The 57,671-nt window shown below is 49.6% G+C and carries 58 protein-coding genes (1 of these 58 running past the window's edge); 23 read left to right on the forward strand and 35 right to left on the reverse strand.

The window, feature by feature from the left end:
- From LVQ77_RS14570 to fkpA, 9 genes are all read right to left on the reverse strand, one after another.
- On the reverse strand, positions 1-128 hold a 128-nt coding region (locus tag LVQ77_RS14570), incomplete at its 3' end, for a GTP-binding protein (protein ID WP_016197641.1).
- 73 nt (positions 129-201) lie between these two features.
- Positions 202-2,316 carry an elongation factor G gene (fusA, locus tag LVQ77_RS14575; protein WP_034499038.1) on the reverse strand — a complete coding sequence of 705 codons (2,115 nt, stop codon included), beginning with the start codon at positions 2,314-2,316 and terminating at the stop codon, positions 202-204.
- Between the two features lie 93 nt (positions 2,317-2,409).
- Positions 2,410-2,880 (reverse strand): 30S ribosomal protein S7, encoded by a 471-nt coding sequence (gene rpsG, locus LVQ77_RS14580; RefSeq protein WP_034499040.1) that lies wholly within the window; start codon positions 2,878-2,880, stop codon positions 2,410-2,412.
- Between the two features lie 90 nt (positions 2,881-2,970).
- The gene (gene rpsL, locus LVQ77_RS14585) at positions 2,971-3,345 is read right to left on the reverse strand and encodes a 30S ribosomal protein S12 (protein WP_003023654.1); all 375 of its coding nucleotides are present in this window, start codon (positions 3,343-3,345) and stop codon (positions 2,971-2,973) included.
- 126 nt (positions 3,346-3,471) lie between these two features.
- Positions 3,472-3,759, reverse strand: coding sequence for a sulfurtransferase complex subunit TusB (gene tusB, locus LVQ77_RS14590; RefSeq protein ID WP_151993636.1), 288 nt, complete (start codon positions 3,757-3,759; stop codon positions 3,472-3,474).
- A 6-nt stretch (positions 3,760-3,765) separates the two neighbouring features.
- A complete protein-coding gene (gene tusC, locus LVQ77_RS14595; protein ID WP_232863770.1) occupies positions 3,766-4,125 on the reverse strand; it encodes a sulfurtransferase complex subunit TusC in 360 nt (119 codons plus the stop codon).
- Entirely contained in the window at positions 4,125-4,511 is a 387-nt protein-coding gene (gene tusD, locus LVQ77_RS14600) for a sulfurtransferase complex subunit TusD (RefSeq protein WP_064514263.1), read from the reverse strand. The genes tusC and tusD overlap by 1 nt, the downstream gene beginning before the upstream one ends.
- Entirely contained in the window at positions 4,511-5,233 is a 723-nt protein-coding gene (locus LVQ77_RS14605; RefSeq protein WP_034460202.1) for a helix-turn-helix transcriptional regulator, read from the reverse strand. Before LVQ77_RS14605 ends, tusD begins: the two co-directional genes overlap by 1 nt.
- A gap of 177 nt (positions 5,234-5,410) precedes the next feature.
- Entirely contained in the window at positions 5,411-6,226 is an 816-nt protein-coding gene (gene fkpA / locus LVQ77_RS14610) for an FKBP-type peptidyl-prolyl cis-trans isomerase (protein WP_232863771.1), read from the reverse strand.
- 226 nt (positions 6,227-6,452) lie between these two features.
- Here fkpA and LVQ77_RS14615 point away from each other — a divergent pair, with 226 nt between their 5' ends.
- On the forward strand, positions 6,453-6,671 hold the full coding sequence (locus LVQ77_RS14615) for a protein SlyX (protein WP_034460204.1): 219 nt from the start codon (positions 6,453-6,455) through the stop codon (positions 6,669-6,671).
- A gap of 52 nt (positions 6,672-6,723) precedes the next feature.
- Here LVQ77_RS14615 and slyD read toward each other — a convergent pair whose 3' ends face one another.
- The 4 genes from slyD to kefG form a co-directional block, all read right to left on the reverse strand.
- Positions 6,724-7,308 carry a peptidylprolyl isomerase gene (slyD, locus tag LVQ77_RS14620; RefSeq protein ID WP_232904770.1) on the reverse strand — a complete coding sequence of 195 codons (585 nt, stop codon included), beginning with the start codon at positions 7,306-7,308 and terminating at the stop codon, positions 6,724-6,726.
- 99 nt (positions 7,309-7,407) lie between these two features.
- On the reverse strand, positions 7,408-7,608 hold the full coding sequence (locus LVQ77_RS14625; protein WP_034460208.1) for a YheV family putative zinc ribbon protein: 201 nt from the start codon (positions 7,606-7,608) through the stop codon (positions 7,408-7,410).
- 14 nt (positions 7,609-7,622) lie between these two features.
- On the reverse strand, positions 7,623-9,431 hold the full coding sequence (kefB, locus tag LVQ77_RS14630; RefSeq protein WP_064514272.1) for a glutathione-regulated potassium-efflux system protein KefB: 1,809 nt from the start codon (positions 9,429-9,431) through the stop codon (positions 7,623-7,625).
- Positions 9,431-9,982: a glutathione-regulated potassium-efflux system ancillary protein KefG gene (kefG, locus tag LVQ77_RS14635; protein ID WP_064514274.1), complete on the reverse strand. Its 552-nt coding sequence runs from the start codon at positions 9,980-9,982 to the stop codon at positions 9,431-9,433. The genes kefB and kefG overlap by 1 nt, the downstream gene beginning before the upstream one ends.
- A gap of 125 nt (positions 9,983-10,107) precedes the next feature.
- On the opposite strand from kefG, the gene LVQ77_RS14640 reads away from it, so the two are divergent.
- Together LVQ77_RS14640 and LVQ77_RS14645 are read left to right on the forward strand one after the other, a co-directional pair.
- Positions 10,108-12,012: an ABC transporter ATP-binding protein gene (locus LVQ77_RS14640; RefSeq protein ID WP_232863772.1), complete on the forward strand. Its 1,905-nt coding sequence runs from the start codon at positions 10,108-10,110 to the stop codon at positions 12,010-12,012.
- A gap of 250 nt (positions 12,013-12,262) precedes the next feature.
- Positions 12,263-13,204 (forward strand): omptin family outer membrane protease, encoded by a 942-nt coding sequence (locus LVQ77_RS14645; protein ID WP_232863773.1) that lies wholly within the window; start codon positions 12,263-12,265, stop codon positions 13,202-13,204.
- Between the two features lie 56 nt (positions 13,205-13,260).
- Here LVQ77_RS14645 and LVQ77_RS14650 read toward each other — a convergent pair whose 3' ends face one another.
- On the reverse strand, positions 13,261-13,860 hold the full coding sequence (locus tag LVQ77_RS14650; RefSeq protein ID WP_232863774.1) for a LysE family translocator: 600 nt from the start codon (positions 13,858-13,860) through the stop codon (positions 13,261-13,263).
- 62 nt (positions 13,861-13,922) lie between these two features.
- Here LVQ77_RS14650 and LVQ77_RS14655 point away from each other — a divergent pair, with 62 nt between their 5' ends.
- The 3 genes from LVQ77_RS14655 to LVQ77_RS14665 all read left to right on the forward strand — a co-directional run bounded on the left by LVQ77_RS14655 (position 13,923) and on the right by LVQ77_RS14665 (position 16,154).
- Complete coding sequence (locus LVQ77_RS14655; protein WP_232863775.1) at positions 13,923-14,939, forward strand: hydrolase; 1,017 nt, start codon at positions 13,923-13,925, stop codon at positions 14,937-14,939.
- A 1-nt stretch (position 14,940) separates the two neighbouring features.
- Positions 14,941-15,159, forward strand: a complete 219-nt coding sequence (locus LVQ77_RS14660) for a YheU family protein (RefSeq protein ID WP_034460225.1) — start codon at positions 14,941-14,943, stop codon at positions 15,157-15,159.
- A gap of 113 nt (positions 15,160-15,272) precedes the next feature.
- The gene (locus tag LVQ77_RS14665; RefSeq protein ID WP_151993645.1) at positions 15,273-16,154 is read left to right on the forward strand and encodes a phosphoribulokinase; all 882 of its coding nucleotides are present in this window, start codon (positions 15,273-15,275) and stop codon (positions 16,152-16,154) included.
- Positions 16,155-16,173: 19 nt separating this feature from the next.
- Here the strand turns inward: LVQ77_RS14665 and LVQ77_RS14670 are convergent, their stop codons facing one another.
- On the reverse strand, positions 16,174-16,578 hold the full coding sequence (locus tag LVQ77_RS14670; protein ID WP_034460229.1) for an OsmC family protein: 405 nt from the start codon (positions 16,576-16,578) through the stop codon (positions 16,174-16,176).
- Between the two features lie 315 nt (positions 16,579-16,893).
- On the opposite strand from LVQ77_RS14670, the gene crp reads away from it, so the two are divergent.
- Together crp and LVQ77_RS14680 are read left to right on the forward strand one after the other, a co-directional pair.
- Positions 16,894-17,526: a cAMP-activated global transcriptional regulator CRP gene (crp, locus tag LVQ77_RS14675; protein ID WP_151993646.1), complete on the forward strand. Its 633-nt coding sequence runs from the start codon at positions 16,894-16,896 to the stop codon at positions 17,524-17,526.
- A 190-nt stretch (positions 17,527-17,716) separates the two neighbouring features.
- Complete coding sequence (locus tag LVQ77_RS14680; protein WP_232904771.1) at positions 17,717-19,801, forward strand: YccS/YhfK family putative transporter; 2,085 nt, start codon at positions 17,717-17,719, stop codon at positions 19,799-19,801.
- A 3-nt stretch (positions 19,802-19,804) separates the two neighbouring features.
- Here the strand turns inward: LVQ77_RS14680 and argD are convergent, their stop codons facing one another.
- The 4 genes from argD to ppiA all read right to left on the reverse strand — a co-directional run bounded on the left by argD (position 19,805) and on the right by ppiA (position 23,004).
- Positions 19,805-21,025, reverse strand: a complete 1,221-nt coding sequence (gene argD, locus LVQ77_RS14685; RefSeq protein WP_232904772.1) for a bifunctional acetylornithine/succinyldiaminopimelate transaminase — start codon at positions 21,023-21,025, stop codon at positions 19,805-19,807.
- Between the two features lie 97 nt (positions 21,026-21,122).
- Positions 21,123-21,686, reverse strand: coding sequence for an aminodeoxychorismate synthase component 2 (gene pabA / locus LVQ77_RS14690; RefSeq protein ID WP_232904773.1), 564 nt, complete (start codon positions 21,684-21,686; stop codon positions 21,123-21,125).
- A 33-nt stretch (positions 21,687-21,719) separates the two neighbouring features.
- Entirely contained in the window at positions 21,720-22,322 is a 603-nt protein-coding gene (locus LVQ77_RS14695) for a putative adenosine monophosphate-protein transferase Fic (protein ID WP_151993650.1), read from the reverse strand.
- A gap of 109 nt (positions 22,323-22,431) precedes the next feature.
- Positions 22,432-23,004, reverse strand: a complete 573-nt coding sequence (ppiA, locus tag LVQ77_RS14700; protein ID WP_064514292.1) for a peptidylprolyl isomerase A — start codon at positions 23,002-23,004, stop codon at positions 22,432-22,434.
- Positions 23,005-23,284: 280 nt separating this feature from the next.
- Here ppiA and tsgA point away from each other — a divergent pair, with 280 nt between their 5' ends.
- Positions 23,285-24,466, forward strand: coding sequence for an MFS transporter TsgA (tsgA, locus tag LVQ77_RS14705; protein ID WP_232904775.1), 1,182 nt, complete (start codon positions 23,285-23,287; stop codon positions 24,464-24,466).
- Between the two features lie 78 nt (positions 24,467-24,544).
- Here the strand turns inward: tsgA and LVQ77_RS14710 are convergent, their stop codons facing one another.
- On the reverse strand, positions 24,545-25,828 hold the full coding sequence (locus tag LVQ77_RS14710; RefSeq protein WP_232904777.1) for a cytosine deaminase: 1,284 nt from the start codon (positions 25,826-25,828) through the stop codon (positions 24,545-24,547).
- Between the two features lie 227 nt (positions 25,829-26,055).
- Here LVQ77_RS14710 and nirB point away from each other — a divergent pair, with 227 nt between their 5' ends.
- From nirB to LVQ77_RS14735, 5 genes are all read left to right on the forward strand, one after another.
- Complete coding sequence (nirB, locus tag LVQ77_RS14715) at positions 26,056-28,608, forward strand: nitrite reductase large subunit NirB (protein WP_232904779.1); 2,553 nt, start codon at positions 26,056-26,058, stop codon at positions 28,606-28,608.
- Entirely contained in the window at positions 28,605-28,931 is a 327-nt protein-coding gene (gene nirD, locus LVQ77_RS14720) for a nitrite reductase small subunit NirD (RefSeq protein WP_064514301.1), read from the forward strand. The genes nirB and nirD overlap by 4 nt, the downstream gene beginning before the upstream one ends.
- Positions 28,932-29,032: 101 nt before the next feature.
- Complete coding sequence (nirC, locus tag LVQ77_RS14725) at positions 29,033-29,839, forward strand: nitrite transporter NirC (protein WP_232904781.1); 807 nt, start codon at positions 29,033-29,035, stop codon at positions 29,837-29,839.
- Between the two features lie 19 nt (positions 29,840-29,858).
- Positions 29,859-31,232, forward strand: a complete 1,374-nt coding sequence (gene cysG / locus LVQ77_RS14730) for a siroheme synthase CysG (protein WP_232904783.1) — start codon at positions 29,859-29,861, stop codon at positions 31,230-31,232.
- Positions 31,233-31,572: 340 nt separating this feature from the next.
- Positions 31,573-31,743: a DUF4223 family protein gene (locus tag LVQ77_RS14735; RefSeq protein ID WP_151993657.1), complete on the forward strand. Its 171-nt coding sequence runs from the start codon at positions 31,573-31,575 to the stop codon at positions 31,741-31,743.
- Positions 31,744-31,852: 109 nt separating this feature from the next.
- On the opposite strand, the gene trpS is transcribed toward LVQ77_RS14735, so the two are convergent.
- The 12 genes from trpS to pilM all read right to left on the reverse strand — a co-directional run bounded on the left by trpS (position 31,853) and on the right by pilM (position 41,975).
- A complete protein-coding gene (gene trpS / locus LVQ77_RS14740) occupies positions 31,853-32,857 on the reverse strand; it encodes a tryptophan--tRNA ligase (protein WP_232904784.1) in 1,005 nt (334 codons plus the stop codon).
- Positions 32,858-32,861: 4 nt separating this feature from the next.
- Positions 32,862-33,563, reverse strand: coding sequence for a phosphoglycolate phosphatase (locus LVQ77_RS14745; RefSeq protein WP_232863783.1), 702 nt, complete (start codon positions 33,561-33,563; stop codon positions 32,862-32,864).
- Positions 33,556-34,233, reverse strand: coding sequence for a ribulose-phosphate 3-epimerase (gene rpe, locus LVQ77_RS14750; protein ID WP_232904785.1), 678 nt, complete (start codon positions 34,231-34,233; stop codon positions 33,556-33,558). The genes LVQ77_RS14745 and rpe overlap by 8 nt, the downstream gene beginning before the upstream one ends.
- Positions 34,234-34,278: 45 nt before the next feature.
- Positions 34,279-35,097, reverse strand: coding sequence for an adenine-specific DNA-methyltransferase (gene dam, locus LVQ77_RS14755; RefSeq protein ID WP_232863785.1), 819 nt, complete (start codon positions 35,095-35,097; stop codon positions 34,279-34,281).
- A gap of 64 nt (positions 35,098-35,161) precedes the next feature.
- Positions 35,162-36,460, reverse strand: coding sequence for a cell division protein DamX (gene damX / locus LVQ77_RS14760; RefSeq protein ID WP_232863786.1), 1,299 nt, complete (start codon positions 36,458-36,460; stop codon positions 35,162-35,164).
- A 97-nt stretch (positions 36,461-36,557) separates the two neighbouring features.
- On the reverse strand, positions 36,558-37,646 hold the full coding sequence (gene aroB, locus LVQ77_RS14765) for a 3-dehydroquinate synthase (protein WP_034460277.1): 1,089 nt from the start codon (positions 37,644-37,646) through the stop codon (positions 36,558-36,560).
- Between the two features lie 60 nt (positions 37,647-37,706).
- Positions 37,707-38,228, reverse strand: coding sequence for a shikimate kinase AroK (gene aroK, locus LVQ77_RS14770; protein ID WP_034460280.1), 522 nt, complete (start codon positions 38,226-38,228; stop codon positions 37,707-37,709).
- 319 nt (positions 38,229-38,547) lie between these two features.
- A complete protein-coding gene (gene hofQ, locus LVQ77_RS14775; RefSeq protein ID WP_370645047.1) occupies positions 38,548-39,795 on the reverse strand; it encodes a DNA uptake porin HofQ in 1,248 nt (415 codons plus the stop codon).
- Complete coding sequence (locus LVQ77_RS14780) at positions 39,734-40,120, reverse strand: hypothetical protein (RefSeq protein ID WP_232863788.1); 387 nt, start codon at positions 40,118-40,120, stop codon at positions 39,734-39,736. Before LVQ77_RS14780 ends, hofQ begins: the two co-directional genes overlap by 62 nt.
- Positions 40,110-40,523 (reverse strand): HofO family protein, encoded by a 414-nt coding sequence (locus LVQ77_RS14785; protein WP_232863789.1) that lies wholly within the window; start codon positions 40,521-40,523, stop codon positions 40,110-40,112. Before LVQ77_RS14785 ends, LVQ77_RS14780 begins: the two co-directional genes overlap by 11 nt.
- A gap of 37 nt (positions 40,524-40,560) precedes the next feature.
- Entirely contained in the window at positions 40,561-41,112 is a 552-nt protein-coding gene (locus LVQ77_RS14790) for a PilN domain-containing protein (RefSeq protein WP_232863790.1), read from the reverse strand.
- Positions 41,112-41,975, reverse strand: a complete 864-nt coding sequence (gene pilM, locus LVQ77_RS14795; RefSeq protein WP_232904786.1) for a type IV pilus biogenesis protein PilM — start codon at positions 41,973-41,975, stop codon at positions 41,112-41,114. Before pilM ends, LVQ77_RS14790 begins: the two co-directional genes overlap by 1 nt.
- Positions 41,976-42,055: 80 nt before the next feature.
- Between pilM and mrcA the strand changes: the two genes are divergently transcribed.
- Complete coding sequence (gene mrcA, locus LVQ77_RS14800; protein ID WP_232904787.1) at positions 42,056-44,608, forward strand: peptidoglycan glycosyltransferase/peptidoglycan DD-transpeptidase MrcA; 2,553 nt, start codon at positions 42,056-42,058, stop codon at positions 44,606-44,608.
- A 47-nt stretch (positions 44,609-44,655) separates the two neighbouring features.
- Here the strand turns inward: mrcA and nudE are convergent, their stop codons facing one another.
- A complete protein-coding gene (nudE, locus tag LVQ77_RS14805; protein ID WP_134185664.1) occupies positions 44,656-45,216 on the reverse strand; it encodes an ADP compounds hydrolase NudE in 561 nt (186 codons plus the stop codon).
- A gap of 329 nt (positions 45,217-45,545) precedes the next feature.
- Between nudE and LVQ77_RS14810 the strand changes: the two genes are divergently transcribed.
- The 5 genes from LVQ77_RS14810 to pckA all read left to right on the forward strand — a co-directional run bounded on the left by LVQ77_RS14810 (position 45,546) and on the right by pckA (position 51,766).
- Positions 45,546-47,687 (forward strand): intracellular growth attenuator family protein, encoded by a 2,142-nt coding sequence (locus LVQ77_RS14810; protein WP_232863794.1) that lies wholly within the window; start codon positions 45,546-45,548, stop codon positions 47,685-47,687.
- A gap of 60 nt (positions 47,688-47,747) precedes the next feature.
- Entirely contained in the window at positions 47,748-48,428 is a 681-nt protein-coding gene (gene yrfG, locus LVQ77_RS14815) for a GMP/IMP nucleotidase (protein ID WP_151993670.1), read from the forward strand.
- Positions 48,428-48,829: a ribosome-associated heat shock protein Hsp15 gene (hslR, locus tag LVQ77_RS14820; RefSeq protein WP_064514338.1), complete on the forward strand. Its 402-nt coding sequence runs from the start codon at positions 48,428-48,430 to the stop codon at positions 48,827-48,829. The genes yrfG and hslR overlap by 1 nt, the downstream gene beginning before the upstream one ends.
- 27 nt (positions 48,830-48,856) lie before the next feature.
- Positions 48,857-49,735, forward strand: coding sequence for an Hsp33 family molecular chaperone HslO (gene hslO, locus LVQ77_RS14825; RefSeq protein WP_232863795.1), 879 nt, complete (start codon positions 48,857-48,859; stop codon positions 49,733-49,735).
- A 411-nt stretch (positions 49,736-50,146) separates the two neighbouring features.
- Positions 50,147-51,766, forward strand: a complete 1,620-nt coding sequence (gene pckA / locus LVQ77_RS14830; protein WP_232863797.1) for a phosphoenolpyruvate carboxykinase (ATP) — start codon at positions 50,147-50,149, stop codon at positions 51,764-51,766.
- A 108-nt stretch (positions 51,767-51,874) separates the two neighbouring features.
- On the opposite strand, the gene envZ is transcribed toward pckA, so the two are convergent.
- Positions 51,875-53,227, reverse strand: a complete 1,353-nt coding sequence (gene envZ / locus LVQ77_RS14835) for a two-component system sensor histidine kinase EnvZ (protein WP_151993674.1) — start codon at positions 53,225-53,227, stop codon at positions 51,875-51,877.
- Positions 53,224-53,943 carry an osmolarity response regulator transcription factor OmpR gene (gene ompR, locus LVQ77_RS14840; RefSeq protein ID WP_001157751.1) on the reverse strand — a complete coding sequence of 240 codons (720 nt, stop codon included), beginning with the start codon at positions 53,941-53,943 and terminating at the stop codon, positions 53,224-53,226. Before ompR ends, envZ begins: the two co-directional genes overlap by 4 nt.
- Positions 53,944-54,180: 237 nt before the next feature.
- Between ompR and greB the strand changes: the two genes are divergently transcribed.
- The 3 genes from greB to feoA form a co-directional block, all read left to right on the forward strand.
- A complete protein-coding gene (gene greB, locus LVQ77_RS14845) occupies positions 54,181-54,654 on the forward strand; it encodes a transcription elongation factor GreB (RefSeq protein WP_064514344.1) in 474 nt (157 codons plus the stop codon).
- A 121-nt stretch (positions 54,655-54,775) separates the two neighbouring features.
- Positions 54,776-57,109 (forward strand): Tex family protein, encoded by a 2,334-nt coding sequence (locus LVQ77_RS14850; protein ID WP_232904788.1) that lies wholly within the window; start codon positions 54,776-54,778, stop codon positions 57,107-57,109.
- 511 nt (positions 57,110-57,620) lie between these two features.
- Positions 57,621-57,671, forward strand: partial view of a ferrous iron transporter A gene (feoA, locus tag LVQ77_RS14855; protein WP_232904789.1) — the 5' portion only. Its footprint extends 174 nt past the window's final position; the window shows 51 of its 225 coding nt (coding positions 1-51); the start codon lies at positions 57,621-57,623; its stop codon lies beyond the right edge, outside the window.

Below are 57,671 nucleotides of genomic sequence, written 5' to 3' on the forward strand. Positions count from 1 at the left end.
GAACCACCGTAGGTTTTAGCCAGAACGGTAGTGATTGCTGCAGTCAGAGTGGTTTTACCATGGTCAACGTGGCCGATAGTACCGACGTTGACGTGCGGTTTTGTACGTTCAAATTTTTCTTTAGACACGGCTATATTCCTTACTGTTGCGCTCTCCCCTCAAGGAGAGAGCACGGGATCAATGTTTTTTAAAACTCTGGGCTTATTTGCCGCGAGCTTCGATTACGGCCTGAGCAACGTTGTTTGGCGCGTCATCATACTTCAGGAATTCCATGGAGTAAGATGCACGACCTTTGGTCAGTGAACGCAGTTGAGTTGCGTAACCGAACATTTCAGACAACGGAACTTCAGCGTGAATCTGAACGCCAGTAGCGTTAGATTCTTGACCTTTCAGCTGACCACGACGACGGCTAAGGTCACCGATAACGTCACCGGTGTTCTCTTCCGGAGTTTCAACTTCAACCTTCATGATAGGCTCAAGCAGAACTGGTTTCGCTTTCTTAAAGCCATCTTTGAAGGCAATAGAAGCGGCCAGTTTAAACGCCAGTTCAGAGGAGTCAACGTCGTGGTAAGAACCGAAGTGCAGACGCACGCCGAGATCCACTACTGGGTAACCCGCCAGAGGACCAGACTTCAGCTGCTCCTGGATGCCTTTATCAACAGCAGGGATGTATTCCGTTGGGATCACACCACCTTTGATGTCGTTGACGAACTCGTAACCTTTCGGATTCGAACCCGGCTCCAGTGGGTACATGTCGATAACAACATGACCGTACTGACCGCGACCACCAGACTGCTTAGCGTGTTTACCTTCAACATCGGTAACTTTCGCGCGAATCGCTTCACGGTAAGCAACCTGAGGTTTACCAACGTTAGCTTCAACGTTGAATTCACGTTTCATACGGTCAACGATGATGTCGAGGTGAAGTTCACCCATACCAGCGATGATGGTCTGGTTGGTTTCTTCATCAGTCCATACGCGGAATGATGGATCTTCTTTAGCCAGACGACCCAGAGCCAGACCCATTTTTTCCTGGTCAGCTTTGGTTTTTGGTTCAACAGCGATAGAAATTACCGGTTCAGGGAATTCCATGCGCTCCAGAATGATCACATTGTCCTGATCACACAGGGTATCACCAGTAGTCACTTCTTTCAGACCAATAGCTGCAGCGATATCGCCCGCGCGAACTTCTTTGATCTCTTCACGTTTGTTAGCGTGCATCTGTACGATACGGCCCAGACGCTCACGTGCTGATTTCACCGGGTTGAACACGGTGTCACCAGAGTTAACCACGCCAGAGTAAACGCGGAAGAAGGTCAGGTTACCAACAAACGGGTCAGTTGCGATTTTGAACGCCAGAGCAGCAAACGGCTCGTTGTCGTCTGAGTGACGAACAGCCGGAGTGTCTTTACCGTCGTCCAGCATACCGTTAATCGCGGTAACGTCAGTTGGAGCTGGCAGGTATTCAACAACCGCATCCAGCATCGCCTGAACACCTTTGTTCTTAAATGCAGAACCACAGGTAACCAAGATAATTTCGTTGTTCAGTACGCGCTTACGCAGAGAAGTTTTGATCTCTTCTTCAGTCAGCTCTTCGCCACCAAAGAATTTCTCCATCAGTTCGTCAGAACCTTCAGCGGCGGCTTCAACCAGTTTCTGGCGCCATTCTTCGGCCAGTTCCTGCATATCAGCTGGGATCTCTTCGTATTCGAAGGTCACGCCCTGATCAGCTTCGTTCCAGTTGATGGCTTTCATTTTCACCAGGTCAACAACACCGGTGAATTTCTCTTCCGCGCCGATAGCCAGTTGCAGAGGCACCGGAGTTGCGCCCAGACGTTTTTCAATCTGGTCAACAACTTTCAGGAAGTTAGCACCCATACGGTCCATTTTGTTAACGAACGCGATACGTGGAACTTTATATTTGTTTGCCTGACGCCATACGGTCTCAGACTGTGGCTGAACACCACCAACAGCACAGTAAACCATTACCGCACCATCAAGAACACGCATGGAACGTTCAACTTCGATGGTGAAGTCGACGTGCCCTGGGGTGTCAATGATGTTGATGTGGTGTGGTTCGAACTGTTTAGCCATACCTGACCAGAAACAGGTGGTCGCAGCGGACGTGATGGTAATACCACGTTCCTGCTCCTGCTCCATCCAGTCCATAGTGGCTGCGCCATCATGAACTTCACCGATTTTGTGGTTTACACCGGTGTAGAACAGAACACGTTCGGTAGTAGTTGTCTTACCGGCGTCGATGTGAGCACTGATACCAATGTTACGGTAACGCTCAATGGGTGTTTTACGAGCCATTTGATTCCTCTATATCCTAGGACGTTCATTTAAGTAACCCAAAGCGGGCAGCTCACATGAAGCGCCCGCTTGGTGACTAACACTCCGAAGGGATTACCAACGGTAGTGAGCGAACGCCTTGTTGGCTTCAGCCATACGGTGAACGTCTTCACGTTTCTTAACTGCAGTACCTTTGTTCTCTGCAGCATCAGAAAGTTCGTTCGCCAGGCGAAGAGCCATGGATTTATCACCGCGTTTACGAGCAGCTTCTACGATCCAACGCATTGCCAGAGCATTACGACGAACCGGACGTACTTCTACTGGAACCTGATAAGTAGAACCACCAACACGGCGGGACTTAACTTCGACAGTCGGACGAACGTTGTCCAGAGCGACTTCGAAAGCTTCCAGTGCTTGTTTACCAGAACGCTGAGCCAGGGTCTCCAGCGCGGTATACACGATAGATTCAGCAGTAGATTTCTTACCATCTACCATCAGAATGTTTACAAATTTGGCCAGCAACTCTGATCCGAACTTAGGATCTGGAAGAATTTTACGTTGACCAATGACGCGACGACGTGGCATGGGAATACTCCGTTGTTAATTCAGGGTTGTCCAAAACTCTATTGAGTTTGACATTTATTTAAAACGTTTGGCCTTACTTAACGGAAACCATTAAGCCTTAGGACGTTTCACGCCATACTTGGAACGAGATTGCTTACGGTCTTTAACGCCGGAGCAGTCAAGTGCACCACGAACGGTGTGGTAACGAACACCTGGCAAGTCTTTTACACGACCGCCACGGATCAGGATCACGGAGTGTTCCTGCAGGTTGTGACCTTCACCGCCGATGTAGGAGGTAACTTCAAAACCGTTAGTCAAACGCACACGGCATACTTTACGCAGTGCGGAGTTTGGTTTCTTAGGAGTGGTAGTATATACACGAGTACATACGCCACGTTTCTGCGGGCAGGCTTCCAGCGCAGGCACGTTGCTTTTTGCAACTTTGCGAGCGCGTGGTTTGCGTACCAGCTGGTTAACTGTTGCCATTAAATAGCTCCTGGTTTTAGCTTTTGCTTCGTAAACACGTAATAAAACGGCCTCATATAATATGAGGACGCAGAATTTTAGGGCTGAGCCGAAAAGGTGTCAAGAAATATACAACAATCCTGGATTTTACCAGGAAATATGTTGTTCGTGTTTAACCGTCAATGCAACGAAGTCAGTATAGCTGACCTTGCCTACACCGGTTGAAATTTGAGCAGTTAAGCCGCGAGCCTCGATATCTTCCTGCAGAGCATACACAGAAATGGGGGCTGAGAGCAGTAAATCAAGGGCTTTGGTCCCTGAGATGGCTGCAATGACCGCATCTTGCCGTAATAAAAGTTCATCACCGCATTTCAAACAGCGCAGCAACGATTCAAAATCGGCCTGAAAAGGTGAGTGTTGTAAAATATGCAGCATGTTGCCTCAGAAGGTTAGCACCACATCAAATTGGTGCAGCATTTCGCACAATGCATCAGGCTCAAGCGGTTTAGCATCGAGAACCCAGGTTCTTTCTGGCGATAATCCTCGTTCACGAATCGACGCCGCGCAGAGATAACACTGCTCGATATCGTACAATGGCAGCACGCGGAATGTCGCGATGTAGTCTCTGGAGAGGATAAGGCCTGGTTGCTGATCTGGTATCAGTTGCAAAACCCCATCGCCAATGAAAAACACGCCGATATCTTCGGTTAGTGCTGATGTGGCAAGTAAGGCATCAAGCCCTTCACGCCCGCTGGCGCTTCCATGAGGTGCTGATTTAAATACGAATGCTACACGCTTCATCAGAATTGTACCGTCCGATCACAGCTCAACGAAGCCTGAGCCAGTGCCCCTAACCCACTAAGGGTGAAGCCAGGCTGCATATTATGACAAGGTAAACCAAGCTGTTTAGCTTGCTCTGCGTCAGTAACACCGCGACGCAGAGCCGCTGCAACACAGATGTGCAATTCAACGCCATGCTGTTCATTGAGCTGCTGCCATGCTCGAACAATATCAAATTCATCATTTGCAGGGGATGTAAGAAGGTTTGCGTTATAAACACCTTCGCGGTAGAAGAACACGCTTTCTAATGTGTGTCCTTGAGCAATAACGGCCTGAGAAAACTGCAATGCACTACTCGCCTGCTGCGTACCATAAGCCGGGCCTGTCACCAGGATGGCAAAACGCATTACTTATCCTGCCCCTGGAAATCACCGTTTTTGAATTGACGGATGTAAAGATAAACCGTGTGCTTAGAAATATTCAAACGATCGGCAACCTGGTTAATCGCATCTTTGATATCAAAGATACCTTTCTCGTAAAGGTTCAGCACAATCTGCCGATTCTTGGCATTGTTGGACACATTGCGATCGGCATTCACTTCTTCAATCGTGAATTCCAGAGCCTGCATAACCAAATCTTCAACTGAGGACGCAAAGTTCACCGATGAAGCCACTTCAGGCGTTTCTGGCGGAATGAACGTCGACATAATTTGCGAGAATGGAACATCAAGATTGATGTTGATACACAACAGGCCGATAACACGTTCATCACGGTTACGAATGGCGATAGTCTCTGACTTCATCAGGACACCGCTTTTTGCACGGGTGAAATAGCATTTGGAAACACTACTATCCGCACCGGTCATATCATGCAGCATGCGTAAGGCAAGATCGGTAATCGGGGAGCCAATTTTTCGCCCAGTGTGTTCACCATTTGCGATGCGAATAGCGGAACACTTCAGATCTTGCAGCGAGTGCAACACAATTTCACAGTGAGAACCAATCAGCATCGCTAACCCGTCCACCACCGCTTCGTAGGATTTTAATATTTCAAAGTCGGTTTGTTCGAAAGGACGCTGGTCCAGTAAATCAAGCTCACTGGTTTCATTGGTTAAAAGCGAATTGGACATTTAAAGATACCACCCTCTACAGAGAGCCTGTCGCGCTTAAATGGTGTCAGGGCAGACTCATACTCGTTGTTGCGCAGCCTGCTAAGGTAATACAGCGTAAGAGGCGCTTTCCAGCTTTTATTATATCCTGCCTCAAATAAAAAACCGCCGCCCCTGAGGACGGCGGTTAATAATGCCTTATTTGCTCTTAGCTGCATCAGCTTCTGGAGCGGCTTCTGGTTTCGCGTCAGCTTTAGGTGCTGGCTTGATATCCAGCAACTCTACGTCAAATACCAGAGTTGAGTTAGCAGGGATCCCCGGAACGCCAGTCTTGCCATAAGCTAGTTCTGGTGGAATAACCAGTTGGATTTTACCGCCCTTCTTCAAGTTCTTCAGGCCTTCAGTCCAACCAGGGATTACACCATCAAGACGGAAAGAGAGTGGTTCGCCACGGGTGTAAGAGTTATCGAACTCTTTACCGTCGATCAGCGTACCTTTGTAGTTAACGACAACAGTATCGCTGTCAGTTGGTGCTTCACCTGTACCCGCTTTGTCGATTTTATACATCAGACCAGTTGGAGAAGTTTTAACACCTTTCTCTTTTGCGAAAGTATCACGGAAGGTTTTGCCTTTATCCGCGTTTTCTTTAGCATCTTTTTCCATTTTCGCTTGAGCGGAAGACTTCACGCGAGCTTCGAAAGCTTGCAGCGTCTGCTCAATTTCCTGATCGGATAATTTGCTCTTATCAGCAAATGCATCCTGAACACCAGCGATAAGCTGGTTCTTATCCAGCGTGATCCCCAGCTTTTCTTGTTCTTTCAGAGAGTTTTCCATATAACGGCCCAGCGAAGCACCCAATGCATACGCAGATTTCTGATCGTCATTTTTGAATGCCGCATTGCTTGCAGCTGGGGCATCTTTAGCGGCAGCAGTTGCCGGGGCAGCGAACGCCGGAGCGCTCAGGGCAACGGCCATCGTGGTCGCCAGTAGCGTTACTTTAAACAGTGATTTCATCCATTTCTCCAGGGCCGGGGCCTCTAACCCCAAGGTTATTATCAACTAAGACACGTACTATAACGTCGTGGAAGAAATCTACACAATCTCTCCGCGCCTTATCGAGACAAATTCAGACTCTTTTTGTATAAAGAAGTTTCTTCCTAAGTAAAACAGCGCTGTAACGTGCTGGAATTTTCAGTAGAATCGCCCGAAATTGTCCATCCGCAGGCCAGGAGTATTAGCCATGCAACAGAAATCGACCGAACAACGGCTAGAAGAACTTGAGAGTCGTCTTGCTTTCCAGGAGATTACTATAGAAGAGTTAAATCAGACGGTAACGGCTCATGAATTGGAGATGGTCAAACTGCGCGAGCATTTCCGCTTGCTGGTTGAAAAACTAAAAGCAAGCCAGCCTTCGATGGTGGCATCAGAAGCCGAAGAGACTCCACCTCCGCATTACTAGTTCCCAAAAGAAAAGGCGTGTCACTGACACGCCTTTTTTTATCTTTCGCAGATTAGTGGCAACCGCAACCGCCATTACCGCCACAACCGCCTTTCCCATGTTCATGGTCGTCGCCGTGACCGTGACCACCACAGCAACCACCTTCATGGTCGTGATCATGGTGATGATCGTGCTCGCCGTGAACGTGGCCATGAGCCAGTTCTTCAGCAGTTGCTTCGCGAATCGCGATAACTTCTACGTTGAAGCTCAGATTCTGGCCTGCCAGCATGTGGTTGCCATCGACAACAACGTGTTCATCTTCAACGCCAGTAATTTCAACTGGTACTGGACCCTGGTCGGTGTCAGCCATAAAGCGCATACCAACTTCCAGCTCATCAACGCCCATGAACACGTCTTTAGGAACGCGTTGCACCAGATTTTCGTCATACTGGCCGTAAGCGTCATTTGCGCCAACATTCACGTCGAAACGATCACCAACAACGTGACCTTCCAGCGCAGTTTCCAGACCTGAAATCAGGGAGCCGTGACCATGCAGATAGTCCAGCGGCGCACTCACCGGAGACTCATCAACCAACACACCGTCTTCTGTACGTACCTGGTAAGCCAGGCTGACCACCAGGTCTTTTGCTACTTTCATGATATCTCCTGAGCGAGCGTGAGAAAAAAAACTGGCGCCGATTGTAGCGGAATTTAGCGCCGGTGTACCCCTAAGCTTAAAAAAAGCTGGGGCATCTCGCTAGTCCGGATGAAAAATCCCAATGACTTGCTCTTGTTCGCGAACATGCTCACGAACTTGCTTATCGGCTTCACGCATTTGGTGGCCGCACTTAACACACTCAACAATATCGACATTATTCTCACGCCACATCGCGAGGGAATCTCGCGCCTGGCATTCGGGGCAAACAGCCCCGGCAATAAAACGTTTACGCACCGGCATTCGCTTCACCTTATTTATTCAAATTCATCCCAACCATCGAACTGCCGACGCTCTTGCTGCATCTCGCGTTCGAAAATCTCTTCTAACTCACGACGCGCTTCACGCACCCTGGAAATTTGTGCGTTATCAGTATGAATTGGCATTAACTCACGCAGCATACTCATATCCAGACGGCGGAAATGGAGCTGTGCGCGGTGCGCCTGATGAGGATGCATCCCCAATGTCATCAGCGCCTTGCGCCCTAATTCCAGCGCACTGGAGAAGGTTTCACGTGAGAACTGTGTCACTCCAGCTTGCAACAATTCATGCGCTTCTACACGCCCTCTGGCTCGCGCCAGTATCGCCAGATGTGGAAAGTGTTGTTGACACAAATGGACGACTTTCATTGTGTCTTCCGGCTCATTACAGGTGATAACAATAGATTTTGCGGTCTCCGCTCCTGCCGAACGCAGCAACTCAAGCTCGGTGGCATCGCCGTAATAGACCTTGTAGCCATATTTGCGCATCAGACTAACGGAGCTAATGTCTCTCTCAAGAACTGTAATGCGCATTTTGTTCGCCATCAGCAAGCGGCCAATCACCTGCCCAAAACGCCCAAAGCCCACAATAATGACTTGCGGCTGATCGTCTTCCACATAAGGCTTTTCATCGTTTTCGTCATCAGCAACATTAAATCGCCGCGCCAGAATGGCATCAACGCCTTTCATCAATAGCGGCGTAGTCATCATTGAAAGTGTGACCGTCACCAGTAACAGTGGCATCTGGTCACCGCTGAACAGCTTTTGCGATGAAGCCGTCGAGAAAAGTACGAATGCGAACTCCCCGCCCTGGCTTAGTACACCTGAAAACTGTAGGCGCTCAGAGCTACGCAACCCGAAAAACCACGACAGGCCATACAGCACGCCGGCTTTAACTGCCACCAACACCACAACACCTAAAACAACCCAGAAGATATGGGTGTAAAGCACCCCGAGGTTTAATGCCATGCCAACGGAGATAAAGAACAAGCCGAGCAATAATCCTTTAAAAGGGTCGATCGCGATTTCCAGTTCGTGCCGGTATTCACTTTCCGCCAATAGCACGCCCGCGATAAATGTCCCAAGCGCCATTGAAAAGCCCAGCGCATCCATAAATAGCGCCGAACCCAAAACCAGCAACAATGCCGCCGCCGTAAACACTTCCCGTACCCCGGAACCCGCAATAAAGCGGAACACAGGTTTCAGCAGATAACGCCCGCCAACCAACATCCCCGCAAAAGCCAGCACTTTGAAGCCGATCTTTATCCAGTCGGTATGGCCGCCGTCATTGCCGGCTAACAACGGTACCAGCGCAATCGCCGGAATTACCGCCAAGTCCTGAAACAGCAGCACTGAAAAGCCCAGTTGTCCGGACTCGTTGCGATTCATGCCCTTATCACGCATCAGCTGTAGCGCCATCGCCGTTGACGACATCGCCAGGCCAATCCCGCCAATCACCGCGGCTTGCCAGGAAAACTGCGTCAACATCAGTAATCCAGCCAGGATCGTGGCACTGAGTAAAACTTGTGCCGCACCGACACCAAATATCGAACGCCGAAGCTGCCAAAGCTTGGAAGGGTTCAGTTCCAGCCCGATGATAAACATCAGGAATACAACGCCCAATTCCGAGAAGTGAAGGATTTCATCTACATCGCTGATAAATCCTAATCCCCACGGCCCAATCGCAATACCTGCCAGTAAATAGCCCAGCACCGCGCCAATACCTAAACGCGCAGCAATTGGCACAGCCACAACCGCAGCAAACAAAAACAACACGCCAGCCAGCAATACATCTGAACCTTCCATCAGCGGCCTCCCGGTAATGTCGGTGAAGCCAACCATTCGCCATAAGCTTTCGCATGGCTGGCCAGCTCTTGGGGAGATTGCCGACGTGCCCAGTAAACAATCATCGGGTTCATCCAGTGCATACGGCACATGGCGGCAGTGAGTTCAAAGGGACGTAAAATATCGGTCAGCGGGAAGCGGTTAAAACCATCGTGCCGGTAAGCACCTTCTGGCTCGCCGGTGGTAATCACACTACGCCAGTACTTTCCCGCCAGAGCAGTACCTCCGACACCACTGGCAAAACCACGACTTAGAACGCGATCCAGCCACTCTTTGAGTAACGCCGGGCAGCTATAGGTATAGAGAGGATGTTGAAAGACGATGACATCGTGCTCTTGCAGCAATGCCTGCTCGCGATAGATATCAATAAAAAAGTCGGGATAGTGCGCATAAAGGTCATGCACAGTGACATTGGCAAGCTGCTGCGCCGGCTGGAGTAAGACGCGGTTTGCGACCGAGTCTTGTGACTCCGGATGGGCATATAGCAGCAAAACTTTCGGCGGCTGCGACATCATTACCCTCCAGGGCGTCGTCATAGTGATTTTTTTGGGCTACCATGCAGCCCGACGCGGTGCCGATGGCATCACGTTACCTTAATATAATGACAATTTAACATACTCTGAACATACGGCGCTTTATGATTGTTTTCTCCTCGTTACAAATTCGTCGCGGTACCCGCGTTCTGCTGGATAACGCCACCGCTACCATCAATCCGGGCCAGAAAGTGGGTCTGGTGGGTAAAAACGGCTGCGGTAAATCCACGCTGCTGGCGCTGCTGAAGAACGAGATCAGCGCCGATGGCGGAAGTATGACCTATCCTGGTAACTGGGCGCTGGCCTGGGTAAACCAGGAAACCCCTGCACTGGCGATGCCAGCCATTGAATATGTTATTGATGGCGATCGTGAATTCCGCCAGCTTGAAGCGGAACTGGCAAAAGCCAATGAGCGCAACGATGGCCACGCGATTGCACTGGTGCACGGTAAACTTGACGCGGTTGATGCCTGGACGATTCGCTCACGCGCGTCGAGCCTGCTGCACGGTTTAGGCTTCAGCAATGAACAACTTGAACGCCCGGTCAGTGATTTTTCCGGTGGCTGGCGTATGCGCCTGAACCTGGCACAAGCGCTGATCTGCCGCTCAGATTTACTTCTGCTTGATGAACCAACCAACCACCTGGATTTAGACGCCGTTATCTGGCTTGAGCGCTGGTTGAAAAGTTATCAGGGCACATTGATTCTGATTTCTCACGACCGCGACTTCCTTGACCCGGTGGTGGGCAAAATTATTCATATCGAACAAGAGTCGATGTTTGAATACACTGGCAACTACTCTTCGTTTGAAGGCCAGCGCGCGACGCGCCTTGCTCAGCAGCAGTCGATGTATGAAAGCCAGCAGGAGCGTGTTGCTCACTTGCAAAGCTTTATCGATCGTTTCAAAGCCAAAGCCAGCAAAGCAAAACAAGCGCAGAGCCGCGTGAAGATGCTCGAGCGCATGGAATTGATTGCTCCGGCACACGTCGACAACCCGTTCCAATTCAGTTTCCGCGAGCCAGAAAGCTTGCCGAATCCGCTATTGCGAATGGAAAAAGTCAGTGCTGGTTATGGCGAGCGCGTCATCCTTGATTCAATCAAACTGAATCTGGTGCCTGGCTCGCGCATTGGTTTGCTCGGCCGCAACGGTGCTGGTAAATCAACGCTTATCAAACTGCTGGCGGAAGAAATCAAACCGTTGCAGGGCGATATCGGCCTGGCAAAAGGCATCAAGCTCGGCTACTTCGCTCAGCATCAGTTGGAATATTTACGCGCTGACGAATCCCCGCTTCAACATCTTGCACGTATCGCACCAAAAGAGTCTGAACAGCAACTGCGTGATTATCTCGGCGGTTTCGGCTTCCGGGGCGATAAAGTTACCGAGCAAACAGCTCGTTTCTCTGGTGGCGAAAAAGCACGTCTGGTTCTGGCATTGGTTGTTTGGCAGCGCCCCAACCTACTGCTGCTCGATGAACCGACCAACCACCTTGATCTCGACATGCGTCAGGCGCTAACCGAAGCGTTAATTGATTTCGAAGGCGCGCTGGTAGTGGTATCGCACGACCGTCACCTGCTGCGTTCAACCACAGACGATCTCTACCTGGTTCACGATGGCAAAGTGGAAGCGTTTGATGGCGATCTGGAAGATTATCAGCAATGGCTTATTGATCTGCAAAAGCAGGAAAACCAGCCTGATGATTCCGCGAAAGATAACACCAATAGCGCCCAGGCACGTAAAGACCAGAAACGCCGTGAAGCTGAATTACGCACACAAACTCAGCCGCTGCGTAAGCAAATCACCACGCTTGAAAAACAAATGGAAAAGTTAAATGCGCAGCTTACTGAAGTCGAAGAAAAACTGGCTGACAGCGCCATTTACGATCAAAGTCGCAAAGCAGAAATGACCGAATGTCTGCAAACTCAGGTGAAAGTGAAGTCAGCTCTGGAAGAATGCGAGATGGAATGGCTTGATGCTCATGATCAGTTAGAACAGATGATGCAAAGCGAATAAATAAACTCGCGAAAATTATCACTTATCCCGGGAGAACTCTATAAGATAACATCCCGGGAAACCTCCTATTTCTTCGCATATATGAATCTTATCGCAATGATGGATTTGTTACATTGCTTATTCGTTAATCAATAGAGTACAACTGTGCCAGATAACATGTTTATTCGTTATCACGCACACTATATTTTTACAGCCATCTACACAATGACGGTCATAAAATATAAAAACTCACTTCAATGGAATGAATATAATGAGACGACTAATTACATCCATCATTATGCTTTCTGCATTTGACCAACTGGCCTATGCAAATGACTTTAATAATTTTGCACCCTCACTAGAACCCGAAAGTTTATCTATAGGAACATCGCTAGGTATTCTGGGCGGAAAATCTACAGAACGAGTATATGATGACAAAAGCGGTAAAAAAATAAGTCAACTTGAGTGGAAAATAAAAAACACTCCTGTTCTTAAAGGTGAAATAAACTGGGATGCCTGGCAAAGACTCACACTTAATGCCAGAGGGTGGACATCTCTGGCCTCGCGCGGCAACACGATGGACGACTATGACTGGCTTGATGATAAAAAATCTGGCTGGAGTGACTGGTCACATCATCCCAATACCCCTCTCAATTACGCTAATGAATTTGATCTCAGTCTCAGGGGTTGGTTATTAAAAGCTGACAACTACAAATTAGCAGCAGTGGCTGGTTATCAACAAACTCGATTTAGCTGGAGTGCATATGGTGGTAACTACAATTACGATAATGGGACTGATATTGGTAACTTACCCGATGGCAAGCGCACTATTGGTTACCAACAGAAATTTTCATTACCCTATATCGGCTTTGCTGGTCAATACCTATATCAAGGTATAGAGATTAATACATTATTGAAATTCAGCGATTGGGTTACCGCAAAAGATAATGATGAGCACTATTTACGAGATACCACATTTCGTGAAAAAACAACGAACTCTCGTTATTATTCGGCCGCAATCGAAGTCGGATATTACATTACACCGAATGCGAAAGTCTCGACTGAGTTTGCTTATAACTATTATTCAGAAGGTAAGGGCGGGAGTGAAATGATCAACCGCGCGACAGGCAAAACTGAATACTCAGGTGGTGATTCTGCAGGAATTAAAAACGAAAATTACATCATTTCCGCCGGAGTCCAATACCGCTTTTAATCAAACAAATTGGCCCACTTGTGGGCCAATTACTCGTCTGAACATTGACTTCATTCTTAGTGCCAAATCAGCAACACACACGCCGCAGTCAGTAATCCCATAAAGACGTTAAACAGAGTCCAGGCACGGCGACTACGCAGAAGCGTACCTATCAAGCTACCAAACGCAATCCAAATCATCCCCGCAACAATGTTAACCAGTGCAATACCGATGCTGATTAACGCCACAGAATGCAAGTACTGAGAACCCGCCAGACTAAAACTTGCGACAGCACCTAGCGCCATCAACCAAGCTTTTGGGTTAATGACTTGCAGCAAACCGCCCTGCCAGAATGGAATTGGCTCGGGTGGTGGCGCATCTGTTTCCAGGCGTTCGTAGGTCGCTGTACCAATTTTCCATGCCAACCATAAAAGATAAGCACTACCGGCAACCTTCAGAATCAGGTGTAAAGCGGGGTACAATAGAATTAAGCTACCCACACCAAAAGCTACCAATAATAAAATGCACTGCATACCAAGCATGATACCTATCATCAATGGTATGGTGCGCAGGAATCCGTAATTCGCGCCGGATGAAGTGAGTAGCATGTTGTTTGGGCCTGGTGTGATAGCAGCAACCCAGAGAAAGCCCAGCATTGAGAGAAAAAGCGTTTCCATGAAATGGGTGTTCCACACCCCGTAAAGTTAATTAGCAAACTAAATGAAACTAACAGTGTGATATGGCTACGACAAGTCCCGCAGTATTGAATTTTAATCACGAAGAAGATGAACAATTCCGTCCGTTGAAGGGTGTCAGTAATCCACACCTGCAAACCATGCTTCCGCGTTTGATTCGCCGTCGCCTCAATTTCAAACCTCACTGGCAGCGTCTTGACATGCCGGACGGGGATTTTGTCGATCTTGCCTGGAGCGAGGACCCGCGCCAGGCAATGCATAAACCACGGTTAGTCGTTTTTCATGGACTCGAAGGTAGCCTGCACAGCCCATACGCCCATGGTTTAATCGAGGCCGCCAGCAAGCAAGGCTGGTTAGGCGTGGTAATGCATTTCCGCGGATGTAGCGGGGTGCCAAACCGCATGAAGCGCATTTATCACTCGGGTGAAACTGAAGACGGAAGCTACTTCTTAAACTGGCTGTCTGAGCGTTATGGCAAAGTACCGACGGCGGCGGTCGGGTTTTCTCTCGGCGGCAACATGCTCGCCTGCCTGATGGCAAAACAGGGTGCCGATTGTACGCTTCAGGCTGGTGTAGTGGTTTCAGCCCCACTGATGCTTGAACATTGCAGCGCACATATCGAAAAAGGTTTCTCCCGCGTTTATCAGCACTATCTTTTGAATCTGCTGAAGAAGAATGCCGCACGTAAGCTAAGAAGCTATCCGGGCACACTCCCGGTAGATATGCGTCAGCTTAAAGGAATGCGTCGTCTACGCGAGTTTGACGATTTGATTACTTCAAAAATTCACGGCTTTGCTGACGCTATCGATTATTACCGCCAGTGCAGCGCGATGCCGCTGCTACCACAAATCAAAACGCCGACGCTCATCATCCATGCAAAAGATGACCCGTTTATGGATCATCATGTGATCCCAGATAAAGCTATCTTACCTGCCAATATCGAGTATCAACTGACACGCTACGGCGGGCACGTTGGATTTGTTGGTGGTACGCTGCGTCGCCCGGAAATGTGGCTTGAGCAACGTATCCCACAGTGGCTGAATAAATTCCTGGACCAGTAATATGATGATTCCCTGGCAAGATCTTCCTCCCGAAACGCTTGATAATCTGATTGAATCCTTTGTATTACGCGAAGGCACCGATTATGGTGAACAAGAGCGTTCACTGGAGCAGAAAGTGGCCGATGTTAAGCGCCAGCTGCAAAGTGGTGAGGCTGTGCTGGTATGGTCGGAACTCCATGAAACGGTAAATATTATGGCTCGCGGGCAGTTTCGCGGCTAAGTGTTTAACTTCTATACTGCATAATAAAACCACCCTCACCCAGCTATCTCCCTGAGAGTGAGGGCCAGCCCTTACTTACACACACTTGCTATCACCCATGGAGTTGTTGCCTTATGTCAGCCAAACATCCGGTTATTGCCGTAACAGGTTCCAGCGGCGCGGGAACGACAACCACCAGCCTTGCCTTCCGTAAAATCTTCCAGCAACTCAATTTACGTGCAGCGGAAGTCGAAGGTGACAGTTTCCATCGTTTCACTCGTCCTGAAATGGATATGGCTATTCGTAAAGCACGCGACCTGGGGCGCCATATCAGCTATTTCGGCCCAGAAGCCAATGACTTTGGTTTGCTTGAACAGACGTTCATTGAATACGGCAGAACCGGGCAAGGTAAGTCACGCAAGTATCTACATACTTACGATGAAGCCGTACCCTGGAACCAAATCCCCGGAACCTTTACGCCATGGCAGCCATTGCCAGAACCCACTGATGTTTTGTTTTATGAAGGTTTGCACGGCGGGGTAGTTACGCCACAACACGATGTGGCTAAAGCCGTCGATTTGCTGGTTGGTGTGGTACCGATTGTGAACCTGGAGTGGATACAAAAGTTAGTGCGAGATACCAGTGAGCGCGGGCATTCCCGAGAAGCGGTAATGGACTCTGTGGTTCGTTCTATGGACGACTATATCAATTACATCACACCGCAATTCTCCCGCACCCACATCAACTTCCAGCGCGTCCCAACTGTTGATACCTCTAACCCATTTGCGGCTCGCGGCATCCCGTCTCTGGATGAAAGTTTTGTGGTGATTCATTTTCGCGGGCTGGATGACATCGATTTCCCGTATTTGCTCGCCATGCTACAAGGCTCATTTATTTCGCATATCAATACATTGGTGGTACCGGGCGGCAAGATGGGGCTGGCGATGGAATTGATTATGACACCGCTGGTTAAGCGTCTGGCAGAAGGTCGGAATATCAATAATCAGGGCGGTTGAACCCGCCCGTTTTCACTCTTTAGCCTTCAATCACTTCATAGCTATGAGTAACGTTGACCGCTTTTTCAAGCATCAGTGCAACAGAGCAGTACTTCTCTGCAGAAAGGTCTACTGCGCGGGAAACTGCAGCATCTTTTAGCTCTTTGCCTGTCACGATGAAATGCAGATTGATATGCGTAAACAAACGCGGAGCCTCTTCACGGCGCTCAGAGGTTAGTTTCACTTCACAATCGGTCACGGTGTAGCGACCTTTTTGCAAAATAGAAACTACGTCAATTGCACTGCAACCGCCAACGGACATCAGCACCATTTCCATTGGGCTTGGTGCTTTATCACCTGAATTGCCATCCATAAGGATCTGGTGCCCTGAAGCGGACTCGCCCAGGAAGGTAAACCCTTCAACCCATTTCACTCGTGCCTGCATGCTACTCACTCCTGTAGAAAAATTACCTTTCAGAGTACGCAGATTCAGCAAATCTGGCAACGGAAGGCGACATGCGTCAAGCTGAAACGAGACAACAGGAGACACTTGTCAAAAGCTATGCTAAAACAATCCAGATGCTACATCGATACATTGACGTAATGCATGTATGCAGAGGACATCACTAATTACAGGCAGCAAGAATGACTTGCATGCCATCTCCCCAAGGTGGGGAATATTCTAATTACTTGCAACGCCAGACAGGATGTTTAGCGTCCTGTCGTTGGTAGCCAGTTATAAAACAGAGGATAACCGCGCATGGTGCTTGGCAAACCGCAAACAGACCCGACTCTCGAATGGTTCTTGTCCCATTGCCACATTCATAAGTATCCATCGAAGAGCACACTCATTCACCAAGGTGAGAAGGCAGAGACGTTGTATTACATCGTCAAGGGCTCTGTGGCTGTTCTGATTAAAGATGAAGAGGGCAAGGAAATGATCCTCTCCTATCTAAATCAGGGCGATTTCATTGGTGAGTTAGGGCTGTTCGAAGAAGGTCAGGAACGTAGTGCCTGGGTTCGTGCTAAAAGTGCCTGTGAAGTGGCTGAAATTTCTTATAAAAAATTCCGCCAGCTGATCCAGGTCAATCCAGACATTCTGATGCGCCTGTCTTCACAGATGGCTAACCGTCTGCAAGTCACTTCTGAGAAAGTAGGCAACCTGGCATTCCTGGACGTTACCGGTCGCATCGCGCAGACGCTGCTGAACCTGGCTAAACAACCTGATGCAATGACTCACCCAGACGGTATGCAGATTAAAATTACCCGTCAGGAAATCGGTCAGATCGTGGGTTGCTCTCGCGAAACTGTTGGTCGTATCTTGAAAATGCTGGAAGATCAAAATCTGATCTCCGCTCACGGTAAAACGATCGTCGTATACGGCACTCGTTAATCTCCGTCTAAAAAATGGCGTGTTGCTTCATAACACGCCTTTTTTGTCTCTAAAAAACTAAATCCAAAACCCGATTAATTGAAGTTGCAGCAAGGCAGCAAGTGAGTTCATCCCGATGAGCTTACTCAAGTAAGTGATTCGGGTGAATGAACGCAGCTAACGCCGCTGCAGCTTTAAGTAAGAAGGGTTTATGTGGCGAAGACTGATCTACCATCCCGAAGTAAACTACGCACTGCGGCAAACGCTGGTGCTGTGCCTTCCGGTGGCAGTAGGTTTGCTCGTCGGCGATCTCCAGTCTGGTCTGCTTTTCTCTTTAGTCCCTGCCTGTTGCAACATTGCCGGTCTTGATACTCCGCATAAACGTTTCTTCAAACGCCTGATCGTCGGTGGCTGTCTGTTTGCTGCCAGCAGTTTGATCATGCAGCTTTTGCTGCTTTACACCACTGTGCCACTGCCCGTCATTCTTGTTGTGATGGCGCTCTTGCTGGGTGTCACGGCAGAAATCAGTTCCCTGCACGCTCGTCTGCTTCCCGCATCACTCATTGCTGCCATATTTACGCTCAGCATGGCCGGGAATATGCCGATCTGGAAACCGATGCTGCTGTATGTCTGCGGTACGATTTGGTACGGCGTATTTAACTGGTTTTGGTTCTGGATGTGGCGCGAGCAGCCACTGCGGGAATCATTGAGTCTGCTCTATCGGCAGTTGGCTGATTACTGTGAAGCAAAATACGGCATGCTGACTCAACATACCGATCCGGAAAAAGCGCTCCCACCGCTGCTGGCTCGTCAGCAAAAAGCGGTGGATCTCATTACCCAGTGCTACCAACAGCTTCATATGCTGGCGGCAAACCAGCAAAACGGCTACAAGCGTTTGCTGCGTGCATTCCAGGTAGCATTGGATTTGCAAGAGCACATCTCGGTAAGCCTTCACCAACCAGCTGAAGTTCAGAAGCTCGTCGAGCAAAGCCATGCAGAAGCAGTTATTCGATGGAATGCACAGACCATCGCGGCGCGGTTACGTGTACTGGCTGACGACATTCTTTACCATCGTTATCCACAGCGTTTTACGATGGAAAAACAGATCGATGCCCTTGAGAAAATCGCCCGTCAAAATCCAGATAACCCGGTTGGGCAATTTTGCCATTACCACTTCAGCCGTGTCGCTCGCGTGCTACGCACCCAACGCCCACTGTATGTCCGTGATTTAATGGAAGACCGGCAACGCCGTTTACCGTTGTGGGCGGCATTGAAAAGTTATTTATCATTGAAGTCAGCGGCGCTTCGCAACGCAGCAAGATTGGGTGTGATGCTCACGATAGCCAGTCTGCTGGGTGCATTTTTACATCTGCCCAAGCCCTACTGGATTTTAATGACGGTAATGTTCGTGACGCAAAACGGCTACGGTGCCACACGAGTTCGTATTCTCCACCGTTCGGCTGGCACCATTGCAGGCCTTGCCATCGCAGGTATTGCGCTTCACTTCCACTTCCCGCAAAGCATTGCTCTGGGCGCGATGCTGGTCATTACGTTGGTGAGCTATCTGTTTATTCGCAAAAGCTACGGCTGGGCGACGATAGGCTTTACGGTGACCGCCGTTTATACCCTGCAATTGATAACATTAAGTGCCGAGCAGTACATCGTCCCTCGCCTGATAGATACATTGCTAGGCTGCTTGATAGCCTTTGGCGGCATGGTGTGGCTGTGGCCACAATGGCAGAGTGGCTTGTTACGCCAGAATGCCCACGATGCGCTGGAAAGAGATCAAAATGCAATTCGCCTGATTCTAAGTAATGACCCCGAACCAACGCCGCTCGCTTATGAACGTATGAAGGTTAACCAGGCACATAACGCCCTGTTTAACTCCCTGAACCAGGCGATGCAGGAACCTGGGTTTAACTCGCATTATCTGGCGGATATGAAATTGTGGGTGACGCACAGCCAGTTTATTGTCGAGCACATCAATGCGATGACGACTTTGGCTCGCGAACACAACATGTTGACGCCGGATCTCGCCCAGCGCTATTTGCAGTCATGTGAAATTGCACTGCAACGATGCCAACAGCGGCTTCAGTATGATGGGCCGGGGGAAACCAATGACGCGAATATTCTCGACCCGCTGGAAGGGCTTCCAAACGGGCCATTAAGTACGATGGAACAACATTTACAGCGGATACTGGGCCATCTGAGCACCATGCATACCATATCTTCGGTTGCATGGCGTCAACGGCCACATCATGGCATCTGGCTAAGCCGCCTACGACGGCCTGGCTAAGTATTACGCTTTAATCACCTTCGCGACTGCTTTAGCGAAACGCTTCATACCTTCTTCAATATCGGTATCTTCAACAATCAACGCAGGTGCGAAACGCATTACGTCAGGCCCGGCATTCAGCACCATCACGCCCTCTTCCGCTGCCGCGTAAAGGAACTCACGTGCGCGGCCTTTGTATTGCGGTTTGAGCTCAGCACCGATCAATAACCCCATCCCACGGATATCGCTAAACAGATCAAACTGCTCATCGATCTGTTGTAAATGGCTGACGAACTGTTGCCGCTTCGCCGTCACACCACTGAGCACTACAGGTGTGTTGATGATATCAAACGCCGCGCCCGCGACCGCGCAGGCCAGAGGGTTACCGCCATAAGTTGAACCGTGTGTACCGACATGAAACGCCGATGCAATTTCCTGAGTCGTCAGCATCACGCTGACCGGGAAGCCACCGCCGAGTGCTTTTGCGCTGGTCAAAATATCTGGCGTCACGCCGTAGTGCATATAGGCAAACAGCTCACCGATACGCCCCATGCCACACTGCACTTCATCAAATACCAACAAGGCTTTGTGCTCATCACACAGTTCGCGCAAGCCTTGCAAGAACTCTGGTGTTGCCGCCGTAACGCCGCCCTCACCCTGAATCGGCTCAACCACGACCGCGCAGGTATGGTCGTCCATCACGGCTTTTACCGCGTGCAAATCATTAAATGGCACATGAATGATGTCAGCTGGTTTCGGGCCAAAACCATCGGAATACTTAGGTTGCCCACCAACTGAAACAGTAAACAGAGAGCGACCATGGAAGGCGTTATGGAAAGCGATAATCTTGGTTTTATACGGGCTATGGCGCGTGGAAGCGTAGTAGCGGGCCAGTTTAAAGGCTGTTTCATTCGCTTCGGTGCCGGAATTCATAAACAGCACGCGTTCAGCAAAAGTGGCGTCAATCAGCTTGCGGCCAAGGCGTAGAGCGGGTTCATTGGTGAAAACGTTGCTGGTATGCCATAACGTTTCGCCCTGAGTTTTTAGCGCTTCAACTAAAGCTGGATGGCAGTGACCTAGCGCAGTAACAGCAATCCCACCTGCGAAATCCACATATTCTTTCCCTTGTTGATCCCATACGCGGCTACCTTTACCTTTTACCGGGATAAACTCTGCCGGTGCATAAATCGGCAAAATAACTTCATCGAAAGTTGCGCGGGTAATTGCTGATTGTTCAGTTGCCATTTATTGCCCATCCCCTTTTTACGCGTGAAAGCTTCATGAGAAAATGAAAATATAATCATGAAATATGCATAAAAAATCATTAACTGGCAATAAAAAATCAACGTTTAAGGAAATTGGCTAACAGCTGGTGTCCCTGCTCGCTGAGAATGCTCTCCGGGTGAAACTGCACACCTTCCAGGTCAAACTCACGATGGCGAATGCCCATAATTTCCTGCTTATCCGTCCAGGCGGTCACTTCAAAACAGTCGGGTAAGGTGGCGGGGTCGATCACTAAAGAGTGATAACGCGTTACGGTTAAAGGGTTGTTCAGGCTGTGGAAAACACCGTGATTGCTATGCGAGATAACCGAGGTTTTACCGTGCATCACTTTTTGCGCGCGAACAATGGTCGCGCCGAATGCCTGCGCAATCGCCTGGTGTCCAAGGCAAACGCCGAGAATCGGCAACTGCCCAGCGAAATGCGTAATCGCCGCAAGAGAAATTCCTGCTTCGGTGGGCGTGCAAGGGCCAGGAGAGATGACCAGTTTTTCTGGTGCCAGGGCAGTGATATCAGAAAGAGTCAGCTCATCGTTACGTTTCACCACCACTTCTGCGCCTAATTCACAAAAGTATTGATAAAGGTTCCAGGTAAATGAGTCGTAATTGTCGATAAGCAGTAGCATCGCGGCTCCAGGGTAAATAAGAACCGCGCTATTCTATTCGCTTTCGCGCGCTTCACTCACGACTTTAGTGAAAATCTCGTTGAGCATTTTCAAATCACCCAACGCCCCGGTTTGATTCGCCGTTGCCCATGCTTCAGGCGATACGTCTTTCCAATCGAGGATGTAACCGGCATGAATCGCTAACTGCTCGAAGAACACACGCTGCGCCCGACCACTGCCAACAAAGAACGGATGAAGGACGTTAATTTCACAATAGTAATGTGACAGGCGCAGAACGAACTCAGTTCTGGAAAGTCCGACGAGATAATGCTCGTCCTCCATTTCTTGCATCAGATCGTTGCCTTCATTTTCGATGTACTCGAAATGACAGAACTGTATCTCCCCTTTGGAAATATCAACATCTCGTAGCTCGCCTGCCCAGTCGAAAACATCCTGAAAAAGCTGCTGATGGATGGCACACAACCAGGGTAAGCCGCGATGCAACGGGCCAAGTTCAATCGTATCTACACGCTGCGCGATAATCTCATCTTGCGCATGAGGCTCAAGGATATCCAGCCGGCTGCTGGCATGAAATGAACGGCTGCGCAATTGCTGCCAAAGGCGGGATTTTTGTTTGTCGGTCAGTTTCTTTGCCATGATGCCTCCCTAAATGACGACCCGTTGTTGCCACAAGTATAAGCAGCAATCGGTGGAAGTGCAGGAAGCGGTAGATTGCGCGAGTACGGAATACTCGCGCAGGAATTTTTTACGGCAGGACTTTAGCGGAGAGGATAACTACAGGTTTTGACGGAACATTTTGGTATGGGCCGACATCATGAGTCTGGACCTGGGAGATCTTATCGGCAACGTCCATCCCTTTCACAACTTTACCAAATACTGCATAACCGAAGTCGCGCTGGCCGTGATCGAGGAAGGCGTTATCTGCCACATTGAGGAAGAACTGGCTGGTCGCGCTGTCTTTATCGGCAGTACGCGCCATGGAAATAGTACCGCGAGTGTTACGCAAGCCGTTATCGGCTTCATTTTTAATCGGTGGGTTAGGCTGCTTCTGATTCATATCTGCAGTGAAGCCGCCGCCCTGAAGCATGAAGCCCGGGATCACGCGATGGAAAATGGTGTTGTTGTAGAAACCGCTGTTAACGTAATCCACAAAGTTTTTCACAGAGACTGGGGCTTTCTGGCTATTTAACTCAAGCTCAATTTCACCCGCTGATGTGGTCAACAGGACATGTGGGTCACCTTTAGCAGCAAGTGCCGCAGGAGAGAGAGCGGTTAGAGCAAACACAGTTGCTACAGCCGCCAGAGTCGATTTGAGCATGAATAATTCCTTACGAATGCAGTGAATGAGGCAAGTTGCTAGATTGTAAAGACGCACTCAAGTATGCGCCAGCCATTTACGGTTTTTTACTTTCACACAAATCAATAAGTTAAATGAATCAATAATCAAATAACACGATTAATCGTGACGCTGGTCACCTTAAATACAAGTCGTTGCAGCAAATGAATTATAAATTGTATGAATGAGTCACGTTTTTGACTAAAATCCATTCTTCTCGAGTGCTGTCAAAGCACTTTACATTTCTATTCACAGGCTTGTCATGACTAACAGCAACCGCATTAAGCTCACATGGATCAGCTTCTTCTCCTACGCACTCACTGGTGCGCTGGTAATCGTCACCGGGATGGTGATGGGCAATATCGCCGAATACTTCCACGTCCCCGTTTCCAGCATGAGTAACACCTTTACTTTCCTGAACGCCGGCATTTTGATTTCTATCTTCCTTAATGCCTGGTTAATGGAAATCGTACCGCTCAAAACTCAACTGCGTTTTGGTTTCATCCTGATGGTGCTGGCCGTTGCCGGACTTATCTTTGGCGATAACCTGACTATCTTCTCAGTCGCGATGTTTGTTCTGGGGCTGGTCAGCGGTATCACGATGTCCATTGGTACGTTCCTGATTACGCACATGTATGAAGGCCGTGAGCGTGGTTCACGCCTACTGTTTACCGACTCCTTCTTCAGTATGGCAGGGATGATCTTCCCAATGGTGGCCGCGATTCTGCTGGCTCGTAGCATCAACTGGTATTGGGTTTATGTCTGCATCGGTCTGGTTTATGTCGCTATCTTCATCCTGACCATCGGTTGTGACTTCCCGGCATTGGGTAAACACGCACCGCAACCGGAAAAAGTCGCCGAGAAAGAAAAATGGGGTGTGGGCGTACTGTTCCTGTCCATCGCAGCTTTGTGCTACATCCTCGGCCAACTGGGCTTTATCTCCTGGGTTCCGGAATATGCCAAAAGCCTGGGTATGAACCTGAATGACGCAGGCCAACTGGTCAGCGATTTCTGGATGTCTTACATGTTCGGGATGTGGGCGTTCAGCTTTATTCTGCGTTTCTTCGATTTGCAACGTATTCTGACTGTTCTGGCGGGTGCGGCGACTGTTCTGATGTACCTGTTTAACAAAAGCGAACCGGCACATCTGGCATGGTTTATTTTGGCGCTTGGCTTCTTCTCCAGTGCGATTTACACCTCTGTAATCACCCTGGGTTCATTGCAGACCAAAATCGCTTCGCCAAAACTGGTTAACTTCGTACTGACCTGCGGCACCATCGGCACCATGCTAACCTTCGTGGTCACTGGCCCGATTGTGGCTCACAGCGGCCCGCACGCGGCTCTGCAAACTTCAAACGCCTTGTACGCAGTGGTATTTATCATGTGCCTGATTCTCGGCCTGGTAACGAAACACCGCCAGCATAACGCTGCTGCTGTGCACTAAAAGCGTCGGCTTACGCTACGTTTATCCGCCCTACGCGGTTTTGTAGGGTGGATAAGCTCAAGCGTCATCCACTACTTCTCACCCACGAAACGTTATCTCTTCAGCTCCATCCAACATCACCCAAGTTTGTGACAATTGCGTGGTTGCAATCACCTTCCCTGCTCGCACTGACCAACGCACCGGCACTTGCCTGCGCACCGCATCAAAACCGTTTTCAGCAGGAAGAATAATCAGGTTCGCCGCCTTCCCCTCGACAATCCCGTACTCCTGCACGCCAAAAGTACGGGCGCTGTTATCAGTAATCAGCTTCAAACCTTCGTCAATTTGCTGGTAACCCATCATCTGGCAGACATGCAGCCCCATATGCAGCACCTGCAACATATTGGCGGTGCCCAGCGGATACCACGGATCAAACACATCGTCATGACCAAAGCAGACGTTAATCCCCGCCTCGAGTAACTCTTTCACGCGGGTCACACCACGGCGTTTCGGGTAATCATCAAAGCGACCTTGCAGATGAATATTCACCAGCGGGTTGGCGACAAAGTTAATACCGGACATTTTCAACAAGCGGAACAAGCGCGAAGTATAAGCGCCGTTGTAAGAGTGCATCGCCGTGGTATGGCTGGCGGTTACGCGCTGCCCAATACCATCTCGCAGCGCCAGGGCTGCAACGGTTTCGACAAAACGCGATTGCTCATCGTCAATTTCATCGCAATGAATATCTAACGGGCGATCGTATTTCTGCGCCAGAGCGAACGCCTTGTGCAGCGATTCCACGCCGTATTCCCGGGTAAATTCAAAATGCGGGATTGCCCCAACGACGTCTGCACCCAGTTGCAACGCTTCTTCAAGCAGCGCCTCACCGTTGGGGTACGACATAATCCCTTCTTGTGGGAAAGCGACGATCTGCACTTCAATCCAGGGGGCAGCTTCTTGCTTCACTTCCAGCATAGCTTTGAGCGCCGTCAGCGTCGGATCTGAAACATCAACGTGGGTACGCACATACTGAATGCCGTTGGCGATTTGCCATTTCAGTGTTTGCCAGGCGCGTTGTTTGACGTCTTCGTGCGTCAGCAGCGCTTTGCGCTCAGCCCAACGTTCAATGCCTTCAAACAAAGTGCCTGACTGATTCCAGCTCGGTTGCCCGGCAGTCTGCGTGGTATCAAGGTGAATATGAGGCTCAATAAATGGGGGGATAGCAAGGCCGCCTCGCCCATCAAGCACCTGTTGGCTTTCGGTTTGGGTTTCACTCATTGGTTTTATGGTGCTGATGCACCCATTTTCGATGGCTATTTTCCATAAGCCTTCGCGCCCGACCAGACGCACATTTTGAATTAACTCCAACGCCAGATTGCTCATACCCACTCCTTGTTAATTAGCCGCCCCTATTTCATAGCACACAAGGCAAAATGGGGACATTTATTGTCTTCCCGCGAATAGCTAAACATTTCCGCAACTTAGAAAAACCCACTAAAATCAGCAATATACCTATTAAGAGGTATATAAAGGTGTATTTGATTTGTATCAATAATCGCCATTGCTGAATCGTTAAGGTAGGCAGTAATAGAAAAGAAATTGAGGCAATTATGAGCAAAGTCAAAATCGCAATCATCGGTAATGGCATGGTCGGCCATCGCTTTATCGAGGACTTACTTGATAAAGCCCAGCCAGGCCAATTCGACATTACTGTTTTCTGTGAAGAGCCGCGCAAAGCCTACGATCGCGTGCACCTGTCTTCCTATTTTTCCCATCATACCGCTGAAGAATTATCCCTGGTACGTGACGGCTTCTACGAGAAGCACGGTGTAAAAGTGCTGGTCGGCGAACGCGCCATCACCATTAACCGCCAGGAAAAAGTCATTCACTCGAATACTGGCCGTACCGTGTATTACGACAAACTGGTCATGGCGACCGGTTCTTACCCGTGGATCCCACCGATTAAAGGTTCTGAAACACAAGACTGTTTCGTCTACCGCACTATCGAAGATTTGAACGCTATCGAAGCCTGTGCCCGCCGCAGCAAGCGCGGTGCCGTGGTCGGTGGTGGTCTGCTGGGCCTTGAAGCCGCAGGCGCGCTGAAAAACCTCGGCGTTGAAACGCACGTTATCGAATTCGCACCAATGTTAATGGCCGAGCAACTCGACCGCATGGGCGGCGAGCAACTGCGCAATAAAATCGAAAGCATGGGCGTGCGCGTTCATACCAGCAAAAACACCCAGGAAATCGTCCAGGAAGGCACGCAGGCGCGTAAAACCATGCGCTTTGCCGACGGTACGGATCTGGAAGTCGACTTTATCGTCTTCTCAACCGGTATCCGCCCTCGCGATAAACTGGCTACCCAGTGCGGCCTGGCAACTGGTCAACGCGGCGGCATTGCGGTCAACGATACCTGCCAGACTTCTGACCCGGACATTTACGCCATCGGGGAATGCGCGAGCTGGAACAACCGCACATTTGGCCTGGTTGCACCTGGCTACAAAATGGCGCAGGTTACCGCTGACCACCTGCTCGGCTCAGAAAATGCCTTCGAAGGCGCAGATATGAGCGCCAAGCTGAAACTACTCGGCGTGGACGTTGGCGGGATTGGTGATGCGCATGGTCGCACCCCTGATTGCCGCAGCTATGTTTATCTCGACGAAAGCAAAGAAGTTTATAAGCGCCTGATTGTTAGTGCCGACAACAAAACCCTGCTCGGCGCGGTTCTGGTGGGCGACACCAGCGATTACGGCAACCTGCTGCAACTGGTTCTCAATAATATCGAATTGCCGGAAAACCCTGATGCGCTGATTCTGCCTGCACATGCCAGTTCCGGTAAGCCAGCAATTGGTGTTGATAAACTCCCGGACAGCGCGCAAATCTGTTCCTGCTTTGATGTCACCAAAGGGCATCTGGTTAAAGCCATCAATAACGGCTGCCATACTGTCGCGGCATTGAAAGCAGAAACCAAAGCCGGCACCGGCTGTGGTGGCTGCATCCCATTGATCACTCAAGTGTTGAATGCTGAGCTGAGCAAACAAGGCATCGAAGTGAATCACAATCTGTGTGAACACTTCGCGTTTTCACGCCAGGAGCTTTATCACCTGATACGCGTTGAAGGAATTAAATCCTTCGACGAGCTATTGCAAAAGTACGGCAAAGGTTACGGCTGCGAAGTCTGTAAACCGACCGTCGGTTCTCTGCTGGCTTCTTGCTGGAACGACTATGTGCTGGCACCACAACACACACCGCTTCAGGATACCAACGACAACTTCTTGGGCAACATCCAGAAAGACGGGACTTACTCAGTCATTCCACGTTCCGCTGGCGGGGAAATTACGCCAGAAGGTCTGATGGAAGTGGGCCGTATCGCACGCGAATTCAATCTCTACACCAAAATCACCGGTTCCCAGCGTATCGGCCTGTTTGGTGCGCAAAAAGATGATTTACCAGAGATCTGGCGTCAGCTGATTGAAGCCGGTTTTGAAACTGGCCACGCGTATGCGAAAGCACTGCGTATGGCTAAAACCTGTGTCGGCAGCACCTGGTGCCGCTACGGCGTTGGCGATAGCGTTGGTTTCGGCGTTGAGCTGGAAAATCGCTACAAAGGTATTCGTACCCCGCACAAAATGAAGTTTGGCGTGTCCGGTTGTACCCGTGAGTGTGCGGAAGCACAGGGTAAAGACGTGGGGATTATCGCCACCGAGAAAGGCTGGAACCTGTATGTCTGCGGTAACGGTGGTATGAAACCACGCCACGCTGATTTGCTGGCCGCTGATTTAGACCGTGAAACGCTGATCAAGTACCTCGATCGTTTCATGATGTTCTACATCCGTACCGCCGACAAACTGACCCGTACCGCACCATGGCTCGACAGCCTGGAAGGCGGCATTGAGTATCTGAAACAAGTCATCATCGAAGACAAACTGGGCCTGAACGATCAGCTTGAAGCTGAGTTAGAGCGCCTGCGCGAGAAAGTGATTTGCGAGTGGACTGAAACGGTGAATACCCCGGAAGCTCAGGTTCGCTTCAAGCACTTCATCAACAGCCCGGTGCGCGACCCGAACGTGCAAATCGTGCCTGAACGTGAGCAACATCGCCCGGCGACATCTTACGAGCGTATCCCGGTCACCCTGGTAGAAGAAGTGGAGGAAAATGTATGAGCCAGTGGACTACTGTTTGCCAGTTAAACGACATCCTGCCTGCTACCGGTGTTTGCGCGTTGGTAGGTAATGAGCAAATTGCAATTTTCCGCCCACGTAATGACGACCAGGTTTTCGCCATCAACAACATTGACCCGTTCTTCGAAGCGAGCGTGTTATCTCGTGGCCTTATCGCCGAACACCAGGGTGAACTTTGGGTCGCCAGTCCGTTGAAAAAGCAGCATTTCAGACTGCGAGATGGATTGTGCATGGAAGACGAGAGCCGCTCGATTGCGCACTACCCGGCGCGCGTTCAGGACGGCCAGGTTCAGATTAAAGCTTAAAACAAGCCCTTGAGGCTTCATCGTAGAGCGGAAGACGTAAAACGCTTCCCTCTGCGATTTTTTAGATTCTCTTTTTCTTTCAATTTGTTGGGATAACAAAAATGTTCACCGATACCATTAATAAATGTGCGGCGAATGCCGCTCGCATTGCCCGATTGTCGCAAAACAACCCGCTTGGTTTCTGGATCAGCTCCGCAATGGCTGGTGCATATGTGGGCCTTGGGATCATTCTAATATTCACCCTCGGTAACCTGGTCGAGCCATCTTTGCGCCCACTAGTGATGGGAGCGACCTTTGGTATCGCCCTGACACTGGTTATCATCGCCGGTTCTGAATTATTCACCGGTCATACCATGTTCCTAACTTTTGGTGTTAAAGCAGGCACCATTTCCCATGGTCAAATGTGGGGCATTTTGCCGCAAACCTGGCTAGGTAATCTGATTGGCTCCGTGTTTGTTGCCCTGCTGTACAAATGGGGCGGAGGTAGCCTGCTGCCGTTAGATACTAGCCTGGTTCACACTGCGGCGCTGGCAAAAACCTCCGCTCCAGCCATGGTGCTGTTCTTTAAAGGTGCGTTGTGTAACTGGTTGGTTTGCCTGGCAATCTGGATGGCTGTCCGTACTGAAGGTGCTGCTAAATTCATTGCTATCTGGTGGTGCCTGCTGGCATTTATCGCTTCCGGCTATGAACACTCCATCGCCAACATGACGCTGTTTGCTCTGTCCTGGTTTGGTCATCACAGCGATGCATATACTATGGCGGGAATCGGCCACAACCTGCTGTGGGTAACGCTCGGGAATACCCTTTCTGGCGTAGTATTCATGGGTCTGGGTTATTGGTATGCTACTCCGAAAGCCGAGCGTCCCCAGCCTGCGCAAGTCGCCGCGCCGGAGACTGCCCGCAACTAATTTCTTTTGAGGATTGAACGTGGATCACCTGCCTATATTTTGTCAATTGCAAGGTCGTGCCTGTCTCCTGGTCGGTGGTGGCGATGTTGCAGAACGTAAAGCGCGTTTGTTGATGGAGGCAGGTGCACGAGTCACTGTAAATGCCCTGGATTTTTCTCCGCAATTTCATGTGTGGGCGGAACAGGGCATGATTACCCTTGTTCAGGGTGAGTTCGACGCCGCACTGCTCGATGTTTGTTGGCTGGCCATCGCCGCAACAGACAACGATGTGGTGAATCAGCAAGTCAGCGAATCGTGCGAATCCCGTCGTATTTTCTGTAATGTCGTCGATGCCCCAAAACAAGCCAGCTTTATTATGCCGTCGATTATCGACCGTTCACCGCTGATGGTAGCTGTTTCGTCCGGCGGCACCTCCCCAGTTCTTGCCCGCCTGCTGCGTGAAAAACTCGAAGCCATTCTGCCGCTACATTTGGGGAAAATTGCCTCTTATGCCGGGACGCTGCGTGGCCGGGTAAAAGCGAATTTCAAAACTATGGCCGAGCGTCGCCGCTTCTGGGAAAAATTCTTCACTAACGACCGGCTGGCACAATATCTGGCAAACGAAGACAAGCAAGCCGTCGATAAAGAAACTGAGTCGATGTTTGCCACGCCTTTAGATCATCGTGGTGAAGTTGTTTTAGTCGGCGCAGGCCCAGGAGATGCAGGGCTTTTGACACTCAAAGGGCTACAGCAAATCCAGCAGGCCGATGTGGTGGTTTATGACCGCCTGGTTTCCGACGATATCATGAACCTGGTGCGCCGTGATGCCGACCGCATATTCGTTGGTAAACGCGCGGGTTATCACTGCGTCCCGCAAGAAGAGATTAACCAGATTCTGCTGCGTGAAGCGCAAAGCGGTAAACGCGTGGTGCGTCTGAAAGGCGGTGACCCGTTTATCTTTGGGCGCGGTGGCGAAGAGTTAGAAACCCTGTGCGATGGCGGCATTCCGTTCTCCGTCGTACCAGGAATTACTGCCGCGTCGGGCTGTTCAGCTTATTCCGGCATTCCGCTAACTCACCGCGATTATGCGCAAAGCGTACGTCTCATTACCGGCCACCTGAAAACAGGTGGCGAGTTGGACTGGGAAAACCTGGCTGCAGAAAAACAGACGCTGGTGTTCTATATGGGCTTAAACCAGGCTCCTGCTATCCAGGAGAAACTGATTCAATACGGTATGTCCGCGGAAATGCCTGTAGCGTTAGTTGAAAATGGTACTGCGGTTAAACAACGCGTGGTCAGCGGAATATTAAGTGAGCTTGGTGAATTATCGACGCAGGTTGAAAGCCCGGCCTTAATTATTGTCGGCCGAGTTGTTGCATTGCGCGATAAGTTGAACTGGTTCTCGAATCATTAATTTTTATTTAAGATAACAAAAAGGCTTGCCCGAGTATTCTCGCCAAGCCTTTTTGTTTATAAGCAGTTAATTAATTTACCAATCATCATAAGCAATATTTATTTCATGCAATAACGTGTCTGATTTCAGACTTAGTAATACCATTAGTAAACCCTATAATTAACCACCTTTTTGAAAGGTCATTACATATACCAAAAACAATTCGAGTTGCACAAAGGCGGCAAGTGCGCGAATCCCGATGAGCTTACCCTGGTAAGTGATTCGGATAGGTAAACGCAGCCAACGCATATGCAGCGTGAAGTATGACGGGTATACAAATAATTAATGATAGGGAATATCAATGAACAAGTTCGTAAAAGCTGCTTCTGCACTAGCTGTCCTGGCTCTGTTGTCTGGTTGTACAGGTCACATTGAGAACAAAGATAAATCTTGTGGTTATGATTATTTACTGCACCCAGCAATTTCTATTTCAAAAATTATTGGCGGCTGCGGCCCAGCATCTCCACAATAATAGTTCAGAAGCAAAAATTAAAAAAACCGCCCGAATATAAGGGCGGTTTCTTTATTATTAGACAGCTACGATATGCTCCCCATTAAGAGAGTATACGAGCCATAAGTCATTAAGGCTGTGCGACAAACCCAATCACTTCATAGACTTTCTTCAGTGTAACGCTGGCTTGTGAACGCGCTTTTTCAGCACCCTCTTTCATCACTTGCTGCAAATAAGCTTCATCATTACGGAAATTGTGATAACGCTCCTGCAATTCAGTCAACATACCAGATACGGCATCAGCAACTTCACCTTTCAGGTGGCCATACATTTTGCCTTCGAACTGCTGCTCAAGTTCAGGGATAGGCTTACCAGTAACAGCAGAAAGAATATCCAACATATTGGAAACCCCTGCTTTATTCACCGGATCGTAACGCACAACAGGTGGCTCGTCCGAGTCAGTTACCGCGCGTTTGATTTTCTTCACGACCGATTTCGGGTCTTCCAACAGGCCGATAACGTTATTACGGTTATCATCTGATTTAGACATTTTCTTGGTCGGCTCAAGCAGAGACATCACGCGCGCGCCTGATTTAGGAATAAACGGCTCAGGCACTTTAAACACGTCGCCATACAGCGCATTGAAACGTGCTGCGATATCACGACTCAGTTCCAGGTGTTGTTTTTGATCGTCACCAACCGGCACCAGATTGGTCTGGTACAGCAAAATATCTGCTGCCATCAATACCGGGTAATCAAACAGGCCGGCATTAATGTTTTCAGAATAACGAGAAGACTTGTCTTTAAACTGAGTCATACGGCTCAGCTCACCAAAATAGGTGTAGCAGTTCAGAGCCCAGCCCAACTGTGCATGTTCTGGCACGTGAGACTGTACAAAGATGGTGCTTTTAGCCGGGTCGATACCACAAGCCAAGTACAGAGCTAACGTATCGAGTGTCCGGCTACGCAATTGCGTTGCATCCTGACGCGCGGTGATCGCGTGTAGGTCAACGATGCAGTAAATGCAGTGGTAATCATCTTGCATGTTGACCCACTGACGCAGCGCACCCATGTAGTTACCAATGGTCAATTCACCTGATGGCTGCGCGCCACTAAAGACGATGGGCTTACTCATGTTCTTATTCCTGATGTTCTTTGTTAGAGAGCCCTAATGCGGGCAGTAAATCGTTGAAATGGTCAAACACGTAATCGGGTTTGCTCAACTCGATGGACTCACCATAGTTATAACCGTAAGTCAGGCCAATGGAACAGCATCCAGCCGCTTGAGCCGCAAGAATATCGTTGCGGGAGTCACCAACAAAAAGCAGTTCTTCCGCGCTAAGATTCAACTCTTCCATCACTTTATGCAGCGCTTCGGGATGCGGTTTTTTGTTTTCCACATCATCGCCACCAATAATGACTTTGAAGTATTGCGCAATGCCCAATCTTTCGAGCATCGGTAATACAAACGGTGTCGGCTTGTTAGTTACCAGCCCCATCGGCAAGCCTTTTTCGGCCAAAACAGCCAACGTATTAGCGACTTCCGGGAACAAGAAGCTGCCCTCTTCTGCTGTTTGCGCATAGTAGGCGTCAAACAGTTTACGAGCAATGCTGCATCGATCGGCTTCAGGCTCTTCACCTTTCAGCGCCCAGGTCAATGCGCGCTTAACCAGCACATCAGCACCGTTGCCGATCCACTTTTCAACTTTGTCTTCACCCGCGGTCGGCAACTCCAGCGCATAAAGCGCCTGATCCATTGCCTGCGTCAGACCCAATGCTGTGTCGACCAGTGTACCGTCTAAATCAAAGGCGATACCGCGAATTTTACTTAACTTATCCATGACTTACCTTTGCTAACTCACTACGCATACGATCAATAACGGCTTTGTAATCTGGCTGATTGAAAATCGCCGAACCGGCAACAAACATATCAGCACCTGCCGCAGCAATTTCAGCAATATTGTCTACTTTCACGCCACCATCCACTTCCAGGCGAATGTCATAGCCAGAAGCATCAATGCGCTCACGTACCTGACGCAGTTTTTCCAGCGTATGTGGAATAAATGATTGTCCGCCAAAACCTGGGTTAACAGACATCAGCAAAATGACATCGAGTTTGTCCATGACGTGATCAAGCCAACTCAGCGACGTTGCTGGGTTAAGCACCAGGCCTGCTTTACAGCCGTGCTCTTTGATCAGTTGCAGGGAACGGTCAACATGCTCTGACGCTTCCGGGTGGAAGGTAATGATGTTGGCACCGGCCGCGGCGAAATCCGGAATAATGCGATCAACAGGCTTCACCATCAGATGCACATCAATAGGGGCAGTAATACCGTAATCACGCAGCGCTTTTAACACCATAGGACCAATGGTGAGATTAGGAACGTAATGGTTATCCATAACATCGAAATGGACGACATCCGCACCTGCAGCCAGCACCGCAGCCGTGTCTTCACCCAGGCGGGCAAAATCGGCTGAGAGGATTGAGGGGGCAATCAAAAACTGTTTCATCCGCTTCTCCAATAGCAAATCAAAAAAGACCGCGGACGAAACGTCTTAGGCACTGACTTTATACAGCGCCAGCAGTTCGTCCACCTTGTTACGTGTTCCACCATTCCGGCTAATGCTGCGACGCACCTGCACGACATGCAGTTTTGCCTGGTGATACCACAACCGGGTGAGTTCCGTATCATGGTTAGAAATCAGCACCGGAATGCGATTTCCTTGCAAATTTTCGGCTAACTGCGCGAGATGTTGCTGCTGCACAGCGTTAAAGCTATCGGTGTGATACGCCGTAAAATTAGCCGTTGCAGACAAAGGCGCGTAGGGAGGGTCGCAATAAACAACAGATCCCGCACTGACATTTGCCATGCTGACATCGTACGACTGACACAAGAATATGGCGTTTTGTGCTCGTTCGGCAAAATGATACAACTCTTCTTCAGGAAAGTAGGGTTTGATGTAACGGCCAAACGGGACATTGAATTCACCACGTAGGTTATAACGACACAGGCCGTTGTAACAATGGCGGTTCAGATATAAAAACAGCAATGCACGACGAAACTCATCTTTGCACTGGTTAAATTCGGTACGATTGAGATAGAACGCCTGCTCATCGTTTTGCTCGGCAGTAAAGAGTTTACGGGACTCCTGAACATACTCATCCGTGCGGGTTTTGACGATGTTATAGAGGTTAATCAGATCGCTATTAATATCTGCGAGGATATAACGAGAGTATTCAGTATTCAGAAAGACTGAGCCGGCACCAACAAACGGCTCAATCAGACAATCACCTTTCGGCAGATACTTTTTAATGTCTTCGAGCAGGGGGTATTTCCCCCCCGCCCATTTCAGAAAAGCGCGATTTTTTTTCATGCTGCCTAACTATTTACACCTTTTCCTGCTGTGGAAAGGTTCCAACAGCGGCTGCGCTTGTTCATCACTTCAGATCAGACTGAACCTGATGGATAGGTTTTGCCCATGGGTTCTTGGCCTGCACATCGGCTGGTAATGTTGCAACGGCACGTTTTGCCTCATCTTTGTTGGCATAAATACCGCTAACCAACACATACCACGGCTGACCATTTCGCACAGTCTGGTAAACCATATAGTGCTGCAGGTTCTCTTTCTTCGCCCAGGCATTCAGGTTTGCTGAGTTAGAAGAGGAGCTGAGCTGCAAGGTATAATGGCTTCCCGGAGCACCTTTGATTGCACCTGCATCACCCGCGACAGCGCCAGTGGCGGCCGTTGCAGGAGCAGCTTCTGCGGCTTTCGTTACCGGGGCTGCTGCAGTTTGAGTAGCAGCAGCTTTAGGTGCCGCAGCACTGACTGGTGCTTTAGCTGGTGCAGTCGCTGTTGGCGCAGGAGCTGTAACAGGCTCACTACGTTTTGCCGTAGCTACCGGTTTTGGTTCCGCTTTCACCGCTGGTTGTTTTACAGGCTGAGCCTTGTGCTGGGACTCAATCACGACAGTTTTACGTTCCTGACGCGGAGCTGCTTGTTTCTCTGGCTCTGATTTCACTACCGCACGTGGAGCTGTAGTTGCACCCGCAACTGCCGCAACAGTAGCCGGTGCTGTTGGCAATGTTGAGCTATTAACTGCATTGTCAATCTGGCCGGACTGTTGAGTCAGTGCATTATTCAGGTCGCCCGGAACTTCAACACGCTGTTGTCCCTGTGGCGCAGGTTGAGTTTGCGCATCAGACGGCGTTGAAGAAATTGCAGGAAGAGTCACTTCTTGCGGGTTACCTGCGGTTTCGGTCTGATTAGCAGCAGAGGTGTTGCCTGGCTGCGGTTGTGCGCCATTAGCCTGGTCAGCAGCAGCGCCGGACAAGTCGATATTCTTTTCAGCGTTCGGATTGTTATTCGCTGTTTCAGTATCAGTAGAAGGGGCCTTCAGGGCCGAACCAATTCCGATGATTAGCAGCAACAGTACAAGAATACCAATGCCCATCATCAGGTGCTGGCGGGAGACCGGAACTTTCTGTTTAGCGGATTTTTTGCGGGTACGCGCCGGGCGACGTTCTTCTGCATCAACTTGCAGATCATCGTCGTTTTCATACTCTTCTTCATCACGAGCACGACGGGTACGCGCTGGACGAGGCTCATCAGAGTCTAATTCAACATCATCGACATTGATTTGCGGCTCATTATCGCGCTCATCAGATTTACGGTTACGGCCTGAACGACGATCGCTGGGATCGGGTTTCAGCTCGTCTTCCGGTTTAAATTCATCCATTTAACACCCCACTCAAAGGCTTGTGCCAGCAATTCAAAGTCAGCACATCGCCCGAAGTTAAAAATCGCCTGACTTCAGCGACCGAAATTTCTAATAATTAAGCCTGCTGACAATCAGCAATGGCGGACAAAACGATATCGTGTGGAACTCCGCCACGCATTTCACTCTTCCCGATTGCCAGCGGCAGCACTAAGCGCAGCTCACCAGCCAAAACTTTTTTGTCACGCATCATGTGGGGCATATACGCGGCAGCAGACATTTCTTTCGGCCCAGTAACTGGCAGCCCGGCACGTTGCAGCAATTTAATAACGCGCTGCACATCTGCCTCACTGAAGTTCCCTAAACGCTGAGCTGTTCGTGCCGCCATAACCATACCTGCGGAAACAGCTTCACCGTGTAGCCAATTGCCATAGCCCATTTCTGCTTCTATAGCGTGACCAAAGGTGTGGCCCAAATTCAGTAAAGCACGTAAGCCACTTTCGCGCTCGTCAGCGGCAACAACTTCTGCTTTCAGCTCACAACAACGACGAATACACCAGGCCATTGCTTTACCATCCAGCGCAAGCAATGCATCCAGGTTTTCTTCAAGCCAGTTAAAGAAATCGCCGTCGAGAATAATTCCGTACTTAATGACTTCTGCCAGACCAGATGCCAACTCCCGAGCAGGTAAAGTATTTAGACAGTCGAGATCCACCACTACCGAAGCAGGTTGGTAGAACGCACCAATCATATTTTTACCGAGGGGGTGGTTAACGGCTGTTTTACCGCCAACAGAAGAGTCCACTTGCGAAAGCAAAGTGGTTGGAACTTGAATAAAGCGCACGCCGCGTTGATAACTCGCCGCGGCAAAGCCAGTCAGGTCACCGACGACACCACCGCCCAGGGCAATGAGTGTCGTATCACGACCATGTGGCTTTTCAAGCAACGCAGTAAAGACAGTGTCTAATACAGCGAGACTCTTAAATTGTTCGCCATCCGGAAGGATGACGGAATCGACTTTAACGCCCGCTTGCTCCAGCACGCCACGCACCTTATCCAGGTAGAGCGGCGCCAGGGTTTCATTGGTCACCAGCATCGTCTGGTCGCCAGCTTTCAGCGGCCCAAAAGATGCCGAGTCACTAAATAACCCAGCAGCAATGGTGATAGGGTAACTACGTTCCCCGAGAGTGACTGTTAACCTCTCCATAACGCGAAGTCCACCTTGATGTTGCTTAGCCCGCAGGCGTTTTTTTCGATTAAGCCAGAATCAGTTGCTTTCCAACATATTAATAATCTGGTTAGCAACCACTTTGGCACTTTGGTCGTCAGTGCGAATCGTCACATCAGCAATCTCTTCATAAAGAGGATTGCGTTCCTGAGCTAAGGCTTCAAGAACTTCACGCGGTGGAGTCTCAACTTGCAGTAGTGGGCGTTTTTTATCACGCTGCGTACGAGCGAGCTGTTTTTCAATTGTGGTTTCAAGATACACCACAACTCCACGGGCTGAGAGACGGTTACGGGTCTCACGAGATTTTACAGAACCGCCGCCAGTTGCCAGCACAATGCCCTGTTTTTCAGTGAGTTCGTTGATGATTTTTTCTTCGCGATCGCGGAAGCCGTCTTCGCCTTCAACGTCGAATACCCAGCCCACATCAGCTCCGGTACGTTTCTCAATCTCTTGATCAGAATCGAAAAATTCCATATTGAGTTGCTGAGCTAACTGACGCCCAATAGTGCTTTTGCCGGCACCCATAGGCCCAACCAGAAAGATATTGCGTTTCTCTGCCATTTTTTCGGTACTACTAAGACAATTCGTTGATGATAAACCCGCCCTGTTACAACCAGGTGCAGCGGGACATGAACTGAAACCTCATAAGCGATAGTGCGAGAGTCAGACTGAAAATTATCTCAATACTCAAGGTGGTTTGGCAACCGATTATATTCCCCAGCCTTCTTATGAAGAAGAAAATGCATAAATCGGGGTTATCTGTCACAAGACTTGAGCAACCAGCCTCTCGAAACGGTACACCTTGTAAGCTAATTCCTCTCTGCCGTCAAACACCTGGGCAACGTTTCAAAGAAAAACTGCACGATGAGGAAAGAAAACGCTACGAAACAGGGATAAGTCGAGGGGTAATAAATACCACTAATTCACGGCGTTGATGATTTTTTGCATCATGGCGAAACAGGCTGCCCACAATAGGTATTGAGCCAAGCAAAGGGACGCTGTCGCTACTGTCAGTGTTGTGTTGCTGGAAGATCCCACCAAGGGCAAGGGTTTCGCCATTTTTCACCGCAACAACAGTTTCAATTTCTTGCTTGTCAATCGCCAGAACTTCGCCATCAGATTGCTGAATGCTACGGCCAGGCATGTTCTGGCTGATGCGCAATTTTAGACGAATATTGCCATCTGACTGAATAGTGGGCGTCACTTCCATCCCCAGAACAGCTTCTTTAAACTCGATTGCAGTTGCCCCGCTCTCGCCACTGGATACCTGATAAGGGATCTCCGTACCTTGCTTGATGCTGGCAGGCTGTTGATGTGCCGCCATCAGGCGCGGGCTGGCAATGATTTCAAGCTGTTGCTGTTGTTCCAGAGCAGACAATTCAAGCTCCAACAGTCGGCCATCTATTCGAGAGATATTAAAACCGACCTTTGTAGTAGCGTTCTTGACGGAAAGATCGGCTGAAAAACCTGTGGTCTGATGAAGCTTACTTTCCCCTTTTTGCTCGGCAGTAGACCACTTCACGCCAAGTTCACGTAACTTATCCTGGTTAATAGTGACGATATGGGCTGAAATTTCTACTTGCCCGATTGGCAAATCCATTTCTTTCACCCAGTCAGCAATCTGTTTGAGCACTGTCTTATTATCACGCACAATCAGCCGGTTAGTGCGTTTGTCAGCCGTGATATTACCCTGAGCACTCAATAACTTATTTCCACCAGATTTTAGTGATGTCGATAAATCTTCAACATCGGCATGATGAGGAGTGAAGACCTGGTAGAACATCGGTTGATCAAGTGCCTGCTGTTTTCGTTGCTCCATCGCTTGCGCTTGTTGCTCACGTAAGCGAGCCTTCGGAAAAATCTGTATTACATTTCCTTCACGCTGCTGGCTAAGCTCCGCACTATTCAATACCAATTCAAATGCTTGCTTCCACGGTACGTCAATCAAGTTAAGCGAAAGAACTCCATCCACGCCAGGAGCAACCATAAGGTTAACGTTTTGGTTTTCAGCTAATGCCTGCAAAACCTGGGTTACCGGCGCGTTATCGAGGACCAGAGAAATACCTTTACCAGCCTGGCTGGAGAGAGGCAGAGCCAACACCAGAAGAAATACCCGCATCCATGGCATATGTTTTTCCTTTTATTTCCCAACGATAAGAAGAGGGTTTGCAGGCAGGATTAACCCTCGCCACCACATACCCCATCCCGACATTTTCAATGCGAACATCGGGAAATAGCTCTTTATCAACTTTGATTCGCTGCCCGATACCTTGTGGACTGAGCATCAGCGCAGTATTCGCAGTGGGCGAACTGATTACTCCCTGTAATACCCAGGCCGCCAGTTGCACGGTCAGTTTTTCACAAGGAGAAATATGCTGCTGAAAGGGGTTTGGAGGCATCGCACTCACGGTTGAAATGACCATGAATCCTACCCAAAAAATGTTACGCTCCATCTGAAAACTCCATTTTTATCACAAACTTGAGTAAGTCACCTTGTTCAGTAATGGTGAAAGAGTGCCCCGATACCACTCGATATTCTGCAAGCCTGGTAAATAAACCCGGTAGCTCTTCCCATGGCAAAAGAATTTCCAGTGTTCCCTCCTTATTTTCAGGCTGCCACTTCAGCAACTTCCCCCTTGATTCCCCAACGAACTCCGCCACAGAAAATACCCGTAAATTAGATGGACGCATGTGCAGTTCAGAGGGTGAAACTTGAAGGACTTTGCGTTGCAACTCAGCAATGCGTTGAGTTGTCTGCTTGTTGTCCACTTCCAGCTGAGAAAAATGAGAATGATGTGGCCGTATCAAACTCACCCAGGCAACAACGCTGACTAAGCCCGTTACGACGACAATCATCGCCACACGCCTCCAGCCTGGCCCACTCAGCCAGCGTTCAATTAACCAGGGCATTTGCCACCTCAGATATCGTTAAGGTGAAAACAAAACCAAAACCGCCCTGTGCTTCGCGCTGGACCGCACCTGTCCGAACTGTAGAAACACCTTCAAGATGAGCAAGTTCCTTTTCCAGCCCCTGTAAATCTTCAAGAAGGTTGGTGCGTCCCTTTACTATCAATTGCCCTTTTTGCAGTGTTAGGGAAGACAGCCAGGCCCCACCTGGCATAAAGCTAGCGATATGGATCAAACGTTTTTCCCAAATCCGAATAGCTTTTTGCTGCTCTTCACGAATGCGCTGCAAACGCAGTATTTCTTGGTTCTGCTTTTGTAAAACCAGCCGCTGCTGATAGAGATGCTGCAATGCTGATTGCATGCTTGTCAGGTGGTCGTTTCGTGCCTGCTGTAGGCGAATTTCCCATACGGTGAACTGCAGCGCGCCCATTACAAGCAACGGCACAAGCACCAAAATCAGGCTGAATAACAGGCTCCAGCGGCGTACACGTTGCTGGCGCTGTATCTGACGCCAGGGTAGTAAATTAATCAGGCGCATCAGCTGAATACTCTACCTATCGCCAGCGCTATCGCGACCGTAAACTCAGCGCCATTACGCGGTAATGGTGGCTGTAAACGGGAAAATGCTCGCCAGGCATCCAAAGATAAAATCTTCGCCGGTACTGGTGACGATTGCGCAAGGCTCAATGCAACCAACTCAGGCTCGGTTTTTAATTGCTGACACAAGTCGAAAATTGTTGGCACCGCGTTGGTATCACTCCATCCCCAACGTGGCACAGGCTCGGTAGAAGCCCACAGCCAATGGCCCTGTTCTTGATGAACCAGGTACTGATATTTCTCCAGACGACACGGAGAAACGAGTGCCGGCAATGCGCTGGCTCCGGGGGTTAGTGTCGTGGGATAGAGCCTTATCGCGGCCAGACTTTTGAGCAACGCAGCAACATCTGTCTGGCGCGCAGCTACTATCAAATGTGGGTCAGCAACATCTTGTGACGGTAAATAATCCCAACACAATTGAGCCGATGTCATTTGCAACTGACGGGCAGTTGCTGAGGCGATATAAGCTTCTCTTGCTGGTTCAGACAAACGTTTATCGGGAGCCGGGACCGGGCGTTGTAATGTCCGTGACACAGGAAAAGAGATGCGTATCTGGTGACGTAGAGGTAACTCTTTTCGCCACTCCACCAGTGCTTTAGTCAGCGCTTCAGTATTCATTATTAGCCCATCGCTGAAGGTGCCTTCAGGCAATGGCAATTGCCACCAATGCCGAAGTTGCCACCCTTGCCGTTGGCGCTGAACAGCCACAACACGAATGCTTTCGCGTTGAATATCCATGCCAATTTGCCAGGTTGTGAATACCATGTTTACGATCTCCTTATCGCCGGTTACGGAAAATGCCATACCAATGCCACTGGCTTGCCTTTATACTACCGCGCGGTTGTTTATAAACTGCCCAATGGAAACGTAATGGGAAATTTAAGGTGAAGTTCGTAAAGTATTTATTCATCCTTGCAGTATGTTGCATTCTGCTGGGAGCAGGCTCGATCTTCGGGCTCTACAAATTTATTGAGCCGCAGTTGCCTGATGTCGCCACGCTGAAAGATGTGCGACTGCAAATTCCAATGCAGGTTTATACAGCTGATGGCGAGTTAATCGCGCAATACGGTGAAAAGCGCCGTATTCCGGTTACGCTCGATCAAATTCCGCCGGTGATGGTGAAAGCATTTATTGCGACTGAAGACAGCCGTTTTTACGAACACCACGGTGTCGATCCGGTTGGGATCTTCCGTGCCGCCAGCGTGGCACTGTTTTCTGGTCATGCATCGCAGGGCGCAAGTACTATCACCCAACAGTTGGCACGTAACTTCTTCTTAAGTCCTGAACGCACGCTGACGCGTAAGATAAAAGAAGTGTTCCTGGCAATTCGTATTGAGCAGTTGCTGACCAAAGACGAAATCCTAGAACTGTACCTCAACAAGATTTATCTCGGTTACCGCGCTTATGGCGTGGGTGCTGCAGCACAAGTCTATTTTGGTAAGTCAGTTGATGAATTGAGCCTGAGTGAAATAGCGGTTATTGCCGGTTTGCCAAAGGCACCGTCAACCTTTAACCCGCTTTACTCGCTTGATCGTGCAACTTCCCGTCGTAATGTGGTGTTATCACGTATGTTGAGTGAGAACTACATCACTCAGGCGCAATACGATGAAGCGCGGAATCAGCCAATAGATGCGAACTACCACGCACCGGAAATCGCGTTCTCCTCACCTTACCTGTCTGAGTTAGTCCGCCAGGACATGGTTGCTAAGTATGGTGAGAAGGCCTATGAAGATGGTTATAAGGTTTACACCACCATCACTCGCAAAACGCAGGAAGCCGCGCAACAAGCCGTACGTAACAACGTAATGGCCTATGACATGCGCCACGGCTATCGCGGCCCATCAAACGTGTTGTGGAAAGTAGGTGAAACACCGTGGGACAAAACGAAGATTGTCGATTCGCTAAAGAATCTACCGACCTACGGCCCGCTTTTCCCTGCTGTGATTACAGAAGCATCACCGAATGAAGCTACCGCATTGTTGGCGGATGGCAGCGCCGTTTCCATCAATATGGACGGTATGCGCTGGGCGCGCCCTTATCGTTCAGATACTGCACAGGGCCCAACGCCACGAAAAGTGACCGATGTGGTGCAATCCGGGCAGCAAATATGGGTGCGTAAAGTCGATGATAATTGGTGGCTTGGACAAGTCCCGGATGTGAACTCCGCCCTGGTTTCCATCAACCCACATGATGGTGCTGTAGTCGCACTCGTCGGTGGCTTTGATTTCAACCAGAGCAAGTTCAACCGCGCAACGCAGGCATTACGTCAGGTTGGCTCCAACATCAAACCATTCCTCTACACAGCGGCAATGGATAAAGGTTTGACGCTGGCGAGCGTGCTCAATGATGTGCCAATTTCCCGCTGGGATGCTGGTGCGGGTTCCGACTGGCGACCGAAAAACTCCCCGCCAGAATATGCCGGACCAATAAGATTGCGTCAGGGTCTTGGTCAGTCGAAAAACGTGGTAATGGTGCGTGCGATGCGCGCTATGGGCGTGGATTATGCGGCTGAATACCTGCAACGCTTTGGCTTCCCTGCGCAAAACATCGTGCATACCGAATCGCTGGCATTAGGCTCGGCATCCTTCACACCAATGCAAGTCGCGCGTGGTTACTCGGTGATGGCTAACGGTGGCTTCCTGGTTGACCCGTATTACATCTCTAAAATTGAGAATGAAATCGGTGGCACAATCTTTGAAGCGAAGCCGAAAGTAGCTTGCCCGGATTGTGATATCCCGGTGATTTATGGTGAAACGCAGAAGTCTAACGTGCTGGAAAATCAGAATGTAGAAGACGTAGCGCAGTCTGAGGAAAAACAGAATGTTAGCGTTCCGATGCCGAAGCTTGAACAAGCGAATAACGAGTTGGTTGCGCAGAGCAGCCCGCCTGAATACGCGCCACATGTTATCAACACCCCACTGGCTTTCCTGATTAAGAGTGCGTTGAACTCAAACATCTATGGCGAACCAGGTTGGCAAGGTACTGGCTGGCGTGCAGGGCGTGATTTGAAACGCAATGATATCGGCGGCAAAACCGGTACGACAAACAGTTCGAAAGATGCATGGTTCTCAGGCTACGGACCGGGCGTGGTGACTTCTGTCTGGATTGGCTTTGATGATCATCGTCGCGATCTTGGACGTACATCAGCATCAGGTGCGATTAAAGATCAAATCTCAGGTTATGAAGGTGGGGCGAAGAGTGCTCAACCAGCCTGGGATGAGTTTATGAAAGCCGCACTGGAAGGTGTTCCGGAAGAGCCGTTAACGCCGCCACCGGGCATTGTTACGGTCAATATCGATCGCAGCACCGGGCAACTTGCCAATGGCGGGAATAGCCGTCCTGAATTCTTTATTGAAGGTACCCAACCGACGCAGCAGGCTGTGCATGAAGTCGGGACTACGATAATTGATAACGGCGAGACCCACGAGCTGTTCTAGGTAGTGATAAAGCCCGTTTCACCTTGAAACGGGCTTTAAGAGAAAAGTTACAAACGCCCCTGCTCTTTCAACCATTCACGCACGAGGAAAAGCGCACTCACATTCCGCGCTTCGCTAAAATCTTCCTCGTTAAGCAGATCAAGCATTGATTCTATCGGCCAAAGCACTTGCGGTAGTTCTTCTGGCTCATCACCTTCCAGAGATTCTGGATAGAGATTTTCAGCAATCACGATGTTCATTTTGCTGGAGAAATAGGATGGTGCCATCGTCAATTTTTTCAAAAATGTCAGCTGATTAGCTCCGAAGCCAACCTCTTCTTTCAACTCGCGGTTCGCTGCTTCAAAGACCGTCTCGCCCGGGTCAATTAACCCTTTAGAGAAGCCAAGTTCATATGATTCCGTGCCAACCGCGTATTCGCGAATCAAAATCAAATGGTTATCAACGATAGGGACTATCATTACAGCTTCGCGGGCAGATGGGCGCATGCGCTCATAGACTCGGCGCACACCGTTGCTGAACTCCAGGTCCACCGTTTCGACATTAAACAGCCGTGAACGAGCCACTGTTTCAACATGTAAAATGGTCGGTTTTTGTAATGGTTTGCTCATCGTTGCAGGGCTAACAGTAAATACAGGTGCTCCATTGTGCGTTATGCCACATATCTCACGCAACGGACATTAGTTATTATTTACATTTTTGCAACTTTAGGTGATTTTTCAAGACCTCCGTCACGTGTCAATAGACGACAAATGAAATAGGAATTTGCTGATATTTCTCGTAAAGTCGCTTTGCTAACATTATGTTACAGCAGGCTATACATACAAAAATGCCTCAAGATTGAGGCCGTACCTGCCGATAACGTTTTTTACACCCAGATGCTGTAAAGGGTGCAACTTGCTGCGTTTTAATAAGAAAACGAGTGTTTGATGGGGAAGGCATGAGCACCTTATTACTTCTTTTAGCTGCTATGCTGGCCTGCATCTTAATTGCGGGGTGGCTTATCTGGCGCAGCCTGCGTTTACGCGCTCGTGCTTCACAAGCCCAATCGTTTAGCGGTGCAACTTCGCGCAAGTTGACCACAGACGAACGCAGCGCCGTTGAAAACTATATTGAATCATTAGACCGCACGCAGGATATCGTGGGGCCTTCAGGTGCCAGTGCTGCACCGACAAAACTAGTATTAAATTCCCTGAGCAACACAGCACTTGCTCTCACACGCTCCATCACCCGCTATGGCTTATCAACTGACGACCCGAATAAGTGGCGCTATTACCTTGATTCAGTAGAGGTACATCTTCCGCCATTCTGGGAACAGTACATTACTAACGATAACTACGTTGAGTTGATTCGTACTGAAACCATGCCGTTGGTTATCTCCCTTAACGGGCACACCCTTATCGACTACAGCAGCGAAAATCGTGGTTTTGCACTGGAACAAACTCCTCATAGTCAGGCCTCTATTCGTGGCGAAGAAAGCGAACAGATAGAGCTGCTCAATATCCGCCAGGAAACGCCCGAAGAGTATGCACTGAGCCGCCCCGATGGGTTACGCGAAGCCATTCTTATTTGTGTCGCCTTTGTAATGCTGTTTTTGTGCCTGGTTACGCCTGCAGTTGTGTTGCCGTGGTTAGTCGGTGGTGCATTTATGCTACTGGCTGCGAGCCTTTGGGGCCTATTTGCGCCTCCGGCAAAGAATGCGCTGCGTGAGGTCCACTGTTTACGTGGGACACCTAAGCGCTGGGGGCTTTTTGGGGAATCGAATCAGGATCAGGTTAACAATATCTCTTTGGGGATAATTGATCTGATCTACCCTGCGCACTGGCAACCTTATGTTGCTCAGGACCTGGGGCAAAAAACCGATATTGATATTTATCTCGACAGGCATGTTATTCGCCAGGGTCGATTCCTGTCACTGCATGACGAAGTACGCAACTTCCCTATTCAGCATTGGGTTCGCAATCTGGTGATTGCCATTGGAAGCCTGGCCGTTTTAATCATGCTGACAATTTGGGTGCCGCTGGAGATGCCTTTAAAACTGAGTATCTCCAAGCTAAAAGGCGCGCAAACTATAGAAGCGACCACCGTAGCTGACCTCGATAAAACGACGCTTCGTGTTGGTGATACGTTGAAAGTAAACGGTACTGGCATGTGCAATATCCACACGCCTAGTAATTATACCAATCGACAATCTTATCCGTTTACCCCCTTCGACTGTTCGCAAATCATCTGGAATAACGCACAGGCGTTGCCGTTGCCTGAATCCGATATTATGGATAAAGCCACAGCACTAACTCAGGCGGTGAGTGGGCAAATTCATCCGCAAACCAGTGATGATTCAAAAGTTAACCCGCAGCTACGCAGCGCTATTCAGAAATCAGGCATGGTGTTGTTGGATGATTTCGCCGGTATTGTGCTGAAAACACAGGCACTATGTACCGCAGAAGATGAATGTGTGCGCCTGAAAAATGCGCTGGTCAATCTGGGTAATACCAAGGATTGGGATACGCTGACTAAGAAGGCAGATTCAGGAAAACTCACTGGCGTAAATGTTCTGCTGCGACCGGTCAGTGCCGAGTCACTAGATAACCTGGTCACCACCTCGACAGCGCCGTTCTTTATTCGTGAAACAGCACGCGCAGCACAGTCTCTGAACAGTCCTGCTCCTGCTGGATATGTGATTATTAGCGATGAAGGAAGTGATCTCGTAGACCAGCCTTTGCCACCGGTTCCGTTGTATGACATTCCGGCCCAGGAGCAGTGGAGTGAATTCCAACGCCTGGCAGATATGCTGCTTAAAACACCGTTTAGTGCCGAGGGCATTATTACCGGCATCTACCAGGATGCTAACGGTACGCAGCACATCACCCTGCATAAAATCCCAGATAGCAGCAGCATGTGGCGCTACATCAGTACTACACTGTTGCTTATCGGCATGATTGCCTGTCTGCTCATTAACGGCGTGCTGGCGATTCGCCGCTATCGCCGCAGCCGCAATCGCCTGGCGCAAATCCAGCAGTACTACGATAACTGTATAAATCCATCGTTAACCACGATCTCCGCTGTACGCCCGCTGTTCTAAACGTCACGCGGCAGGTTGTGCTAACCTGTCGCGCAGTTTCCTCTAATCAGGTCCGAACCTATGCATATTGATATTGCCTGGCAGGATGTCGATACCGTATTGCTCGATATGGACGGCACATTGCTGGATCTCGCGTTCGATAGCCACTTCTGGCAAAAATTGGTGCCAGAAACAGTCAGTGAGCAAAGGAACATTCCACTGGATGAAGCCCATCAGTTGATCGCCCGCGAATATCACGCCGTACAACATACGCTAAACTGGTACTGCCTGGATTTCTGGAGTGAGCGTCTTGGCCTGGACATTTGTGCCATGACTACAGCTCAGGGGCCAAACGCGGTGATACGTGAAGATACGGTCCCGTTTCTTGATGCCCTAAAATCCTGTGGCAAACGTCGTATTTTACTGACGAATGCTCACCCACATAATCTGGCTGTCAAACTTGAGCACACTGGTTTAGCTCAGCACCTTGATTTATTGCTTTCCACCCACACATTTGGTTATCCGAAAGAAGATCAGCGGTTGTGGCAAGCCGTTGCCGAGCATACCGGGCTGGAACCCGCCAGAACGCTATTTATTGACGATAGCGAAGCTATTCTGGATTCCGCCGCGAAGTTTGGTATTCGTTATTGCCTGGGCGTGACCAATCCCGATTCTGGCCAGGCTGACAAAACTTATCAGCACCATCCGGCATTGAACGACTATCGCCGACTACTCCCGAAGTTGATATCTAAGGAGTCGTGATGAAAGAAAAATCGTCTGAAGGTGTGCGTCTCGACAAATGGCTGTGGGCTGCACGTTTTTATAAAACGCGTGCTATTGCCCGGGAAATGGTTGAAGGCGGTAAGGTGCATTACAACGGGCAACGCAGCAAACCGAGTAAAATCGTTGAGCTGAATGCCATGCTGACGCTACGTCAGGGCAATGACGAAAAAACCGTTAAAGTGCTGGCGCTAACTGAACAGCGCCGCCCGGCCACCGATGCCTCGCAGCTTTATGAAGAGACAGCAGAAAGTATCACTAAGCGGGAAAAAGTAGCGCTGGCACGCAAAATGAACGCGCTGACCATGCCCCACCCCGACCGACGCCCGGATAAAAAAGAGCGTCGTGATTTGATGAAATTTAAACACGGTGGCAACGAATAAAAGATGTCATCCGAATGAGAGAAAATTATGACCCAACACGACCAACTACATCGTTACCTGTTTGAAAACTTTGCCGTTCGCGGTGAACTGGTAACGGTTTCAGACACCTGGCAGCAAATCATGCAAAACCATGATTACCCAGCCCCGGTAAAAACCATTCTTGGTGAATTGCTGGTCGCAACCAGTCTACTGACTGCAACGCTGAAGTTTGATGGTGATATTACTGTGCAATTGCAGGGTGATGGCCCAATGACCCTTGCAGTGATTAACGGCAACAATAACCAGCAAATGCGTGGTGTTGCGCGTTTTAAAGGTGATATCCCTGCCGATGCGGATCTGAAAACGTTGGTTGGGAATGGCTATCTGGTCATTACTATCACCCCGGCTCAAGGAGAGCGTTACCAGGGTGTTGTTGGGCTTGAAGGTGATACTCTGGCGGCATGTCTGGAAGATTACTTCTTACGTTCCGAGCAGTTACCAACGCGTCTGTTTATCCGTACTGGTGATGTTGAAGGCAAACCAGCTGCGGGCGGCATGTTGCTGCAAGTTCTGCCAGCGCAAGATGCGCAGGCTGACGACTTCAACCACCTGGCGGCACTGACTGAAACCATCAAGGCTGAAGAGTTGTTGACCCTGCCAGCTAATGACGTGCTGTGGCGTTTGTACCACGAAGAAGAAGTGACACTTTACGATCCGCAAGACGTTGAATTTAAGTGTACTTGTTCACGCGAACGCTGTGCCGATGCACTAAGAACTCTGCCGGATGAAGAAGTGAATAGCATCATTGCAGAAGAAGGCGAAATCGACATGAACTGTGATTACTGCGGTAATCACTATGTGTTCAACGCCATGGACATTGCAGAGATCCGCAACAACGCATCCCCAGCCGATCCGCAAGTGCATTAATGCCTTCTGCCCTTCCGTTTGTGGAAGGGCAAATCTCCGTTTCATAGAATTGAGTGCTTAATCACACCTCGTCCGTTAATCGCACTATTTTTTAACATATTCAGAATATTTTCCCTGCCGTATTAGCATTTCCTGCCATACTCTCACCCCGTTGTGACTCGCTTCACAGCGTTTTCCGCTATACCCAAGCTATTCAAAATGCAGGTAGGCGGCAATCGAATGAATCCCGAGGAGCTTACTCAAGTAAGTGATTCGGGTAAATGAGAGCAGCCAACACCCCCCCGCATTTTGAAGGGCGAAGGGTATATATGGATTCGAGTGGATGCTCAAATCTATGATAGGTGTCGCGGTTAACAACCAATAAACAACCCTACAATCTCAGGCAGTACAAATTGGCTAAGGAGCAGTGAAATGCGAGTTAAAGGCATAACCCCGCAAGATCTCAAGGCTTATGGAATTCATGACGCAAGTGAAGTGGTTTACAACCCCGATTACGACACTCTGTATCACGAAGAACTCAACCCCAATCTGGAAGGTTTTGAGCGCGGCATAGAAACCAATCTCGGTGCAATAGCCGTAGATACCGGCATATTTACCGGCCGTTCCCCAAAAGATAAATACATCGTCCGTGACGACACCACCCGCGACACCCTGTGGTGGGCAGATAATGGCAAAGGTAAAAACGACAATAAACCGCTAAGTGAAGAAACCTGGCAGCATCTGAAAGGTCTGGTTACTACACAACTCTCTGGCAAACGTCTCTTTATTATTGATGCTTACTGCGGTGCGAATGCAGACACCCGTCTGTCGGTGCGTTTTATTACCGAAGTGGCCTGGCAGGCTCACTTCGTTAAGAACATGTTCATCCGTCCAACCGAAGAAGAGCTTGAAACATTCGAAGCAGATTTTGTGGTAATGAATGGCGCCAAGTGCACCAACCCACAATGGAAAGAGCAGGGTTTGAACTCTGAAAACTTCATCGCGTTTAACCTCACCGAGCGCGTGCAGCTGATTGGCGGCACCTGGTACGGCGGCGAAATGAAGAAAGGGATGTTCTCGATCATGAACTACCTGCTGCCGCTAAAAGGCATCGCTTCAATGCACTGTTCGGCAAACGTCGGTGAAAAAGGCGATGTTGCTGTGTTCTTTGGCCTTTCTGGCACAGGCAAAACAACGCTTTCTACCGATCCGAAACGCCGCCTGATTGGTGATGACGAACACGGATGGGATGATGACGGCGTGTTCAACTTCGAAGGCGGTTGCTACGCAAAAACGATTCGTTTATCCCAGGAAGCAGAGCCAGAAATTTATAATGCGATTCGTCGTGATGCGCTGCTGGAAAACGTAACGGTACGTGCCGATGGTTCAATTGATTTTGACGATGGTTCGAAAACCGAGAACACCCGAGTTTCTTACCCGATTTACCATATTGAAAACATCGTTCAGCCGGTTTCGAAAGCCGGGCATGCCAAGAAAGTTATCTTCCTGACGGCTGATGCTTTTGGTGTATTGCCACCTGTTTCGCGCCTGACTGCCAACCAAACCCAGTATCACTTCCTGTCTGGCTTTACCGCCAAACTTGCGGGTACCGAGCGTGGCATTACTGAACCGACTCCAACTTTCTCTTCCTGTTTTGGCGCTGCATTCTTATCGCTGCACCCGACACAATACGCAGAAGTGCTGGTGAAACGCATGCAGGCGGCAGGTGCACAGGCCTATCTGGTTAACACTGGCTGGAATGGCACAGGTAAGCGTATCTCCATTAAAGACACGCGCGCGATTATCGACGCTATTCTCAATGGTTCTCTGGACGATACCGAAACCTTCACGCTGCCAATCTTTGGTCTTGCTGTTCCAACAGCACTGGCAGGTGTGGAAGCCAATATTCTGGATCCGCGTAAAACGTACGCATCACCAGAACAGTGGCAGGAAAAATCGGAGCAGCTGGCTAAGTTGTTTATCGAGAACTTCGAGAAATATACCGACACTCCAGCGGGTGCAGCCCTTGTAAGCGCAGGGCCGAAGCTTTAATTTTCGAATAGCGAATGTAAGGTGGATTAGCGCAAGTGGCATCCACCATCTACGCTAACCCGACCTACAAAAAAGCGAACCTTAAAGGTTCGCTTTTTTATTTATCACTCAGCTTTCTTTTAGCTGGCTGACCGTTTTGTTCATCGGTAACGGTAAATAAGCCCGTATCCGCAAACCGCCCCGCTCGCTAACGCCGATATCCAACAGGCCGTTATGGTTGTCGATAATACGCTGCACAATCGCCAGCCCTAAACCGGTGCCGCTGGTGCTCCGCGCGCTATCGCCACGCACAAAAGGCTGGAACAGGTGTTTGAGCTGGTCAGGTTTAATCCCTGGGCCGTCATCTTCCACCTGGAACCAGGCGCGGTTTAACTCGCCGCCACTGCTGACTTTAATCCAGCCATTTCCGTAACGCGCAGCATTCACCACCATATTGGCCACGGCACGTTTAATGGATAACGGGTGGATGTTGACCAGCAATTCGCCGGCTTGCAGATCGGTGTCGATTTCTCGCTCGTATCCACTTTCCGCAGCCACCACTTCGCCCAACACGGTATTGAGATCGGCAGTTTCCAGCGGCATCTCTTGCCCTGTACGCAGGTAATCGATGAACTGCTCGATTATCGCATTACACTCTTCGATATCTTTGTTAATCGATTCAGACAGATAGCCATCTTCTTCACTCATCATTTCTGTTGCCAGACGAATACGAGTGAGGGGGGTACGCAGATCGTGACTAACACCCGCCATTAGCAGCGTGCGGTCATCGGCGAGTTGCTTCACACCAGCAGCCATATGGTTGAAGGCTCGCGTTACCGAGCGCACCTCAGAAGCACCATATTCACGAAGCGGTGGTGGAATGATCCCCTTACCTACTTGCAAAGCAGCATGTTCAAGGTCAACCAAGGGTCGGTTCTGAATACGAATAAACAGCCATGCGCCACCTATCGCCAGCAGCATTATTGCAAGCGTATAGCGGAACAGTGGTGAGAAGTCGCCCTGATGAATTTCAGTCAGAGGAACGCGAACCCAGATATTCGGTGACAGCCAAGTCTTCAACCAGACAACTGGCGAGCTTTTGTTAACCTCAACACGAACTTCGGTTGGGCCACCCAACTGCTGCGCCATTTGATGGCTGAGGAATTCGTAATGCTGAGCCCAACGTAAACCCGCGTCTTCCGCCGCTTCATTGGAATAAAGAGAGATACCCAATTCACGGTAGATTTCACGCCGAAATGCAGGCGGAACCACCAGTTGCGTGCCATCTTCCAGTTGCAGCTTATCGGTCATCAGCATACGGACTTCGTAAGCCAGTACCTTATTAAACTGTTGCAAACTCGGCAGAATGGCGAAGTTCAACACCACAAGATATGTCGTCACCAGGCTGACGAACAGCAAGGTGACGATCAGTAACAGCGTGCGTGCAAACGAGCTTCTGGGGGAGAAGCGGACTCGCCTCATGCCTTGGAACCGTCCGGCACGAATACGTAGCCCAGGCCCCATACGGTCTGGATATAGCGTGGATGCGCAGGGTCTTCTTCAACCATGCGGCGCAGGCGGGAGATCTGCACGTCAATAGAACGTTCCATCGCACTGTATTCACGGCCACGGGCCAGGTTCATCAGCTTATCGCGTGATAATGGCTCACGAGGGTGGCTCACCAGTGCTTTCAGCACCGCGAACTCGCCGCTGGTTAATGGCATAGGCTCATCTTCACGGAACATCTCACGGGTGCCGAGGTTCAGCTTAAACTTACCAAACGCAATAACCGCCTCTTCCTGAGAAGGAGCGCCCGGCAGTTCATTGGCCTGGCGGCGCAGAACAGCACGGATACGCGCAAGCAGTTCACGCGGGTTAAATGGTTTTGGAATGTAGTCATCGGCACCAATTTCCAGACCAACAATACGGTCAACTTCTTCGCCTTTGGCGGTGACCATAATGATTGGCATTGGATTGCTTTGACTGCGCAGACGGCGACAAATAGACAAGCCATCTTCACCTGGTAGCATCAGATCAAGCACCATCAGGTGGAAGGACTCACGGGTTAGCAGGCGATCCATCTGTTCTGCGTTAGCAACGCTACGGACCTGGAAGCCTTGTTCGGTGAGATAACGTTCTAACAGCGCGCGCAGGCGCATGTCGTCATCCACGACCAGAATCTTATAATTCTCTTGCATTCTTATACTCCCAAAGGCACGAACAGTGAGTGCGTATTCTTAAAAAACTGGAGCGTTACGACCAGTCAAATCTGGTATATATTCTAGTCGAAATTGTTACAAAGCATATTAAACAGATGGTTATAGGCACTTTTTAACACAGAATAATGACTTACTTCGCAAATCTCCGGGATTGCCATCACCCTGATATTTCGGTTTAAATCACCTTTAATTGTTTCACCCATGCAAGGCTTGCTGATGAAAACGCCATTAATTACCCGCGAAGGCTATGAAAAGCTCAAACAAGAAAAGGACTACTTGTGGCGTGAAGAGCGTCCAGAGGTGACAAAAAAGGTCACCTGGGCGGCAAGCCTTGGCGATCGCAGTGAAAATGCCGACTACCAGTACAACAAAAAACGTCTGCGAGAAATAGATCGTAGAGTGCGTTATCTCACGAAATGCCTCGAACAGTTGAAGATTGTCGACTATTCGCCGCAACAGGAAGGCAAAGTGTTCTTCGGCGCGTGGGTTGAGATTGAAAACGATGCAGGAAACCAGATGCGTTTTCGCATTGTGGGCTACGACGAAATTTTTGGGCGCAGAGACTACATCTCTATCGATTCGCCGATGGCGCGTGCGTTGCTGAAAAAAGAAGTCGGCGACTTGGCCATCGTGCAAACACCTGCCGGTGAAGCGCAATGGTACGTTAACGAAATCGAGTATGTGAAATAGCCCGCAGGCCAGCAACAGAACCGTCCGATTCATCACCTCTCGGGCGCTGTAGCTGGCATTTTTGCCCTCCAATCCGTATAACTACACCCCTGATATGTCAGTCTACACAGATGAAAAAACCATGATGAATGATTCACTCTGCCGCATTATTGCCAGCGAGCTTAAGGCCAGAAATGAACAGGTTGACGCCGCCGTTCGCCTGCTGGATGAAGGGAATACCGTGCCGTTTATTGCACGTTATCGTAAGGAAGTCACCGGCGGTCTGGACGACACGCAACTGCGTCAACTGGAAACTCGTCTGGGCTATCTGCGCGAATTAGAAGACCGTCGCCAGACGATCCTCAAGTCCATTACCGAACAAGGCAAACTGACCGACGAACTCGCCGCGGCCATCAACGGCACGCTGAGCAAAACCGAGCTCGAAGACCTCTATTTGCCGTATAAACAAAAGCGTCGCACACGTGGCCAGATTGCTATCGAAGCAGGTCTGGAGCCGCTGGCTGAGTTGCTGTGGAATGACCCTTCCCACACGCCGGAAGAAGCCGCTGCAAGTTATGTTGACGCCGATAAAGGTGTTGCCGATACCAAAGCCGCACTCGATGGCGCACGCTACATTCTGATGGAGCGTTTTGCCGAAGATGCGGCGTTGCTTGCAAAAGTGCGTAACTACTTGTGGAAGAACGCGCACCTGGTCGCAAACGTGGTTGCAGGCAAAGAGGAAGAAGGCGCGAAATTCCGCGACTATTTCGACCATCACGAACCGATTGCCACCGCTCCTTCTCACCGCGCCCTCGCCATGTTCCGTGGCCGTAACGAAGGCATTTTACAGCTCGCGCTGAATGCCGATCCGCAACACGATGAACCACCGCGTGAAAGCTATTGTGAACAAATCATTATCGACCATCTCGGTTTGCGCCTGAACAATGCTCCGGCAGACACCTGGCGCCGCGCAGTGGTGAGCTGGACCTGGCGCATTAAAGTGCTGATGCACCTTGAGACGGAGCTGATGGGTACAGTACGTGAACGCGCCGAAGACGAAGCGATCAACGTTTTTGCCCGTAACCTGCATGATTTATTGATGGCAGCCCCTGCTGGACTGCGTGCGACTATGGGTCTCGACCCAGGTTTGCGTACCGGCGTGAAAGTGGCAGTAGTTGATGCAACTGGCAAACTTGTTGCCACCGACACCATTTACCCACACACCGGGCAGGCCGCGAAAGCTGCTGTTGCAGTTGCTGCACTGTGCGAAAAACATAACGTCGAGCTGGTTGCTATTGGCAACGGCACAGCATCGCGTGAAACCGAGCGCTTCTTCCTCGATGTGCAGGAGCAATTCCCGAAAGTCACCGCACAAAAAGTGATTGTCAGCGAAGCGGGCGCATCGGTGTATTCCGCATCCGAGCTTGCAGCGCTGGAATTCCCTGATTTAGACGTATCTATTCGTGGCGCAGTTTCCATTGCTCGCCGCCTGCAAGACCCACTGGCTGAGCTGGTGAAAATCGACCCGAAATCTATCGGTGTCGGCCAGTATCAACACGATGTCAGCCAGTCTCAACTGGCGAAGAAACTGGATGCGGTAGTCGAAGACTGCGTAAACGCCGTTGGCGTGGATTTGAATACCGCCTCTGTGCCGTTACTGACTCGCGTGGCAGGTTTAACGCGCATGATGGCGCAGAACATCGTTAACTGGCGTGATGAAAATGGCCGTTTCCAGAACCGCCAGCAGTTGCTGAAAGTGAGCCGTCTGGGGCCAAAAGCCTTCGAGCAGTGTGCAGGCTTCTTGCGTATTAACCACGGTGATAACCCGCTGGATGCCTCCACCGTTCACCCGGAAGCGTACCCGATTGTTGAGCGTATCCTGGCTGCGACCGAACAGGCACTACAGGATTTGATGGGCAACGGTGAAGCGTTGCGCGGCCTGAGCCCACGTGATTTCACCGATGAGCGTTTTGGTGTGCCAACGGTTACCGACATCATCAAAGAGCTGGAAAAACCAGGCCGCGACCCGCGCCCTGAGTTTAAGACCGCGAAGTTTGCCGATGGTGTTGAAACCATGAATGACCTTCAGCCTGGCATGGTGTTGGAAGGGGCTGTCACGAACGTCACCAACTTCGGCGCGTTTGTCGATATCGGCGTACATCAGGATGGTTTGGTCCACATCTCCTCACTTTCCGACAAGTTCATCGACGACCCGCACAAAGTGGTGAAAGCCGGTGATATCGTCAAGGTGAAAGTCATGGAAGTGGATCTGGCGCGTAAACGTATTGCCCTGACCATGCGTCTGGACGAGCAACCTGGTGAAACCACGCGTCGTAGCAGCGCACCGCGTGAGCAAAACGAGCGCCGCCCGGTACAACAGCAGAAACCTCGTGGGCGTGACAACGCCAACAGCAGTAGCGCAGGCAACAGCGCGATGAGTGATGCACTGGCAGCAGCATTGGGTAAGAAACGTTAACTCTTAATGCTGATTTCCCCCTCTCCTTTCATCAGGAGGGGGCGGAATAAACCTGCATCTATTCCCCAGCGTTAAATTCAGCACAATTTGCCTCTTTCATGCCCGGCAGCTAATGAATAACATTTCTTTAGCATGCGCGATAATTCTTCAGAAAATAGAGTGAGTTTGCGATAGATCAATTTTCGCAAAAATATAAAAACATCACTAATATTTATCAAACATGTAACACATGAAATATCATGACAACATTACCAGAGATAAAATAATAAAATTAGCATTTTAAAATAAACATAACATACTGTTATTAATCAATTTTATATAAAAACAGCATATACACCCAACATTTCTAATAAATAAAATCTCCCTGAAAAAATAAATTCAAACGAGTCATTCGCCACAAAAATAATTATTGAAGAGAGAAACCATTCTCATTATCATTGATTTGTTCGTTATTTCTCCTCAATGCCCAACGATATTTTTAAATACCCGAGCCCAACTCTAAGTAGGTCCTATGCGTTTCTTACCAAGTAGTGCGTGGAAGATTACCGGCTTTTCCAGCGAA

Origin of the sequence: Buttiauxella cochleicola (genome assembly GCF_021282435.1) — a bacterium.
Lineage (GTDB): Bacteria > Pseudomonadota > Gammaproteobacteria > Enterobacterales > Enterobacteriaceae > Buttiauxella > Buttiauxella massiliensis.

Bases quoted from the DNA above. Each gene is read 5' to 3' on its own strand.
- argD (WP_232904772.1), bottom strand. From the start codon at position 21,025: ATGGCAACTGAACAATCAGCAATTACCCGCGCAACTTTCGATGAAGTT.
- LVQ77_RS14650 (WP_232863774.1), bottom strand. From the start codon at position 13,860: ATGGAAACGCTTTTTCTCTCAATGCTGGGCTTTCTCTGGGTTGCTGCT.
- pckA (WP_232863797.1), top strand. From the start codon at position 50,147: ATGCGAGTTAAAGGCATAACCCCGCAAGATCTCAAGGCTTATGGAATT.
- tusB (WP_151993636.1), bottom strand. From the start codon at position 3,759: ATGCTGCATATTTTACAACACTCACCTTTTCAGGCCGATTTTGAATCG.
- ompR (WP_001157751.1), bottom strand. From the start codon at position 53,943: ATGCAAGAGAATTATAAGATTCTGGTCGTGGATGACGACATGCGCCTG.
- trpS (WP_232904784.1), bottom strand. From the start codon at position 32,857: ATGAGTAAGCCCATCGTCTTTAGTGGCGCGCAGCCATCAGGTGAATTG.
- kefG (WP_064514274.1), bottom strand. From the start codon at position 9,982: ATGTCGCAGCCGCCGAAAGTTTTGCTGCTATATGCCCATCCGGAGTCA.
- LVQ77_RS14735 (WP_151993657.1), top strand. From the start codon at position 31,573: ATGAACAAGTTCGTAAAAGCTGCTTCTGCACTAGCTGTCCTGGCTCTG.
- hofQ (WP_370645047.1), bottom strand. From the start codon at position 39,795: ATGCCATGGATGCGGGTATTTCTTCTGGTGTTGGCTCTGCCTCTCTCC.
- pabA (WP_232904773.1), bottom strand. From the start codon at position 21,686: ATGCTACTGCTTATCGACAATTACGACTCATTTACCTGGAACCTTTAT.
- nirC (WP_232904781.1), top strand. From the start codon at position 29,033: ATGTTCACCGATACCATTAATAAATGTGCGGCGAATGCCGCTCGCATT.
- LVQ77_RS14645 (WP_232863773.1), top strand. From the start codon at position 12,263: ATGAGACGACTAATTACATCCATCATTATGCTTTCTGCATTTGACCAA.
- LVQ77_RS14745 (WP_232863783.1), bottom strand. From the start codon at position 33,563: ATGGATAAGTTAAGTAAAATTCGCGGTATCGCCTTTGATTTAGACGGT.
- LVQ77_RS14790 (WP_232863790.1), bottom strand. From the start codon at position 41,112: ATGCGCCTGATTAATTTACTACCCTGGCGTCAGATACAGCGCCAGCAA.
- nudE (WP_134185664.1), bottom strand. From the start codon at position 45,216: ATGAGCAAACCATTACAAAAACCGACCATTTTACATGTTGAAACAGTG.
- rpsG (WP_034499040.1), bottom strand. From the start codon at position 2,880: ATGCCACGTCGTCGCGTCATTGGTCAACGTAAAATTCTTCCAGATCCT.
- LVQ77_RS14695 (WP_151993650.1), bottom strand. From the start codon at position 22,322: ATGGCAAAGAAACTGACCGACAAACAAAAATCCCGCCTTTGGCAGCAA.
- greB (WP_064514344.1), top strand. From the start codon at position 54,181: ATGAAAACGCCATTAATTACCCGCGAAGGCTATGAAAAGCTCAAACAA.
- nirD (WP_064514301.1), top strand. From the start codon at position 28,605: ATGAGCCAGTGGACTACTGTTTGCCAGTTAAACGACATCCTGCCTGCT.
- aroB (WP_034460277.1), bottom strand. From the start codon at position 37,646: ATGGAGAGGTTAACAGTCACTCTCGGGGAACGTAGTTACCCTATCACC.
- fusA (WP_034499038.1), bottom strand. From the start codon at position 2,316: ATGGCTCGTAAAACACCCATTGAGCGTTACCGTAACATTGGTATCAGT.
- kefB (WP_064514272.1), bottom strand. From the start codon at position 9,431: ATGGAAGGTTCAGATGTATTGCTGGCTGGCGTGTTGTTTTTGTTTGCT.
- damX (WP_232863786.1), bottom strand. From the start codon at position 36,460: ATGGATGAATTTAAACCGGAAGACGAGCTGAAACCCGATCCCAGCGAT.
- tusD (WP_064514263.1), bottom strand. From the start codon at position 4,511: ATGCGTTTTGCCATCCTGGTGACAGGCCCGGCTTATGGTACGCAGCAG.
- LVQ77_RS14680 (WP_232904771.1), top strand. From the start codon at position 17,717: ATGTGGCGAAGACTGATCTACCATCCCGAAGTAAACTACGCACTGCGG.
- aroK (WP_034460280.1), bottom strand. From the start codon at position 38,228: ATGGCAGAGAAACGCAATATCTTTCTGGTTGGGCCTATGGGTGCCGGC.
- hslR (WP_064514338.1), top strand. From the start codon at position 48,428: ATGAAAGAAAAATCGTCTGAAGGTGTGCGTCTCGACAAATGGCTGTGG.
- LVQ77_RS14605 (WP_034460202.1), bottom strand. From the start codon at position 5,233: ATGTCCAATTCGCTTTTAACCAATGAAACCAGTGAGCTTGATTTACTG.
- nirB (WP_232904779.1), top strand. From the start codon at position 26,056: ATGAGCAAAGTCAAAATCGCAATCATCGGTAATGGCATGGTCGGCCAT.
- slyD (WP_232904770.1), bottom strand. From the start codon at position 7,308: ATGAAAGTAGCAAAAGACCTGGTGGTCAGCCTGGCTTACCAGGTACGT.
- rpe (WP_232904785.1), bottom strand. From the start codon at position 34,233: ATGAAACAGTTTTTGATTGCCCCCTCAATCCTCTCAGCCGATTTTGCC.
- LVQ77_RS14660 (WP_034460225.1), top strand. From the start codon at position 14,941: ATGATGATTCCCTGGCAAGATCTTCCTCCCGAAACGCTTGATAATCTG.
- hslO (WP_232863795.1), top strand. From the start codon at position 48,857: ATGACCCAACACGACCAACTACATCGTTACCTGTTTGAAAACTTTGCC.
- LVQ77_RS14785 (WP_232863789.1), bottom strand. From the start codon at position 40,523: ATGATTGTCGTCGTAACGGGCTTAGTCAGCGTTGTTGCCTGGGTGAGT.
- tusC (WP_232863770.1), bottom strand. From the start codon at position 4,125: ATGAAGCGTGTAGCATTCGTATTTAAATCAGCACCTCATGGAAGCGCC.
- crp (WP_151993646.1), top strand. From the start codon at position 16,894: ATGGTGCTTGGCAAACCGCAAACAGACCCGACTCTCGAATGGTTCTTG.
- dam (WP_232863785.1), bottom strand. From the start codon at position 35,097: ATGAAAAAAAATCGCGCTTTTCTGAAATGGGCGGGGGGGAAATACCCC.
- pilM (WP_232904786.1), bottom strand. From the start codon at position 41,975: ATGGCATTTTCCGTAACCGGCGATAAGGAGATCGTAAACATGGTATTC.
- LVQ77_RS14780 (WP_232863788.1), bottom strand. From the start codon at position 40,120: ATGGAGCGTAACATTTTTTGGGTAGGATTCATGGTCATTTCAACCGTG.
- LVQ77_RS14640 (WP_232863772.1), top strand. From the start codon at position 10,108: ATGATTGTTTTCTCCTCGTTACAAATTCGTCGCGGTACCCGCGTTCTG.
- ppiA (WP_064514292.1), bottom strand. From the start codon at position 23,004: ATGCTCAAATCGACTCTGGCGGCTGTAGCAACTGTGTTTGCTCTAACC.
- rpsL (WP_003023654.1), bottom strand. From the start codon at position 3,345: ATGGCAACAGTTAACCAGCTGGTACGCAAACCACGCGCTCGCAAAGTT.
- LVQ77_RS14670 (WP_034460229.1), bottom strand. From the start codon at position 16,578: ATGCAGGCACGAGTGAAATGGGTTGAAGGGTTTACCTTCCTGGGCGAG.
- LVQ77_RS14625 (WP_034460208.1), bottom strand. From the start codon at position 7,608: ATGCCGGTGCGTAAACGTTTTATTGCCGGGGCTGTTTGCCCCGAATGC.
- LVQ77_RS14655 (WP_232863775.1), top strand. From the start codon at position 13,923: ATGGCTACGACAAGTCCCGCAGTATTGAATTTTAATCACGAAGAAGAT.
- LVQ77_RS14710 (WP_232904777.1), bottom strand. From the start codon at position 25,828: ATGAGCAATCTGGCGTTGGAGTTAATTCAAAATGTGCGTCTGGTCGGG.
- fkpA (WP_232863771.1), bottom strand. From the start codon at position 6,226: ATGAAATCACTGTTTAAAGTAACGCTACTGGCGACCACGATGGCCGTT.
- tsgA (WP_232904775.1), top strand. From the start codon at position 23,285: ATGACTAACAGCAACCGCATTAAGCTCACATGGATCAGCTTCTTCTCC.
- yrfG (WP_151993670.1), top strand. From the start codon at position 47,748: ATGCATATTGATATTGCCTGGCAGGATGTCGATACCGTATTGCTCGAT.
- LVQ77_RS14665 (WP_151993645.1), top strand. From the start codon at position 15,273: ATGTCAGCCAAACATCCGGTTATTGCCGTAACAGGTTCCAGCGGCGCG.
- LVQ77_RS14850 (WP_232904788.1), top strand. From the start codon at position 54,776: ATGATGAATGATTCACTCTGCCGCATTATTGCCAGCGAGCTTAAGGCC.
- LVQ77_RS14615 (WP_034460204.1), top strand. From the start codon at position 6,453: ATGCAACAGAAATCGACCGAACAACGGCTAGAAGAACTTGAGAGTCGT.
- envZ (WP_151993674.1), bottom strand. From the start codon at position 53,227: ATGAGGCGAGTCCGCTTCTCCCCCAGAAGCTCGTTTGCACGCACGCTG.
- LVQ77_RS14810 (WP_232863794.1), top strand. From the start codon at position 45,546: ATGAGCACCTTATTACTTCTTTTAGCTGCTATGCTGGCCTGCATCTTA.